General features: G+C 39.7%; 48 protein-coding genes and 1 pseudogene (2 of these 49 running past the window's edge). 30 read left to right on the plus strand and 19 right to left on the minus strand.

Annotation, left to right across the window (positions count from 1 at the left end; all coding sequences use genetic code 11):
- Positions 1 to 639: the 3' portion of a guanosine-5'-triphosphate,3'-diphosphate pyrophosphatase gene (locus H4J41_RS16195; RefSeq protein ID WP_259364470.1), read on the plus strand. It extends 900 nt beyond the left edge of the window; only the last 639 of its 1,539 coding nucleotides appear in the window; its start codon lies beyond the left edge, outside the window; it ends in the stop codon at positions 637 to 639.
- A 152-nt stretch (positions 640 to 791) separates the two neighbouring features.
- On the opposite strand, the gene hemB is transcribed toward H4J41_RS16195, so the two are convergent.
- The 7 genes and pseudogenes from hemB to tatA form a co-directional block, all read right to left on the minus strand.
- Positions 792 to 1,808, minus strand: a complete 1,017-nt coding sequence (hemB, locus tag H4J41_RS16200) for a porphobilinogen synthase (protein ID WP_182137178.1) — start codon at positions 1,806 to 1,808, stop codon at positions 792 to 794.
- A gap of 198 nt (positions 1,809 to 2,006) precedes the next feature.
- Positions 2,007 to 2,297, minus strand: a pseudogene (locus H4J41_RS16205) (GGDEF domain-containing protein); the annotation flags it as partial.
- An 18-nt stretch (positions 2,298 to 2,315) separates the two neighbouring features.
- Positions 2,316 to 3,110 carry a TatD family hydrolase gene (locus H4J41_RS16210; RefSeq protein ID WP_182137180.1) on the minus strand — a complete coding sequence of 265 codons (795 nt, stop codon included), beginning with the start codon at positions 3,108 to 3,110 and terminating at the stop codon, positions 2,316 to 2,318.
- Positions 3,111 to 3,125: 15 nt separating this feature from the next.
- Positions 3,126 to 3,641, minus strand: a complete 516-nt coding sequence (locus H4J41_RS16215; protein WP_182137181.1) for a hypothetical protein — start codon at positions 3,639 to 3,641, stop codon at positions 3,126 to 3,128.
- Positions 3,641 to 4,396 (minus strand): twin-arginine translocase subunit TatC, encoded by a 756-nt coding sequence (gene tatC / locus H4J41_RS16220; protein ID WP_182137182.1) that lies wholly within the window; start codon positions 4,394 to 4,396, stop codon positions 3,641 to 3,643. Before tatC ends, H4J41_RS16215 begins: the two co-directional genes overlap by 1 nt.
- Positions 4,393 to 4,761 (minus strand): Sec-independent protein translocase protein TatB, encoded by a 369-nt coding sequence (gene tatB, locus H4J41_RS16225; RefSeq protein WP_182137183.1) that lies wholly within the window; start codon positions 4,759 to 4,761, stop codon positions 4,393 to 4,395. Before tatB ends, tatC begins: the two co-directional genes overlap by 4 nt.
- The gene (tatA, locus tag H4J41_RS16230) at positions 4,761 to 5,009 is read right to left on the minus strand and encodes a Sec-independent protein translocase subunit TatA (RefSeq protein WP_182137184.1); all 249 of its coding nucleotides are present in this window, start codon (positions 5,007 to 5,009) and stop codon (positions 4,761 to 4,763) included. Before tatA ends, tatB begins: the two co-directional genes overlap by 1 nt.
- Before the next feature lie 139 nt (positions 5,010 to 5,148).
- Here tatA and H4J41_RS16235 point away from each other — a divergent pair, with 139 nt between their 5' ends.
- Entirely contained in the window at positions 5,149 to 6,081 is a 933-nt protein-coding gene (locus H4J41_RS16235) for a hypothetical protein (protein ID WP_182137185.1), read from the plus strand.
- Positions 6,082 to 6,104: 23 nt separating this feature from the next.
- On the opposite strand, the gene H4J41_RS16240 is transcribed toward H4J41_RS16235, so the two are convergent.
- Positions 6,105 to 8,738: an EAL domain-containing protein gene (locus tag H4J41_RS16240; protein ID WP_182137186.1), complete on the minus strand. Its 2,634-nt coding sequence runs from the start codon at positions 8,736 to 8,738 to the stop codon at positions 6,105 to 6,107.
- A gap of 295 nt (positions 8,739 to 9,033) precedes the next feature.
- On the opposite strand from H4J41_RS16240, the gene H4J41_RS16245 reads away from it, so the two are divergent.
- Positions 9,034 to 9,729 (plus strand): YceH family protein, encoded by a 696-nt coding sequence (locus H4J41_RS16245; protein WP_182137187.1) that lies wholly within the window; start codon positions 9,034 to 9,036, stop codon positions 9,727 to 9,729.
- Positions 9,730 to 9,821: 92 nt separating this feature from the next.
- On the opposite strand, the gene H4J41_RS16250 is transcribed toward H4J41_RS16245, so the two are convergent.
- The 4 genes from H4J41_RS16250 to H4J41_RS16265 all read right to left on the minus strand — a co-directional run bounded on the left by H4J41_RS16250 (position 9,822) and on the right by H4J41_RS16265 (position 14,694).
- A complete protein-coding gene (locus tag H4J41_RS16250) occupies positions 9,822 to 10,226 on the minus strand; it encodes a hypothetical protein (RefSeq protein WP_182137188.1) in 405 nt (134 codons plus the stop codon).
- 211 nt (positions 10,227 to 10,437) lie between these two features.
- A complete protein-coding gene (locus H4J41_RS16255) occupies positions 10,438 to 11,517 on the minus strand; it encodes a site-2 protease family protein (protein ID WP_182137189.1) in 1,080 nt (359 codons plus the stop codon).
- Between the two features lie 341 nt (positions 11,518 to 11,858).
- Complete coding sequence (locus H4J41_RS16260) at positions 11,859 to 13,052, minus strand: aromatic amino acid transaminase (protein ID WP_182137190.1); 1,194 nt, start codon at positions 13,050 to 13,052, stop codon at positions 11,859 to 11,861.
- Positions 13,053 to 13,371: 319 nt separating this feature from the next.
- Positions 13,372 to 14,694 (minus strand): DEAD/DEAH box helicase, encoded by a 1,323-nt coding sequence (locus tag H4J41_RS16265; protein ID WP_182137387.1) that lies wholly within the window; start codon positions 14,692 to 14,694, stop codon positions 13,372 to 13,374.
- A gap of 329 nt (positions 14,695 to 15,023) precedes the next feature.
- On the opposite strand from H4J41_RS16265, the gene H4J41_RS16270 reads away from it, so the two are divergent.
- Positions 15,024 to 18,374 (plus strand): DEAD/DEAH box helicase, encoded by a 3,351-nt coding sequence (locus H4J41_RS16270; protein ID WP_182137191.1) that lies wholly within the window; start codon positions 15,024 to 15,026, stop codon positions 18,372 to 18,374.
- Positions 18,375 to 18,450: 76 nt separating this feature from the next.
- On the opposite strand, the gene H4J41_RS16275 is transcribed toward H4J41_RS16270, so the two are convergent.
- A complete protein-coding gene (locus H4J41_RS16275; RefSeq protein WP_182137192.1) occupies positions 18,451 to 19,056 on the minus strand; it encodes a DUF1294 domain-containing protein in 606 nt (201 codons plus the stop codon).
- Between the two features lie 356 nt (positions 19,057 to 19,412).
- On the opposite strand from H4J41_RS16275, the gene H4J41_RS16280 reads away from it, so the two are divergent.
- Together H4J41_RS16280 and H4J41_RS16285 are read left to right on the plus strand one after the other, a co-directional pair.
- A complete protein-coding gene (locus tag H4J41_RS16280) occupies positions 19,413 to 20,471 on the plus strand; it encodes an MltA domain-containing protein (RefSeq protein WP_259364471.1) in 1,059 nt (352 codons plus the stop codon).
- A 251-nt stretch (positions 20,472 to 20,722) separates the two neighbouring features.
- Positions 20,723 to 22,897, plus strand: a complete 2,175-nt coding sequence (locus tag H4J41_RS16285; protein WP_182137194.1) for a TonB-dependent receptor domain-containing protein — start codon at positions 20,723 to 20,725, stop codon at positions 22,895 to 22,897.
- A 182-nt stretch (positions 22,898 to 23,079) separates the two neighbouring features.
- Here H4J41_RS16285 and H4J41_RS16290 read toward each other — a convergent pair whose 3' ends face one another.
- Positions 23,080 to 23,613 (minus strand): redoxin family protein, encoded by a 534-nt coding sequence (locus H4J41_RS16290; RefSeq protein ID WP_310649814.1) that lies wholly within the window; start codon positions 23,611 to 23,613, stop codon positions 23,080 to 23,082.
- 150 nt (positions 23,614 to 23,763) lie between these two features.
- Between H4J41_RS16290 and H4J41_RS16295 the strand changes: the two genes are divergently transcribed.
- The gene (locus H4J41_RS16295; protein ID WP_182137195.1) at positions 23,764 to 24,249 is read left to right on the plus strand and encodes a hypothetical protein; all 486 of its coding nucleotides are present in this window, start codon (positions 23,764 to 23,766) and stop codon (positions 24,247 to 24,249) included.
- A gap of 16 nt (positions 24,250 to 24,265) precedes the next feature.
- Here H4J41_RS16295 and H4J41_RS16300 read toward each other — a convergent pair whose 3' ends face one another.
- Entirely contained in the window at positions 24,266 to 24,628 is a 363-nt protein-coding gene (locus H4J41_RS16300; RefSeq protein ID WP_182137196.1) for a hypothetical protein, read from the minus strand.
- A gap of 329 nt (positions 24,629 to 24,957) precedes the next feature.
- Here H4J41_RS16300 and ompR point away from each other — a divergent pair, with 329 nt between their 5' ends.
- Together ompR and envZ are read left to right on the plus strand one after the other, a co-directional pair.
- Positions 24,958 to 25,683: a two-component system response regulator OmpR gene (gene ompR, locus H4J41_RS16305; protein WP_182137197.1), complete on the plus strand. Its 726-nt coding sequence runs from the start codon at positions 24,958 to 24,960 to the stop codon at positions 25,681 to 25,683.
- A gap of 45 nt (positions 25,684 to 25,728) precedes the next feature.
- The gene (gene envZ, locus H4J41_RS16310; RefSeq protein ID WP_182137198.1) at positions 25,729 to 27,024 is read left to right on the plus strand and encodes a two-component system sensor histidine kinase EnvZ; all 1,296 of its coding nucleotides are present in this window, start codon (positions 25,729 to 25,731) and stop codon (positions 27,022 to 27,024) included.
- Positions 27,025 to 27,140: 116 nt separating this feature from the next.
- On the opposite strand, the gene pckA is transcribed toward envZ, so the two are convergent.
- Positions 27,141 to 28,751: a phosphoenolpyruvate carboxykinase (ATP) gene (pckA, locus tag H4J41_RS16315; protein ID WP_182137199.1), complete on the minus strand. Its 1,611-nt coding sequence runs from the start codon at positions 28,749 to 28,751 to the stop codon at positions 27,141 to 27,143.
- 460 nt (positions 28,752 to 29,211) lie between these two features.
- Positions 29,212 to 31,803, minus strand: a complete 2,592-nt coding sequence (locus H4J41_RS16320) for a penicillin-binding protein 1A (protein ID WP_404842456.1) — start codon at positions 31,801 to 31,803, stop codon at positions 29,212 to 29,214.
- Positions 31,804 to 31,933: 130 nt separating this feature from the next.
- Here H4J41_RS16320 and H4J41_RS16325 point away from each other — a divergent pair, with 130 nt between their 5' ends.
- The 9 genes from H4J41_RS16325 (at position 31,934) to H4J41_RS16365 (ending at position 40,777) form a co-directional block, all read left to right on the plus strand.
- Entirely contained in the window at positions 31,934 to 33,013 is a 1,080-nt protein-coding gene (locus tag H4J41_RS16325; protein WP_182137201.1) for a pilus assembly protein PilM, read from the plus strand.
- On the plus strand, positions 33,001 to 33,579 hold the full coding sequence (locus H4J41_RS16330; RefSeq protein ID WP_182137202.1) for a PilN domain-containing protein: 579 nt from the start codon (positions 33,001 to 33,003) through the stop codon (positions 33,577 to 33,579). The genes H4J41_RS16325 and H4J41_RS16330 overlap by 13 nt, the downstream gene beginning before the upstream one ends.
- Entirely contained in the window at positions 33,579 to 34,184 is a 606-nt protein-coding gene (locus H4J41_RS16335) for a type 4a pilus biogenesis protein PilO (RefSeq protein ID WP_182137203.1), read from the plus strand. Before H4J41_RS16330 ends, H4J41_RS16335 begins: the two co-directional genes overlap by 1 nt.
- On the plus strand, positions 34,184 to 34,717 hold the full coding sequence (locus H4J41_RS16340; RefSeq protein WP_182137204.1) for a pilus assembly protein PilP: 534 nt from the start codon (positions 34,184 to 34,186) through the stop codon (positions 34,715 to 34,717). The genes H4J41_RS16335 and H4J41_RS16340 overlap by 1 nt, the downstream gene beginning before the upstream one ends.
- Before the next feature lie 35 nt (positions 34,718 to 34,752).
- Positions 34,753 to 36,765, plus strand: a complete 2,013-nt coding sequence (locus H4J41_RS16345; protein WP_182137205.1) for a type IV pilus secretin PilQ — start codon at positions 34,753 to 34,755, stop codon at positions 36,763 to 36,765.
- Between the two features lie 144 nt (positions 36,766 to 36,909).
- The gene (gene aroK, locus H4J41_RS16350) at positions 36,910 to 37,428 is read left to right on the plus strand and encodes a shikimate kinase AroK (RefSeq protein ID WP_182137206.1); all 519 of its coding nucleotides are present in this window, start codon (positions 36,910 to 36,912) and stop codon (positions 37,426 to 37,428) included.
- 8 nt (positions 37,429 to 37,436) lie between these two features.
- Positions 37,437 to 38,504, plus strand: coding sequence for a 3-dehydroquinate synthase (aroB, locus tag H4J41_RS16355; RefSeq protein ID WP_182137389.1), 1,068 nt, complete (start codon positions 37,437 to 37,439; stop codon positions 38,502 to 38,504).
- 22 nt (positions 38,505 to 38,526) lie between these two features.
- Complete coding sequence (locus tag H4J41_RS16360; RefSeq protein WP_182137207.1) at positions 38,527 to 39,882, plus strand: hypothetical protein; 1,356 nt, start codon at positions 38,527 to 38,529, stop codon at positions 39,880 to 39,882.
- 79 nt (positions 39,883 to 39,961) lie between these two features.
- On the plus strand, positions 39,962 to 40,777 hold the full coding sequence (locus H4J41_RS16365) for a Dam family site-specific DNA-(adenine-N6)-methyltransferase (protein WP_182137208.1): 816 nt from the start codon (positions 39,962 to 39,964) through the stop codon (positions 40,775 to 40,777).
- Between the two features lie 181 nt (positions 40,778 to 40,958).
- On the opposite strand, the gene H4J41_RS16370 is transcribed toward H4J41_RS16365, so the two are convergent.
- Positions 40,959 to 41,150 carry a DUF2970 domain-containing protein gene (locus H4J41_RS16370; protein ID WP_404842455.1) on the minus strand — a complete coding sequence of 64 codons (192 nt, stop codon included), beginning with the start codon at positions 41,148 to 41,150 and terminating at the stop codon, positions 40,959 to 40,961.
- A gap of 421 nt (positions 41,151 to 41,571) precedes the next feature.
- On the opposite strand from H4J41_RS16370, the gene H4J41_RS16375 reads away from it, so the two are divergent.
- Positions 41,572 to 43,020: a hypothetical protein gene (locus H4J41_RS16375; RefSeq protein ID WP_182137210.1), complete on the plus strand. Its 1,449-nt coding sequence runs from the start codon at positions 41,572 to 41,574 to the stop codon at positions 43,018 to 43,020.
- Between the two features lie 84 nt (positions 43,021 to 43,104).
- Here H4J41_RS16375 and argE read toward each other — a convergent pair whose 3' ends face one another.
- Positions 43,105 to 44,265, minus strand: a complete 1,161-nt coding sequence (argE, locus tag H4J41_RS16380; RefSeq protein WP_182137211.1) for an acetylornithine deacetylase — start codon at positions 44,263 to 44,265, stop codon at positions 43,105 to 43,107.
- A gap of 314 nt (positions 44,266 to 44,579) precedes the next feature.
- Between argE and argC the strand changes: the two genes are divergently transcribed.
- From argC to birA, 11 genes are all read left to right on the plus strand, one after another.
- Complete coding sequence (argC, locus tag H4J41_RS16385) at positions 44,580 to 45,617, plus strand: N-acetyl-gamma-glutamyl-phosphate reductase (protein ID WP_182137212.1); 1,038 nt, start codon at positions 44,580 to 44,582, stop codon at positions 45,615 to 45,617.
- Entirely contained in the window at positions 45,617 to 46,408 is a 792-nt protein-coding gene (argB, locus tag H4J41_RS16390) for an acetylglutamate kinase (RefSeq protein WP_182137213.1), read from the plus strand. Before argC ends, argB begins: the two co-directional genes overlap by 1 nt.
- A gap of 68 nt (positions 46,409 to 46,476) precedes the next feature.
- Entirely contained in the window at positions 46,477 to 47,391 is a 915-nt protein-coding gene (locus tag H4J41_RS16395; protein ID WP_182137390.1) for an ornithine carbamoyltransferase, read from the plus strand.
- 110 nt (positions 47,392 to 47,501) lie between these two features.
- A complete protein-coding gene (locus H4J41_RS16400) occupies positions 47,502 to 48,746 on the plus strand; it encodes an argininosuccinate synthase (RefSeq protein WP_182137214.1) in 1,245 nt (414 codons plus the stop codon).
- Positions 48,747 to 48,764: 18 nt separating this feature from the next.
- A complete protein-coding gene (argH, locus tag H4J41_RS16405; protein ID WP_182137215.1) occupies positions 48,765 to 50,726 on the plus strand; it encodes an argininosuccinate lyase in 1,962 nt (653 codons plus the stop codon).
- Between the two features lie 130 nt (positions 50,727 to 50,856).
- The gene (gene argA / locus H4J41_RS16410) at positions 50,857 to 52,164 is read left to right on the plus strand and encodes an amino-acid N-acetyltransferase (RefSeq protein WP_182137216.1); all 1,308 of its coding nucleotides are present in this window, start codon (positions 50,857 to 50,859) and stop codon (positions 52,162 to 52,164) included.
- Positions 52,165 to 52,375: 211 nt separating this feature from the next.
- Positions 52,376 to 53,539 (plus strand): outer membrane beta-barrel protein, encoded by a 1,164-nt coding sequence (locus H4J41_RS16415; RefSeq protein WP_182137217.1) that lies wholly within the window; start codon positions 52,376 to 52,378, stop codon positions 53,537 to 53,539.
- Positions 53,540 to 53,761: 222 nt separating this feature from the next.
- Positions 53,762 to 54,271: a polysaccharide biosynthesis/export family protein gene (locus tag H4J41_RS16420; protein WP_182137218.1), complete on the plus strand. Its 510-nt coding sequence runs from the start codon at positions 53,762 to 53,764 to the stop codon at positions 54,269 to 54,271.
- Positions 54,268 to 56,427 (plus strand): polysaccharide biosynthesis tyrosine autokinase, encoded by a 2,160-nt coding sequence (locus H4J41_RS16425; protein ID WP_182137219.1) that lies wholly within the window; start codon positions 54,268 to 54,270, stop codon positions 56,425 to 56,427. Before H4J41_RS16420 ends, H4J41_RS16425 begins: the two co-directional genes overlap by 4 nt.
- A 70-nt stretch (positions 56,428 to 56,497) precedes the next feature.
- Positions 56,498 to 57,532 (plus strand): UDP-N-acetylmuramate dehydrogenase, encoded by a 1,035-nt coding sequence (murB, locus tag H4J41_RS16430; RefSeq protein ID WP_182137220.1) that lies wholly within the window; start codon positions 56,498 to 56,500, stop codon positions 57,530 to 57,532.
- Positions 57,529 to 57,671, plus strand: partial view of a bifunctional biotin--[acetyl-CoA-carboxylase] ligase/biotin operon repressor BirA gene (gene birA / locus H4J41_RS16435; protein ID WP_182137221.1) — the beginning only. The gene runs 832 nt beyond the window's last position; only the first 143 of its 975 coding nucleotides appear in the window; it begins with the start codon at positions 57,529 to 57,531; its stop codon lies beyond the right edge, outside the window. Before murB ends, birA begins: the two co-directional genes overlap by 4 nt.

Consider the following 57,671-nt stretch of genomic DNA (forward strand, 5'->3'; position numbering starts at 1 on the left):
CTATACGAAATGTTACCCGATAGCCACACCACTAATATTCGCCAGCGCACTATCCAGGCGTTAAGCCAACGTTTTCATATTGATCAACAACATGCCGATAGTGTAAAGCGGCAAATTCGCACGCTGTTTACCCAATTGAAAAGCTCATGGAATTTACCTGAGGGTAATGCATTAGAGTTATTATTGGCCAGCGGGGACTTGCATGAAATAGGTTTATTGCTTGAATACAAATACCATCAACAGCACAGTGCTTATATTCTTACTCATGCAGACCTTGCGGGCTTTAGTCAGCCAGATCGGCAACTACTGGTGAGTTTGGTCACACTTTATAAAGGTGATATCAACCAAGTGCTTATTGAACAACAATCAGCGATAGAGGCTGAAAGTGCGACAAAATTATTAATTATTCTTCGCTTAGCGGTAAAATTGTGCCGTCGCCGCAAAGACGATAAATTACCAAACTACCATATAAGGCTCAATGAGAAAGCTTTGTTCTTGTCCTTACCCAAAGCTTGGCTCATGCAACACGCGCTAATTCATGATGAATTAAAGCAAGAAAATGACCATATTGCCCGCCTAGGTTATCGCTTGCACATTGACTGTGAAAATGAATTAAGTGTCTTGGCCACGCCAGACTGAAAAATCATCAAACTCGTATCCTTAACTCTTCTGATTATTATCGTCTGGAAGAAAAATCGCCCCTTGTTCCTGAGCATAAAAAAGTCGTGCTATATAGCACGACTATTAACTGACAGTAAATTCAGCACAGCTTTGAGTATTTCAACGGCTGTTTAGGCTTTTTGTTCTTCTTTTAACCAACGCGCTACTCGCTTAGCAAAATAGGTAAGAATGCCATCTGCTCCGGCTCGTTTAAAGGCCAACAAACCTTCCATTACACAAGGTTTTTCTGCTAACCAGCCATTTTGAATTGCGGCCATGTGCATCGCATATTCACCACTGACTTGATAAGCATAAGTCGGTACTTGAAAATTATCTTTTACTCGGCGCACAATATCTAAATATGGCATACCTGGTTTAACCATCACCATATCTGCCCCTTCATGAATATCTTGTGCGACTTCATGCAAGGCTTCATTACTATTGGCGGGATCCATTTGATAAGAAAATTTATTACCCCCTTTGATATTACCTGCAGAGCCTACCGCATCACGAAATGGACCATAGTAGCTAGAGGCGAATTTGGCAGAATAAGCCAATATTTTCGTATTAACAAAATGGTGCAGCTCTAACTCCTGACGAATGGCGCCGATACGACCATCCATCATATCTGAAGGAGCAACAACATCAGCACCCGCTTGTGCATGAGATAAGGCTTGTTTAACTAAAATATCCTTAGTCACCTCATTCAGAACATAACCGTTATCATCGATAATGCCATCTTGACCATGGGTAGTGAATGGGTCTAAGGCAACATCAGTTATTACACCTAAGCTTGGGAACTTTGCCTTCACTGCTCGCACGGTGCGTTGAGCCAAACCATCAATGTTATAAGCTTCTTCAGCCAACAATGACTTTTTATCAGCTGGGGTAACTGGAAAAATGGCAATCGCAGGTATGCCTAAAGCGACCAGTTCCTGACATTCTTCTAATAACAGATCGATACTCTTACGTTCGACACCCGGCATTGAGGCAATAGCTTCACACTGGTTTTCACCTTCTAAGACAAAAACAGGGTAAATCAGATCATTTACACTCAGTTGATGTTCTGACATTAAACGTCGTGAAAAGTCATCAGAGCGCATACGACGCATACGACGGGCGGGATATTGGCCAAAGACGTTGTTCATACTTATTTCCTATAATAATTTAATTTTACTTTTCTATACGTATAGCCACATCCAATGAATTAATGCACTGACAACTTTGCCTATAGCTTTTTAAACTGGCCCCTAGTGAGCTCACTAGCCATTAAATGGAGGCTAAAAATGCATGATAAAGAACTATACTTAACATGTTTTTCTTTTTATCAAATCGCTATTGAAGCACTAAGTTGACAGATTCATTATTTCAATGGGCATTACTTGTACTTGATCTCGACCCGCTTGCTTAGCTTTATAGAGGGCTTTATCTGCCTTATCAAAGATAATTTCAGGTGTCACACCTTGCTCTTGCTGATACGTTGTCAGACCACAACTGACGGTTAAATGAATAACATTTTCATGATTGAAAATATGTTGTTGGCGCGCACGTTGACAAATATCTTCTGCCAAAGCTAAAGCCCCTTTTTCATCTGTTTCAGGCAGGATCAAGCAAAACTCTTCACCACCATAGCGACAAGCAACATCCGTACTGAATTACGCATTGCGAGTACTTAAATTGAAAACGCGTTCACTATTAAGGGTTGTTTGTTTGATAATTTCCTGTTCACTATAACCCATTAATTCGGCTAACACAGTGACAATATAAGGTAAGTAGCTAGGTTCATTACGGCTACTTTTGGGTTTTGGACGAATGTTTCTTGGCGTTAAATAAGGCGCATCTGTTTCGATCATTAGTCGATCTAGTGGAATAAAAGGCACAATATCGCGTAACTCTTGACCACGACGCTCATCGCAAAGCCAACCGGTAATGCCAATATACATGTCAGCATCTATACACTGCTGTAACTCTTTTTGATTGCCGGTAAAGCAATGGGAAACCATGGCGGGAATACGAGCAATATAAGGTTTTAAAATTTCAAACCAAGGTTCGAAGGCATCACGTTGATGTAAGAATAAGGGTAATTGAAGTTGCTCTGCTAACGCCACTTGCTGAGTAAAAACATTTTTCTGATTGCTGGCACTTGAGAAATTACGATTAAAGTCTAGCCCGCACTCACCAATCGCTTTGACGCAGCTATTTTCAGCTAAATCAGCCAGTTGTTGTTGAAAATTTGTCTCAGCATGGTCTGCGTCGTGCGGATGAATACCGGCAGTACTATATAAGTAGTCTGGATAGTCCTGGCAAAGCTCAATCGCTTGCTTACTTGCAAAAATATTAGTGCCAGTAACCAGTAAGGCATTAATATTTTTTGCTTTAGCGCGGGTAATAACAGCAGAAAGATCTTTGTCAAACCGTGTGTTGGTTAAGTTGACACCAATATCAATCAAGGGACTATAAACTCGTTATTTCATGCGTTTAACACGAATCTTTCGATTGGAATCTGGGAGGTTTTTCTTCAAATAAACCGCACTCATAAAGCCTTTTTTAAGTAAGACACTATCGCCGACTTCAATTTTAAGAAAGTCATTATCAGTTTGCTGCCATTGTTGACCGTTGGTAAAGGTGAAGCGCCATTTATCGTAGTGATCTTTACTTAACTGCTCAACAATCAACACAACTTGTTGGTCTTCTTCAGCTACTTTGTATGTGGTTAAATGTTCTGCACCAAAGTCTGCTACTTTTGTCGACGTAGGAGCCATGGTAGTTTCATCTTTAACCTCGGGCGTATTTTTTACCATTTTAGCCTTCACATTGACGGCTGGCACAGCTTGCTCAGCTAAGTCATCAAAACAAACCAAACGCGCTAAACTGTCTTGAATTTTTAGACATTGGGCTAAGCTAACATTAAGTGTTTCTGCTTTTGTTGTTAATGATAACAAGGTCAAAATAGTAAGCGTTATAATAGAATTATTTTTCATTATTGTTCTTCCTTTGATGCTGTTTCTTCTTCTGTTCGATAATAAACAGAGGCGATAATAATACCTAACTCAAATAGCAATAGCATGGGTAATGCCAGCATGGTTTGAGAAATAATATCTGGTGGTGTTAACAACATACCAACGACAAATGCACCCACCACAATATAAGGGCGTTTAGTGCGTAAGCTAGCTGGAGTTGTTACGCCAGTCCAACACAGTAATATAATGGCAATAGGGATTTCAAATGCGGCACCAAAAGCAAAAAATAGTTTTAAAACAAAATCCAAGTAGCTGCTAATGTCTGTTGCAATGGTAACGCCATCGGGTGCTACCGAAGAAAAGAAGGCGAAAGCAACTGGAAACACCACATAGTAAGCAAACGCAATACCGCCATAAAACAATAAGGTACTACCTAGCATTAAGGGGGCCATTAAACGTTTTTCATGCTTATACAAACCAGGCGCAATAAACGACCACAATTGATATAAAATGTATGGCATGGCAAGAAATATCGATAAGACAATGGTGAGTTTAAATGGCGTAAAGAAGGGGGATGCTACATCAGTCGCGATCATTTGCGTACCCTCTGGCATAACGGCCAAAAGTGGCTTTGCGACATATTGGTAAATATCTTGGGCAAAGTAAATCAACGAACAGAAAATAACTAACACACCTAACACTGCATGCAATAATCGTGTTCTCAGTTCTAATAAGTGATCAAATAATGTGTGATTTTGTTTAGCGGCTGAACTCATTTACCCTGCTTTTCATTTTTATTATCATCGAGCTGTTCGACTTTTTCAGACGAGTCTGTTGTGTTTTCAGCTGTTTGATAAGGATTATTGACCATTGCTGCCGCTTCTTCTAGTGACTTCACTGACGCGGCAACTTCTGGTGATAAGTCTTTCATGCCAGCTTGTTCAGCTTTCTTTAAATTAGCATGCAGTTCATGAATACGTAGCTCTTCAGTGAGTTCATTTTTAACGCCCTCACTAAAATTACGCATGCTATTTATCCAGCTACGCACAGAACGAATTGCTACGGGTAATCGCTCGGGCCCTAGTACGACTAGGCCAATAATAGCAATTAATAGCAGTTCCCAAAAACCTATATCAAACATTAGACTTGGTCTTTCTCTTTTTCAGCCACAGTACTTTCTTTGGCTGTTTTATCACCTAAACTGTCGTTATTAGCTAAATCTTCTTGGCTAGCGTCTTCTTTTTTTGCTGTATCGTCAGTTACTGCACTTTTAAATCCTTTCACTGCTGATCCTAAATCAGTACCCAAATTACGTATTTTTTTTGTGCCAAACAACAATACGACAATGACCGCAATAATTAATAATTGCCAAATACTTATACCGCCCATAAAAAACTCCAATAATTTATTAGATTTCATTATAAAGTTTATAGAAAAAAAATCACCAACTGATATGATAAATAGTGAGGTAAAACAAATTTTGATAAGAATGTATTGTAAAAACCAGTGTTATTGGCATTTTTGCCTAGTGTTATTTTACTTTGCATTTGCAAGTGCAGCACAAGCTTATGCTTCAGTAGAAGTAAAAGCGTCCGCTGAACAAAAAGATGAACACTGGATGCAAGGATTGCATGAAACGGTTTCTGACTCCGTTTATCAATCTGCGCAATGGTTTGATAGTTTTTTTATTGCAAATGATAGTGAACAACAAAGTCCAAAAACAACCGCAAAAATTAGTTTTGCTTGGTTGCCAAAAAGTCGTGACTGGAGTGAAATCAAGCCACGCTTTCGATTGCGTGTTAAATTGCCGCATTTTCAAGACAGAGTTAGTGTGGTGTTATCTGACGAAACAGATGATGAACTCAACAATCTACCGCTAGAGTCAGTCAACACCAATTCGAGCACTGAAGAAGAAAAGTTTTCTTTAGCACTAAACTATACACAAGATAAAAAAAATGACCGGTTAATGAATTATCGTTTGGGTATTTCAGGTGGCGATATATTTGCTAGAGCAAAACATAAACGTCGCTTAACTATTAATACCAAGCAAGGTTTTTTAGTTGAACCGTCAATGTATTACTACCTTAATGATGGCCTTGGCGCTAAATTATTGTTGGAGTACGATTATCAATTAAGTAGCAAATCACTTTTTCGTCTAAATTATAGTATTCGAGGCTCTGCGGCCTTTAGTGGTATTCGCTGGAAGCATGGTTTTTATAAACTAGAGCAAATAAATCACACCACGGCATCAGTGCTGAGCTTACAAGCTGAAGGTGAACGCAACGGGGCACGAGGCTTTGTTATTGATAAGTACACCTTAAGTTATCGATACCGCTTTAATGCTGTGCGCGATTGGTTGTTTTTTGAAATAGAACCTTTTGTCGAGTTTCCCGAGCAAGAAAATTACAACACAACTCCGGGTATTGCCTTACGCATTGAAGGCTTTTTTCACAAGGGTTAGCGCTAACTTGTTCGAGCGTTAAACTAGGCCTGAATCATTGCTACCGCATTACTGTTAGTATCAAGATAACTTTCAGTATCAGCATTATTGTCCGCTATTTTTCCTGGCCGGTTAATATAATAACCTTGGCCAAATTGACAACCTACGGTTTGTAGCTTCTTGAACATGGCTTCAGATTCAATGCCTTCCGCCACTAGTTGGTAGCCAAATTTTGTCCCCAGCTCATGCAAGGCCTTAATTAAAGATAAGTTTTTATCATTGTGATTTAAAGCATGGATAAAACTGCGATCGAGTTTAATAAATTCAAACGGGTAATTATGTAAAAAATTAAAAGACGATAAACCAGCACCATAATCATCTAAAGCTAACTTAACGCCAAACTCTTTCAAGCTCTTTAAGCCTTTAAGTGCGAGTTCGGTATGTCGAGCAAAAGCAGATTCATTAAACTCAAGAATCAGTCGTTCAGGCTCAACTGTATTAGCACTGATTAAGGCCATTAATTTTGCTAATTGGTTCGCTTGAATTAAGTGACGGCCTGATAGGTTGACACCAATATAAGTGTGCTCATATTCTTTTGACTGTTGCCATCGTTTTAATTGCAAACAAACTTGTTCAATCACCCAGATTTCTATATCCAAAATCATACCGGTTTCTTCTGCCATAAAAAGAAACTCACTCGGGGTTAACAAGCCCTTGGTTGGATGCTGCCAACGTAAAAGTACTTCAAAGCCTATAGTTTTAGTTGAGGTTAAATCTAAAATTTGCTGATAATGTAATTCAAACTGTTTGCTTTGAATGGCTTGCCTTAATTCTTGCTCAAGCGTCATGCTGGCAATAATTTTTTCCCGCATGCTGTCCTCAAAGAAAACGTATCGACCGCGGCCTAAACTTTTTGCTTCATACATTGCGGCATCAGCATCACGTAATATTTCGCTGGCATCTTTATAGCCAACCCGACTTTGAGCAATGCCCATACTGGCATTTGAATACAAGGTATGACCCTCAAGTTCAAAGGGTTGCGCAATTGATGTAATGATACGAGATGCAATTTCTTCAATATCTTCACGTGCTTGTAATGAGTCTAATAACACTACAAACTCATCACCACCTAACCGGGCTAAAGTGTCATTGTCGCGCACACAATAGCCTAGGCGACGCGCAATTTCGATTAAAAATTGATCGCCAGCGTGATGTCCTAAGGTGTCGTTGATCATTTTAAAGCGATCTAAATCAATAAATAAAACGGCAAACCTATGGCTAGGATGGCGCTTTAAATGTCGAATAGCATAGGTTAAACGCTCTGAAAACATCGATCTATTGGGCAGTTGTGTTAAAGCATCATGATGCGCGTCATGATACAAACGTGCCTCTGCTTTTCGACGTTCTTCAATTTGCATACGTAAATTGAGATTGGTTGCTTGGAGCTCTTGGGTGCGTTTATTGACTCTTTCTTCAAGCACTTCATGGTTTTTTCTTGCTTGTTGTTGCGTTTTTTGTCGTAAAATTTCAATGGCAATATGGTGACTAACAAAACGCATAAGCTCGAGATCTTTACTGTGATAAGCATTTTTGTCTTGATAATGCTGGATAGCAATAACCCCAAAAATCTCACCCTGATTAGATAAAGGGGCGGCCAGCCAAGCCTGTGTTAAGGCGAAATCAGGAGATGGCGAGCTAAAGTCACATTGTGTTACTTCACCTTCTGCCGCTAACGTGTACATTATGCTATCGCTCAAAAGAATAGGTTTACCCTTTCTTATGACCATTTCAGACAGGCCGCTACTGAGCTTTCTCGTCGCGGGCTGTGTAAATTTCTCATCACAATAGTAAGGAAATTCTAATTGGCTTTTATTTTCAGATAATAAGGCGATATAAAAATTTTTTGCGGGTAATAGCTTATTGATTTCGTCATGCAAGGCTTGATAAAGTTCGGATATAGCTTGCGATTTTGTTGTTAGTTCAGAAATATTAAGCAGCACTTGATGTGTTTTAACTGCCAATTGCCTTTCAACAATTTCACGCTGTAACTCTTGATTGGTTTGAGTTAATTTAATGGTACGTTGTTGAATACTAGACTCTAATAACTCTCTACTTCGAACGCGATCTATAGCTGTGACTAAATGTTCAGCAATAAACTCTAAAATTTGGCAATTTTCCTCAGAAAAATAGCGTTTTTTATCATAACTTTGTAGAGAAATAACACCGATAACCTGTTCGCCACGTTTTAATGGCACACCAAGCCAATCTGTCCATACTGAGCCATACAAGACAATTTTATCCGCTTTGGCCAGTGCCATTCTTTCTTTGGCAGAACAATGTATTGGTGCTTGGCTTTCTAAAACTAGGCCGGTTAGACTTTTTCGTCCTTTAGCTACATCAAGATCTTCATGTAAACGCTTTTCTACAGGATTATGGCAGTAAGTGAATTGTAATTCGTTAGAGGGGGTTAACAAGGCTATATTGAAACTGTCAGTAGCTAGTAAGGTTTTAATTACGGATTCAAGACCTTGATAAAACGCATCTAGATCGGTTATTGAACTGGATAATTCAGACAGCTGTAACAAACTCGATTGTTTGTTTTTAAGCTGTCGATACTTTTTAAGTAGCGATTTTAACTTAGGAAGTTGGCGTATCGCATGAGTATTTTCCGTCGCCATCAAGTCCACTTATAAATTCCGTTTTATCATTAGTATTATTTTTGTACGGCTAGTCTAACAAAATAAATAGGCTTAGCGAGAGCTTAGCGTCATTTATTCTTTAATTATCATCAGATAAGTTCAGTTCTGGCTAAAAATTTCACGATTTCAAATAAATAGACGGTGACACTGTCTGCATAAACGATAAAAAATCATAGTTTAACTATGCTTTTTTTATGAGTAATTATGCACTATTACATGGTAAAGATGCAAGTTGCTTGATATAACTAGATGTTTTAATAAGGATGCTTTTAATATGATTTCATTATCCGCAGTGGAATGCCGCATTATCGGCGTGATGCTAGAAAAAGAAACGACAACACCAGAGCAATGTCCTCTTTCTATCAACAGCATAACCTTAGGCTGCAATCAAAAAAGTAACCGTGAACCTGTAATGTCACTGGCAGAAAATGAGGTGCAAAACGTTGTTGATGAACTGGTACAAATGCATCAGTTAATGATAGATCAAAAAGCTTCCAGCCGAGTAAATAAATACTTTCATCGCTTTTGTAATACTGAATTTGGCAATCTACAATTTTCAGCTCAGCAAAGAGCCATTATTTGCGTGTTATTCCTCAGAGGGCCACAAACACCAGGAGAGTTAAGAATACGTACCAACCGTCTAGCTGACTTTGCTGATGTCAGTGAAGTTGAAGTGGCCTTAAATCAATTACAAAACCTTAACAATCAAAGGCTAGTCAAAAAACTCGAACGAGAGCCAGGAAAGCGCGATTCCCGCTATGTACATTTACTCTCAGACCTTGATGCAGGTGACTTAGTTCAAAGGGACTTAGTTAAAGGGAACTTAGCTGAATCGAGCGTCACTCAAACAGAAAATATTGCCTCAGCCAATGATCCTAAACTAGCTCAGAGAGTAACCGAGTTAGAGCAACAAGTGGCGGTATTAACAGAACAAATGGCTTGTTTAACTGAGCTACTTGAAGACAAGTGACGATTAATTTCATCGCCGTGTGGAGCCAGTTTAGGTAACACTTTTACTTGATTGAATTCTTTTGATTATTCTTTTGATTACTCTTTTGATCATTATTGCAGATGGACTAACCCGCTATCATCACGTTCAAAACCATGGCAGATATAACCGCTTTGTGGACGTTTTTTCTTGGCGATTTGATGGAAATGCTCAAAGCCGACTGAAAAGGCAAATGGGTTGGCGTTGTAGTCGGCGTAAGCTTGATCACTGCCGTTCTTCGCTTCTCTGACGCCAGCAGCGAATGAGCTTAAAAAGTCATCTCTGTTATTGAGCAAAATGGTGGTGGGGCCATTTACATCTTCAACGAGTTCAAACGCGCCGAGTGCAATATACTTATCAACAACTAGGTTATTGAATACGCCACAGTATTGTTCAGTTTCTTCATCATAAGCCACGGGTGAGTCATCGCTTGCTTCCATTAAAGAGACAAATAACTCTCTTACTTTTTTTGAAATCATAAACTATTCCTTTTCAAGCCATATTTGCGTCGTCAGCTTAAGTTTAAGCTTTAACCCTTGTTTGCCATTATAAAGCTTTGATTAATTTATACGGCAAAGCTGCGTTCTGCCATAGCGTAAGAAGAGCTTTAGCGGGTTAAGTTGATAACATCAATTGCCAGCCAACTTAGCCCGCGTCAGCTTAACTACTGACAATGTGAACTGACAAATGTTAACTGCCTAATATTTTAAGTGGTAGCGACAATGCGTCATTGCCTGTTTGGCCCACTAGCCAAATAATGGCAGATAAACCCCCAACGGTAACGACATACCATAATGCGGAGACAATTTGTGCATAGCGATTAAGGGGCAGTAACTGGCTTAAATGTCGGCGTTTATATTCAAAAAATATTTCTATGCTACCAATAGCCAGTAAAAAGCCTAACAGCGCTAAACCAAAGTAATAACTGATATAAATACCCAGTGCTGCGCCTAAGGCACAAGCGACTAAACCTACTTTAGAGTTGATTGAAAAAGCGATGCTTTTCAGCACATGGCCACCGTCTAACGGCAATATGGGCAATAAGTTAAATAAATTGAGCAGGGCATTAAATACGGCCAAACCGGCGAGTATTTCTATATCGGTCAGCCAATAACCCACTAAGCAAGCGATAGAAAGTATTAAGCCGAAAAAGGGCCCCATAATTGAAATAACAATGTCTTGCCAGCGGGTATTAATTTTATCATCGCTCAGCGCTAAACCGCCAACAAAGGGGATGAGATATATGCCTTTAGTTTTCAAGCCAAAGTATTTCATCGCTCGAATATGACCATATTCATGAAAAACGAGGCAAAGAATCAGTGCGATGGCAAACTCAATAGAGAATAACCAACTATAAGCCGCTAAACTGCCGGCAGCAAATAGCACTTTAACCACCTTGGCACTTTTCAATAGCTTCAAGCCTAGGCCAGCCATACCGACTAAACTAAATTTAATTGGTTGCTTTTCCCCTTTGACGATTTGGCGTTGCTCTATGTCTTTTTCATTGAGGGTATTGTCGTGTAATAGCTCGTTATTGACTAACAGTTGAAATTGCAGCGCAAAAGGTTGCCATTGCAGTGAACCCTTGAGTTCTACGGGTAATTCGCCATGCTCATTTTGTAGGGTAAATTTATGTGTAAATGACTCACTGTCGGCATGAGCATTAATTTGTGAGACACATTGCTCATCCCAAAATACTTGCTGCCATCCGGCCATTGACCCTTCTAATCTTAGTGTTTTTCCTAGACATTCTACTTCTAATAATTGCAATTAATTAACTCAGCATATAAAACCTTGCCCGATTATCGCTATATTTGCAGCCGCATCAAGGTTTATTGATAAAACATTAAGGACAGTTAATATTTTAAAATATGTTGGACCTCATTTATTTGGCTCTGTTGAGGTTAATTGTTGCCGCCTTAGACCGCATTAACTTGGCTATTCATATTGTGCCTATCAGGTTGATTTCCTGTGTAACGCTTGACGGACTCAAGTGTGAGCGACAAAAAATGGCCTAAAGCTATATGGCGAACTGTAAAAGTAAGCTTAGTTAAAAGACTTACTTTCTCTCTAAGCTATCAAGCGCGCTGTAAAACACGGTAATTTATTGGTTATTGCTCAACTCGTGTGACCGCTAAAACGCTGGCGACTAGGTAATCCATATGTTGCTCTGGAATTGATGCCAGATTAATGCGTCCGTTATTCAAGCCGTATATGGCATATTGATCTCTGAGTATTTCCATTTGCTCTGCGGTTGCTGGCAACATAGAAAACATGCCTTCTTGAGATAAAATATAATCAAAATAATTATCGCCTGAGTGTTGGCGAAAGGCAGCGCAAAGTTTTGCTCTTATGGCTTTAATTTTGATATTTATCTGTGTCAGTTCATCTGACCACACTTTTCTCAGCTCAGGGGTTTTAACAATGGTTTTTACAATTTCAGCGCCATTAGACGGTGGTACCCAATAAGTGGTTTTACTCATAATAGCAAGTTGAGCTTGCGCTTTGTCTGCCTCTTCTTGTGTTGGACTTAAAATATAAGCCGCACCGACTCGATCACTGTATAAACCGAAGTTTTTTGAACAACTTACGCAAAGTGCTAGGCGATCAACCGTATTGGCGATAGTCAGTAAGCCAGCCGCATCTTCATTTAATCCGTCGGCAAAGCCTTGATACGCAGTGTCAATTAAGGGTAAAAAGCCGGTAGATTTTGCTAGCTGAGCAATTTGCTGCCAATGTGGCAATGTTAAGCGTAATCCTGAAGGGTTATGGCAAGAGCCGTGCAAGAGCACAACATCATTTTCGCCCAATTTTTCAAAGGTATTGAACATGCCAATTTCATCAAGCATCATGGTTTTTTTGTTAATAAAAGCGTATTCCTCATAAGCCAAGCCGGCGGCTATAATGGTGGGAATATGGTTGGCATAGGTGGGATCACTTACCCAAATTTTGGCCTCAGGGTTGGCGAGCTTAATTAAATCTAATATGGCGCGTAAGCCGCCACTGCCACCAGCGGTTTGAATGCCATTGATGTAGCCATTCACGGTTTGGTTTGCAAACACCATTGCTTGTAGTAATTGCACATATTCAAGATCACCTTTTGAACCGACATAGCTTTTATTTCGCCCGGCATTGGCGAGCTGTTGGTCGGCTTGCTTTACTGCTTGCATTAGCACGACCTTGTCATGGCTATCTTTATAAACGCCTACGGTTAAATCAACTTTAAAAGGCCTTTCATCTTGAGATGAACGTGCCATTAAATCTATAATTTCGTCAGTAGCAGGTAAGGGGATATTGGCAAACATGAGTTCTCTTTAATTAACTAATCAATAAGTAAGGTAATCGAATATATTCAAGGCAAGAGTATACGCTATTATTTACCATGATTTTTAGCCGAATTATTTAGCAGTATGATAAGGCAAAAAATATTTAAGGCCTTATTTGCGATACTGGCATAGGTTAATCTCAGACAAAAAACAGTTAGTAACATTATTTAAAATGTTACTAACTTAAATAATTTAACTAAAGAGCCAATAAAAAAGGCCGATACATTAAGTAGCGGCCGTTAAATTCAGCTAAATCACATTAAGGTTTATCGGCACTTAGCCTTACTAAACCTTTAAGCTATTCATCTTCAGCATATCCGGCCCAAATATCGGCATTGACGGTCGGCTTCTTTTTGCGTTTTTTCTTACCGCTGCCTTCGGGTGCGGCCATCGGCTTTTCTGCAGCTAAAATTGAATCATCGCTAATTTCATCGGCCTCAAAACCTTCGACTTGCTCACGTTCAAGCCAAATTTTATTCTTTTTCTCAATCACTTTAAAGTGATGATAATCTTCATGATCGATAAGCGATATCGCCAAGCCTACTTCGCCAGCACGGCCACTTCTGCCAATACGATGCATGTAGTCTGATGGACTTCTGGGTAAGTTAAAATTGATCACTACGGGCAGTTTTTCAATGTCTAGGCCACGAGCCGCAATATCAGTGGCAATTAACACGGCAATCTCGCCGGCTTTAAAGCCGTCAAGCACTCGACTACGTTCGCCTTGGCCTTTATCGCCATGAAACACGGCAGCAGTAATGCCATGTTTAGCCAATTTTTCAGCCAAATGTTCACAGTGGTGTTTGGCATTGACGAAAATAAGCGCTTGTCGCCATTGCTGTTGCTGAATTAAATGCGCTAATACTGCTGTTTTTTCGCCCTTGTTAACAGTAAATACCCGCTGTACCAAGGTGCTGGCGTCGCTACTTTGTAATTGTATTTCAATCGGGTTATTAAGCAGTTCTTGGGTTAATGCCTTGACTTGCTCAGGGAAGGTCGCTGAAAACAATAAGGTTTGTTTTTTCTTTGGCAATAAGGCTAACAGCGCTGAGAGTTCTTCAGTAAAGCCGAGACTTAACATTCTATCGGCTTCATCAAGCACTAAGGTGTTGACCTTATCGAGCTTAATCGCATTACTTGAAATTAAATCCAGTAATCGACCTGGCGTTGCCACTAAAATATCGCTGCCGCCACGTAAGGCCAGCATTTGCGTATTAGCTGATACACCACCAAAAACCGCCACGGTTTTTATTTTGCCGTTAAAATGCACGGCATAAGACTTAATGCTATCCGCTACTTGCTTGGCAAGTTCACGGGTAGGCACCAAAATTAGGCCAGTAACATAGTTACCTTTAGTACTACTCGCTAATGATTTTTCAGCCTGTGGTGGCAAAGTAAGTTGCTGTGCTTGTATTTTTTGCAATAGCGGCAGTGCAAAGGTAGCTGTTTTACCTGAGCCAGTATTTGCCCCGGCAATTAAGTCACGTCCGGCTAATACACTTGGAATAGCTTGCGCTTGAATGGGCGTGGGCTGTTGATATTCCAGTTCAGTTAGTCGAGCTAACAAAGGTGGAATTAGGCCAAGTTCTGTAAAATTGGCTGGCGTTGTGACAGAGGTCATTAATATAAAGGGCTCAAAGCTAGGGTAATAACTGCCTATTTTAGCGTATTTATGCCCAGCTGAGTTAGTGAAATCGATCATATCTTGGCGTAATCTTATGCCATCTTATTTCAGGTAAGCATACGGCGTACTATACATTGGTATCATCAGGAGCATTGAAGGTTTTAAGTCTCAGTGGTATTATTCGTATGAAACATGAGTAATCCGCAATCAGCAGTTAACCCTGAAAGTTCTATTACTATACTTAATACTTTTATCCTGTTGAGAAGATATAATGACTTAACTTTTCAACTTACCCATCTATTTGAGTTCTTAATAATTAAAACCTTATGGCTAAAAATACGTTTACACCTGAGTTACTTGAACAACACTTTACCAAAAATGAATGGAAAAAAGGCACGAGAATTTTTCAGGCTAAAGGTATTAAAACCTGTGCTCTTGACGGTGAAACAATTCGTGGCGTAGTTTTTAGTGAGCGCTCTCGCCAAGTAGGGTATTTAACTCGGTTAGTTTTTGAAGAGAAACAGGGTGATATTACCAGTTATTGTGACTGTTATATTGGTCGCGATTGTAAACATGGCGCTGCTTTAGCGCAGTATTTTGTTGATGAACATTTTGATCACAATAGTATTGCCTCATCTGAAAAAATAGTGGATAAATGGCTGACCCGCTTTCAAGCCCAACCCAGTAGATATCAACCCAATAGCCAACAAAAGTCATTATTATACTTTTTAAAGCCTAACAGCTATAACGAAGATGATTATTTTACCTTAGGGATTAAATCAGCTCGACCAAAAAATAGTGGTGGTTGGAGTCATACCCTTGGTAGTGAATATTCTGCCAGTTCGTTAATTAATAGTGCCTATGCGACGAACGAAGATGTTGGGGTACTAACCGAGCTTATTCGCACAAATCAATATGGCGATAACATTAAATATTTTGATTTATTTGCCCGTATTATAAAAACTAATCGCTGTTTTTGGCAGACAAATTATGACCTGAACGACGCAATTACCTTAGGTGATCCCCTAGAAGCACAATGGCAGTGGTTGGCATTGGGTAACCATTTACATACCTTGCAGCTGGTTTTTATGCAGCCATCAAGCAGTATTCTTATTATCAAAGCACAACCGCTGTGCTATTACGATGAAGAACAAAATTGTTTTGGGGAAATTAAGACCAATACTCAATGTGATTTTGAAGCCGATTTACTCAATTCACCTATTTTCGAAGAAGATAAATTACCTTGGGTAATGAGCAAGTTGTCAATGTCGTTAGGTGATGCAGTGCAGCGCTTACCAAAACCAAAAACAGAATTTTCCCAAGAGTTAACTAAGCCTGAAGTGCATTTGCACTTTTCTACCCCTGCAGAAGCTAATCCACAGTCAGGTTTTGTGCGAGTTAATTTCTCTTATCAAGGTAATTTAGTTAATCCGCATAATGACAGTGTCACGGTTTCACCTGCTAACTTGACTGGCGATGACAGTGACGGCGCTAGCAAGGTAAAGCTGTATCGAGATTTATCCTTTGAACAAACGGTCATTGATAAACTCTCGACCTTAAAATTTAATGCTCAGCCTAAGCCTAAGCGTTACACTTTTACCAATGAAGACTATTTAAATAAAGACAAAGTGCCTAAGTTTTCAATGCTGATGCAAGGGCGCTATGCTTGGCATCACTTTTTGCATCAAGAATTACAAGTGCTTAAAGATCTGGGCTGGCATATTAGCTTTGCAGATAATTTTTATTATAAAGCACTCTCCACCGACAGCATATTTGACGCGGAAGTGATTGAAACCGATGATCATGATTTCTTCTCCTTAGGGTTAAACTTAACCATTGATGGTAAGAAAATGCCGGCGTTTCCTATTTTGCTAGGGGCTATTGAACAATTACCTAAATCGGTATTATTTGATCGTGACAAAGTGGCTGGCGACAAAATCGGTGGCGAAAAAACGCAGCTTATTGCACCCGACTCACCGATTTATGTTGATCTAGATAATGGGGACTTTGTTGCTTTGCGTTATCAAAGCGTACAGCCGATCTTAAAACAATTTATTGAACTGTTTATGCCCAACGCCTTAAATAAAGATGGCAGGATGGAGTTATCACGCTTTCAAGGACATCAAACATTATCAATGTTAGATGACCAAGGCATGATAGCAACAGGTACCAGTAAGTTAAGAGCGCTGGCGGATAAATTGAGCAACTTTCAACAAGTTACCACAGTACCTGTGCCTCTTGGTTTAAACGCTACGTTAAGAACTTATCAGCACCAAGGATTAAACTGGCTACAGTTTTTACGCGAATATCAATTAAACGGTATTCTGGCGGATGATATGGGCTTAGGTAAAACCATTCAAGCCTTGGCGCACTTACTGGTTGAAAAACAGCAAGGTCGACTTAATAAGCCAGTACTTATTGTGGCGCCCACCAGCGTTATTTTTAACTGGGCAAATGAGATAGAAAAATTTACCCCACAACTTTCATATCAAGTATTACACGGCAGTAAACGTCAGCAACACTTTGATTGTTTTGACCAGAGTGAAGGCAGTGAAAATCAAGTTGATATCATCATTACCAGTTATGCGTTAATTATTAAAGATTTAGAACATTACTGTGAACAACAATTTTATTACCTTATTCTTGATGAAGCGCATTATATAAAAAACACTAAAACTAAGTTATATCAAGCGTTTATGGCACTAAAGGCGCAGCATAAGTTATGCTTGACCGGTACGCCTATGGAAAATCATTTAGGCGAGTTTTGGGCGCAATTTAATTTTTTACTGCCAGGATTTTTAGGGGGACAAAGACAATTTACTAAGCTCTTTAGAACCCCAATAGAAAAGCATGGGGATCATGAACGTAAGCAGCTATTAAACCAGCGTATTAAACCGTTTATTTTACGCCGAACCAAAGATAAAATAGCCACAGAGTTACCACCAAAAACTGAGATCATTCAAAAGCTACGTATTGAAGGTAAGCAAGCTGAGCTCTATGAATCAGTACGCTTAGCCATGGACAGTCGCTTAAAAGATATTATTGCCGATAAAGGTTTAAAACGTAGTCAGATAGAAGTTTTAGACGCGTTATTAAAACTAAGACAGGTATGTAATCACCCTAAGTTATTATCACTTGAAGGCGCTAAAAAGGTCAATCAATCGGCTAAGCTTGATTATTTAATGGAAACGCTGCCCGAGCAAATTGATGAAGGCCGTAGAATATTAATATTTTCACAGTTTACCAGTATGCTAGCTTTGATAGAGGCAGAGCTGATTGAAGCGGGTATTGGCTACGTTAAATTAACCGGTTCAACCACTAAAAGACAAGAGGTAGTTGATAAGTTTCAACGCGGTGAAGTGCCGGTGTTTTTAATTAGCTTACGTGCTGGCGGTGTGGGCTTAAACTTAACTGCAGCCGATACCGTTATTCATTTTGATCCTTGGTGGAACCCTGCGGTGGAAAACCAAGCCACGGATAGAGCATACCGCATTGGCCAAGACAAGCCCGTTTTTGTCTACAAATTGATTATTGAAAATTCAATAGAAGAAAAAATTCAAAAAATACAGCAAAACAAAGCCGAGCTTGCAAAAGCCTTATTATCTGAAGAAGTCAGTGATAGCAAATTGAGTTTAACCGATGATATTTTAACCTCACTGCTTGCACCGCTAAGCTAGCCTAGCAGGTATAGCCATTAAATTAATGGCTATACCTGCTGTGAAAACACAGCGACTATATTGTTGCAAACATCGGTTAAGTAAATAACTGAAGATATTGCACACCTGATGACGAATATAGCCAGAATAACAGCGCTAAATTAATCATGACCGTGCTCCAAAAAACCCGTATAAAGGTTTTTTTTGATGATTTATGCCGAAGAATTTGTTGCGCGAGCGCTGCACCCGGCCATCCCCCTATTAAAGCAAGCATATGTAAAGTGCTTTCTTGAGTGCGCCATGCACCACGTTGTGCTTTTGATTTATCGACCGCATAACTGAGAAAAGTTAAAACACTTAACCCGATATAAATAGACATTAATTTTTGCGGTAAATAGCCTAAAGTAAAAGTGATCATGATGACGGCTAAAAAGATGAGCGAGAAATAAATAGAGCATTGACTGATTTTTTTAGGTTGCTTTTTCTTGAGTTTTTCACCTAAGAAGGTGGCATCACAAGCGCAATATCGACCGGCTTTATCTTTGGTGATTGAAAAAGTAATAATGTCACTAATTTGCGGTATTCTAGCTTTATTAGCAAAGGCAGATTGATGAATAAAAACCTGGCTAGCAACATCGTTATGGGCAATAAAGCCAAAAGCTTTATCCGCATGCCATTTTGTTAACTTGCCTTTAAAGCGCATTTCCTTGTATCCCTGCTACTTTGCATCTTCCTGGTGAGAAATATCACTTGGCTAATGAATTGCCTAACTGATATTCAATTTGGTATTCAATTCGACATTCAATTCAGTATTCAATGCGATATGCATCATAACTATCTCATAACATTAAATAAAAAACCAGATAGAAAGCTAGCTTTTAATGGCTGAAATTTCAGCAGAAAAGTTTATTGAACATTATTAAACTCACAGGCTAGCGTCACTTTTAGGATTGTCATACCATGGTGGTCTATTATTTTTAATACCGGCTATTTATGCGCCTTGGTTTATTTTGTTTACTTTTTACACTGGTCACTTTTCACTGTGCAGCCCAAACACCCTTGAGATTTTTTAAGCTCGACAACACGCCTGAATTAGGCAAAATGACCGACTTTAAAGCCAGCGCTTTGTGTGATGTAGCCGAGGCAACTCAGCGCTATTTAACAACATTTTCAGCGGACAAATTTGCCGTGCACTCAGGTAAAGTATTTGATAACAGTGTAACGCTAGTGAGAGTAGAAAAAACCCTAGCATTTATCTGCCAAACTTATCGTGAAGATGTACGGGCAAAGCGTGATAGTCGATTACATGATAAAGGCTTTTTAACCGAAAATTTTGACTTTTATCGCTGGACGCCAGATGTAGCCACAGCCAGAGAAATTGCCTTAAAAAGCACTCATGCCAGAAAAACCAGTATGTTAAATGCTATTTCACGTGACAAAATATTTCTAACTAAATATTACACTAAACTATTAACGGCGAGTGCGGTTAGAACCCCAGTCTATAATCAAGCACTTTATGCACTGCCTTATGATGAATTAGGTTTGACACTCACCCAGGCTAATAACGACCTAACGCTCACTCGTCATCAATATACCCGCCAAGACATTATTACTGGCGCTCTAGCAGAAAAAAAATTAGCTAGGGCGTTAATCTGGCTCACCGAAGAAGCCTTACATGACGTGTTATTACAAGGTACGGGTGTGGTTGATGTTAATGGCGTGCGGCGTTATTTTAATGTTCATCGTAATAATGGTATTGCTTATGACTATGCCATAGGTAAGCGCGAACAAGCACGCTATTGGTATTTTGCAGAAGTACCTAGCATTATGGGTTATGGCAAAACGCTTGAGAGTAAAATAGCGCTTAAAGCACAGGTTTCTTTTGCGGGCAATGTGGCAGAACTTGGCTTAGGTAAGTTATTTATGGTCAGTTATCCGCAGGCGGATAAAAACATATCACGCTTGGGTGTACTGGCTGATCAAGGCGGCGCCTTTGATAATAATCTTTTTCAACTCGACCTATTAGCCGATAGTTATTATGGTTGGCAAGATTATCATCAAGCCAATAAGCATCTGCCTGATTATGCTAAAGCCTGGTTAATGCTAATGAAGCCATAATCAAGCCATAATGACCCAAGACAAACTAGGCTAGTTTTTTAGCGCTTATAATAAGCTTACCTGAGGCGGTTACCCATATCATATTAAAATAGCGTGTTTGTTATAGTGCGGTGTCAAATAATGTCATAGCTAAAGCGTAAGTACTTTATATCAATTAGTAATGATAAATAATACAAATGATATTGATTCCCATTCAACTGTGTGGTTAAATGCGGGCAATTAAAATCATTGTTTCTTTTATAGGCTTAGCTATGCGAATTTCTTCTCTTTTTCAACCCGCGTTGATCGCTTTATCTGTTGTTAGTGCTATTGCAAATACGGCCGTTGCCGATGATGATATGGAACATTTAACTATTTTTGGTAGTGGCCAAACGGTTAACGATGTACCTGGCAGTGCTCACATGATTTCTCAGGCAGAATTAGAGAAATTCGATTATACCGATATTATGCGTACCTTAACCACGGTGCCGGGTGTTTATGTTTTAGAAGAAGATGGTTACGGTTTGCGTCCAAATATTGGCATGCGCGGTACTGGCCAAAACCGCAGTGAAAAAGTAACTATCATGGAAGATGGTGTTTTAGCCGCACCTGCACCGTATTCAGCACCTGCAGCCTACTACTTTCCAACGGCAGGTCGCATGCAACAAATTGAAGTGCTAAAAGGTACGTCAAGCGCTATGTATGGTCCCCGTACTACAGGTGGTGTGATTAATATGCTATCTCGCACTATTCCTGAAGAAGCGCTAGCAGGGCAGGTTAATTTAAGTGCTGGTGAAGACGGTTTTGCTAAAGCCCATGCCTATATAGGTGGCGCAGGCAAAAATGTTTCGTCAGTGGTTGAAATATTTCGTTATCAAGCGGATGGTTTTAAAGAAGTTAATCATACCGGCGATGATACCGGCTTTGTCAAAAATGACATCATGGCAAAAATGATGATCAACAGTGATACCGATGCGAAATATTATCAAGAATTAGAATTTAAATTAAAATATTCAGATGAAAATTCAGATGAAACCTATATGGGGTTAACTGACGCTGATTTTAAAACTAAGCCTTATTCTCGTTATTCTGCATCGCAGTTCGATAATATGGATACTGAGCATAAACAGTGGCAAATTAACCACCATATTAAGTTATCTGATCGCTTTAACTTAGGCACATCAGCTTATTACAATGAGTTTAGCCGTAACTGGTATAAAACCAGTAAAGTCAACGGTAAGAGCCTAAGTGACGGTGCTATTGACGATGCTGCTGCGTTTGATAATGGTAGCTTTAGCGATGATGAAATTAGTGTTGATGTCAAAGCCAACAGCCGTGCCTATCAATCAAAAGGCCTTCAAACCGTGTTAAATGCTGACTTTGGCGCACACCAAGTCAAATTTGGTGCTCGCTACCATGAAGATGAAATGGACCGTTTTCAATGGGTTGATAACTACACACTCGACACGAATTATGAAATGAGCTTAATTAATGTCGGAATCCAAGGGTCAGATTCTAACCGTATTGATTCCGCAGAGGCAATAGCCTTATTTGTCCATGATGAATATAGCGTGGGTGATTTCATTATCAATGCCGGCTTACGTTATGAAGATATGACCATTTCCCGTAAAGACTGGGCGAAAGGGGTTATCGATAGAAATGCACCTTTAACTAAAGATGTTAGTAACGATACTCAGGTGTTGTTACCGTCTTTAGCGGTAACTTACCGTGTTAATAATGATTTAATTATTATTGGTGGCATACAAAAAGGCTTTGCGCCACCAGCCCCGGGTAACGATAAAACAGAAAATGAAGAAAGTATTAACTATGAACTAGGCTTTCGTTACAACCAGCAAGCATTCAACGGCGAAGCCTTGGTCTTTTATTCTGATTACGAAAATATGCATGGCAACTGTACCGCGAGCCAAGGTTGTGATGAAGAAAATGTTGGCAATCAATATAATGCTGGTGCAGTAAAAGTTTCAGGTTTAGAAGTTAAAACCGGTTATGAGTTTGCTGCCGGTGCATTGAGCATTCCGGTTGATTTAACTTATACCTTCACGACAACAGAGTTTCAAAACGCTTTTCAATCAGGTTTAGATACTTGGGGCAATGTTTTAACGGGTGACGAATTACCTTACGTACCTGAAAACCAGCTGCAATTTACGGTTGGCGTGGTTGGTGAGCAATGGCGCAGTGATATTTTAGTGCGTTATGTTGACGAAATGCGCACCACCGCAGGCCAAGGGGCAATTGCTGCCGAACAGTCCATTGACAGCCGCACTGTTGTTGATATGGCGGCTCATTATAATCTTGCCGATAACCAAGAGATCACCTTAAATATTGATAATTTACTTGATAAACAATATATCGCGACACGTACACATGGCTCGATTATGGCAGGTAAACCACGCAGTTTAACCTTAGGTTACAAGTACAGCTTTTAAGTTATTGCGACCCTGGTTTTAAAAGCGAGCCACTGAGCTCGCTTTTTGCTTGTGGTTAGGTTACTAGGATTTAGTTTGCATTAGGCTTAGGCTATTAATAAACTAAAGAAAATAGTGGATTATGATCTGTTGAGTGCTACCAAACAGACTAACTTTCGCTAAGCGGTGAATAATAAATTCAATTAATCTAGGGGAGTTAATAGCGCTTTAATTTCTTGTTCATAAGCGGATTTTTTTTCTTCATTAAAGCCTACATGTGCGCTGACTATTTGACCTTGTCGGTTAATAATGAAACTGCTGGGCATACCCTTTAATTGATACTTTCTTGCAATGCTGCCTTTAGGATCATAAATAACTGGGAAATTAGCCGGTATTTGCGCTAAAAATTCATCAGCTAATACTCGGCTGTGATCTAGATTAATGCTGAGAATGATTAAGCCTTGAGTTTGATACTGTGCGGCTAAGTTATTCATCCACGGGAATGACTTTCGACAAGGAATGCACCATGAGGCCCAAAAATCAACGTAGACAACCTTGCCTTTTGCCTTGTTAAGCTGCTGATCTAATAACTCAGTAGTACTGAGATCAGTATTTAGATCAGTACTTAGGTTAGTATTTGAATTAGCTGCGATATTAACATCATCAAATGCCCATAGTGGACTAGAAAAAGTTAGTAATGTAATGAAAAAAAAGCCTATTTTAAAATTTTGTCTCACGATATAGTCAACATTATTAGCATCTATTTTAGCTAGTTAACCACGTTAAGCCCGATTAGAAAAGTGTCGCTATTATTTAATGCGCTGCCAAATGGCGACATTAATACGTTTTCAATAGTCGAGTGAAGTCGACAAGTTATGGAATACCTTATGAACATCAATCTATTAAGTCAGAAAAATAAAGCTTTTTTCTTTATTAGCCTGCTGGTGAGTGCACCGCTGCAAGCGGCGCAGAGCCAAACACTTGAGATGAACCAATGGTTAAAAGCACGTTTTGGCGCGCAACATCAGGCACTTATTCCTATTGTTGCGGTGGCAGATATGCTTTATAGCTGTCAGCAGCAAAAGAAAAAAGCTGACAGTTTAACCATTAAAGCCTTAATTACCCAATTAGATAAAAATACTTTAGCTGAACAACTTATCACTTGTTTGGCCGGCGAGTCACCTAAGTCGGATACAGCATTAAATTATGGTTTGAAGGCTTGTTTTTATGAGCAATTTAGTCATTTATCTCTAGCAGAAAAACAGCAGAAAATGGCTATAGTCACTCAAACTATCGCTACGCTTTCAAGGAGCGAGCGACAAAAAAGTTTTACTCAATGTGTTACTGATCAAGCGATTCACTATTTACGCTAGTGAGGGGCTAATAGGCTTATCGGGGTGGTTTTTTACCATCAACAAATGAGCTGGGTAGTATTTCGACGCCAACCCAGCGGCCAATTTTTATCATCAGAGGTATAGTAATAGGGGCAAAGGGCAGAATAGCGACAACACCAACGCCAAGGCCTTTTAAAATATCAATAAATTGTTGGTTGGCAATGCGCATTTCTTCAGCACTTGCATCACGCTTGGTGTAGCGTTTATAAATACTTAGCATTGCTCTTGTTTCTACTTTCTCTTGAGCTAAAGCTATTTTTATTTTAACCATACTGCGCTTAAGCTGGACGATATTACGCCTTTTACTGATGCGTAAAACACGAAGTGGTACTTTGTGAAAATGGAGCCAAATTTTCATTTGCGTATTCTCCCACAATAATTAGTCAAAGTAAGTAATTCAATTAAGGATATCTGGGCCTTAGTTATGTTACTCAGTGATGTTACTCAGTAACAGGGCAACTCACTCATTAAGTCGCTACTCGCGTTGCCTTAATAGGAAGTATTATGGTCAATTGTTTATTTAAATGATAAAATTTACATAATTTATACTTCCTGTAAACTATATTGCAACATAGGCTTGTGGCAAATGTAGCAAATGGGTCGAAGTTGAGACAGCACAGGTTTTTATATTTCAAGTAAGATGATTTATAGCCGACCTTTATTAAAATAAAAAATGGAATCAGTATAATGGGATATGAAACACCGAAAATTTTGGTAGTTGATGATGATATGCGTTTACGTGCCTTACTCGAACGGTATTTAGTTGAACAAGGATTTGTCGTTCGCAGTGCGGCAAACTCAGAGCAAATGGATAGATTGCTTGAGCGTGAAAATTTTCATCTGTTGGTACTCGACTTAATGTTGCCAGGTGAAGATGGCTTATCTGTTTGTCGCCGCTTACGCCAAAACTGCAATGATATCCCTATTGTTATGTTAACAGCCAAAGGTGATGAAATAGACCGTATTATTGGCTTGGAGCTTGGCGCAGATGACTATATGCCAAAACCTTTTAATCCACGTGAATTATCAGCCCGTATTAAAGCGGTGTTACGCCGCCGAGTTCAAGAAGCTCCAGGTGCGCCTTCACAAGAAGAAAATGTTATTGCCTTTGGTGACTATAAGCTAAATCTTGCTACTCGCGAAATGCTTAAAGGCGATGTTAATATGCCATTAACCAGTGGAGAATTTGCAGTATTAAAGGCACTGATCACCCATCCTAGAGTGCCATTATCACGTGACAAGTTAATGAACTTAGCACGTGGCAGAGACTATTCTGCTTTAGAGCGTAGCATTGATGTGCAAGTATCCCGCTTGCGTCGTATGTTAGAAGAAGACCCAGCAAAGCCACGTTATATTCAAACTGTTTGGGGTCTAGGATATGTATTTGTTCCCGAAGGAAGAACTGTGGTATAAATTTGTTCAAATGCATTGAAAACAACACTAACCTAGTAGAAGTCTATGAAAATATTGCCACGCAGTGCCTTTGGTCAAACGGTACTCTTAATTGGTGTGTTGCTGTTAATAAATCAAGTCGTGTCATTTATATCGATGTCGATATATATTATTCAACCCAATGCGCAACAGGTTAATCAGCTGCTGGCAAAGCAGGTGCGTGTTGTATTTATCGATATTGCTGATGAAGCAATAAGTCCTGCTATGGGAGAGGCGTTTCAGCGAGAAACCGGTATTGGTGTTTATCGTGAAGCTGCTGCGATGCAATTAGGTCTACAAGAGGCGGTATATTACGCCTTTCGTTCTGATGAAATGTCTAGCCTATTAGGCGGTCCAGCCGAAGTAAGAATTTCCCAAGGTGATGAATATCTATTTTGGATTCGTCCCCCCCAAGCCCCTGAATACTGGGTTAAAATTCCAATTAATGGCTTAAGAGAAGAAAACTTTTCACCGCTTATTTTTGTGCTAATGATTTTAGGTATTTTAAGTGTGATGGGGGGGTGGTTATTTGTGCGGCAACTTAATCGTCCGTTAGCTGCATTACAACATGCGGCTCATGATGTGGGTCGCGGCGACTTTCCTGAGCCATTAACGGAAATAGGTACCACTGAAATCGTTGCGGTAACTCGGGCTTTTAATCATATGTCTAAGGGTATTAAGCAACTAGAAGATGACCGAAATTTATTGATGGCAGGTATATCTCATGATTTACGCACACCTTTAACTCGCATTCGTTTAGCCACTGAAATGATTGCTGAAGATGAATTTTTAAAAGCCGGTATTGAAGGCGATATTCAAGACATGAACACCATCATAGATCAGTTCATTGATTACATTCGCCATGATAGTAAAGACAAAGTTGAGTTGGCTGATATTAATCTCTTGATCGACGAAGTGGTGCAGTCTGAAAGTATGCTAGAGCGAGAAATTATTATTAATGCCCAGCCGCTACCTAAAGTGCCTCTGCGTTATGTTGCTATGAAGCGGGTATTGGCAAATTTAATTCAAAATGCGCTACGCTATTCCAACGGCAAGATCATAGTAACTAGCGCATTCGATAAAGCTACACAGGAGGTTTGTTTTTGTGTTTCTGATGAAGGGCCAGGTATTGCTGAAGTGGATATTGAGCGCTTATTTCAGCCCTTTACGCAAGGTGATGAAGCAAGAGGAACCGGTGGCAGTGGCTTAGGTTTAGCCATTATTAAACGTATTGTCGATACCCATGGTGGCCGAGTGGAATTGTTTAATCGAGTAGAAGGGGGCTTAACAGCGAAAGTTTGCTTACCTATTAGCCACGGCTAATCACATCTTGTAATACTTAATGGTATTGATTTTATTAGCAAAATAGCAGGCATTAAAAAGCCGTCGTAGTTACGACGGCTTTTTAGTTTTTTTAGCTTAGTGCGGTACTGATTTAACTATAGTTTAGGACCTGCTGCGACTAACGATTTACCGTTGTCAGTATCAGTAAACTTATCAAAATTGTTAACAAAGCGAGTCGCTAAATTTATGGCTTTATCTTGCCATTGTGCTGGCTCAGCATAAGTATTACGTGGGTCTAAAATACCATCATCAACCCCATCAATGCTGGTTGGAATATCTAAATTGAATAAGGGTAAAACTTGTGTTTCTGCATTATCAATTGAGCCATCAAGAATCGCATCTATAATAGCGCGCGTATCTTTAATTGAAATACGTTTGCCTGTGCCATTCCAACCTGTGTTAACCAAATAAGCTTCAGCACCAACCGCTTGCATACGATTACGTAACACTTCAGCGTATTGTGTTGGGTGTAGACTTAAAAATGCGGCGCCAAAACAACTTGAGAATGTTGGTGTTGGCTCTGTTATACCACGTTCAGTACCAGCAAGTTTTGCTGTGAAACCCGACAAAAAGTAATATTCTGTTTGCGCAGGGGTTAATTTAGCCACTGGAGGTAACACACCAAAAGCATCAGCAGTTAAGAAAATAACTTTTTTCGCATGGCCGGCACGAGAGACAGGTTTAACGATATTATCAATATGATGAATCGGGTAAGAAACACGGGTGTTTTCAGTTTTTGAATTATCGTCAAAATCAATTGTGCCCTTTTCGTCAACGGTGACGTTTTCTAGTAAAGCGTCACGACGAATAGCATTATAAATGTCAGGTTCATTCTCTTTGCTTAAGTTGATGGTTTTTGCATAGCAACCGCCTTCAAAGTTAAAGACACCATTTTCATCCCAGCCATGTTCGTCATCACCAATCAGTTGGCGTTTAGGATCAGTTGATAATGTGGTTTTACCGGTACCAGAAAGGCCGAAGAAAATCGCCGTGTCGCCATCTTCACCAACGTTAGCACTACAATGCATTGAAGCTATGCCTTTTAGCGGTAAAAAGTAGTTCATCATTGAGAACATACCTTTTTTCATTTCGCCGCCGTACCAAGTACCACCAATAAGTTGCACTTTTTCAGTTAAGTTAAAGGCAACAAAATTTTCTGAATTTAAGCCTTGTGCTTGCCAATTTGGATTGGTGGTTTTTGCGCCATTCATGACAATGAAGTCAGGTTCGTAATGTGCTAATTCTGCATCGGTGGGGCGAATGAACATGTTTTTAACAAAATGTGCTTGCCAAGCCACCTCAGTGATAAAGCGTACTTTTAAGCGGGTGTCATCATCTGCGCCACAAAAGGTATCAACAACAAATAAACGTTTGCCGGATAACTGTTCGGTGACTAAACCTTTTAGGCTAGTCCAAGTCTCTTGAGACATTGGCTTGTTGTCATTTTTACCTTGATCTGACCACCAAACGGTATCACGGGTTGTATCATCACGAACAATATATTTATCTTTAGGTGAGCGACCCGTAAAAATGCCGGTATCAACTGAAACAGCGCCGAGTTCGGTAACCACACCTTTATCAAAACCACTGAGATCGGATCTTGTTTCCTCAGCAAAGAGTAACTCATAAGATGGATTGTAAACTATCTCAGCAACATTACTGATGCCGTATGAAGATAAATCGATTGAGTTTTCTAAAGCTGCCATTGCGAATTCGCTCCTAAAGGTATGACGATTTTTAAATAATTAGTTTCGGTGTTCCGAGTTTGGAGGCCAATTTTAGGCGATCAATGAACAAAACGAAAGTTTTTTTTCTTTCGTTGTGAAAGTTTTCATACTAACTTTCATAATTTTTTAAGCAAAGATGTTTATGATGAAAAAAAATTAATGATAAGGTCATGAATGAATACCGCAGAATATTCATTTATATTAAATAAAAACAATTACTTATGAATGTAGGTTTATTGACTGATTGGTCAGGAAGTTATCACTTAAAAGGTGTTATAAAAGTAATATAAAATTTAAAAATGTTCTAAAAAATGGCGAACAAAAACAAAATTTTCATCCACATACTTTCCTAACGAAACTTTTAGTGGGGATTATTGATATTTGTGCAAGAAAATATAGTGCGGTAATCGACAGTTCGAAAGTTCAAGACAAGTTATGCTTAATCGAATATTCCCTCTTCACTGACGTTATCTGAGCCACCATCGAGGATTTGACTGCTAATGTCTTTGCTAATATATTCAGTAGGTGCTGTGCCTAATTCAAAATACTCAAAGCGACTCGATTTATCTGTTTTTGTGGTTAATTTTCCTGACACTTTGTCTATTCGCACCGACATTAACGCTTCGGGTTGTTCAAAAGGCTCAATAGGAAGTTCTGCAAGTGCCACTTTCATAAAGTTAATCCAAGCGGGTTGAGCTGACTTAGCGCCAAACTCTTTACCTGTTGTTTGCGCTTTACCTAAATTGCTATTGTAGGTTGTTTGGCCAAGCTTACTACTGGGGTTGTCAAAACCTATCCAGGATGTGGTAACTAATCGGCGACTGTAGCCAGAGAACCAAGCGTCTTTTGCTTGATTGGTCGTACCTGTTTTGCCCGCAATATCTCTACGCTTTAGTACCCGTGCACGAAAGCCAGTGCCTTGCCAAAAAGGTTTTACATTCCAGTCAGCACCCCAAATTGCCGAGTTGAGTGCTTCGGTCATTAAAAAGGCATTTTGAGCACTAATAACACGCTTGGCTTTATTGATAGTTTTTGCGGCTAGTGTATTACCTTCAGCAACAGCCAATGGCTCATTTTCAAGGATGTTGGTGCTGTCAGTCTTGTTGTCAAAAGTATCAATCTCTGCGGCTATAGTCTCTTCGCAACGATCACAGGCAATAGCTGGGTTGGCTTGAAATAAGACCTTACCGAAGGAGTCTTCAATGCGTTCAATTAAGTAGGGTTGAATTAAAAACCCGCCATTGGCAAATGTGGCAAAGCCAGTCGCCACTTCCAATGGTGTCAAAGACGCTGAACCGAGTGCTAAAGACTCGTTACGTGGTAAGTCGTCAGGATCAAAACCAAAAGAGGCTAAATAGGGAATAATTTTATCTAAGCCAACATCTCGAAGCAAGCGCACAGCAATAACGTTTTTAGATTGCGCCAAGGCTAAACGCAGTCGAATTTCGCCGTTATAAACGGGTGGCGAATTTTTAGGGCGCCAGACTACGCCTGAGCTTCTATCCCACTGGTTAATTGGCGCGTCATTGACTATCGATGCCAAAGTATAGCCGCTGTCTAATGCTGCTGAGTAGATAAAAGGCTTAATGTTAGAGCCCACTTGTCGTTTTGCCTGGGTAACACGGTTGAATTGGCTATGCTCAAAACTAAAACCACCCACGGCCGCTTTTATCGCGCCATTATCCGTTGCTAGCGAGATAAGTGCTGAACTGACATCGGGTAATTGGCTTAAGCGATAACCAGAGTCTGTTGCCGAAACCATAATAATATCACCCAGTGTCAATATATCACCGGCTGTGCTTGGTGGCGGTGCTTGCTTATCATCATTGATATAAGCTCGCGCCCACGATAGGCCATGCCAATCAATTTCGACCTCAGAGCCATCTTGTAGTTTCACTTGTGCAGCACGATCAAATGTTGCCGTAACAACCGCTGGTACCAGTGAGTGATAGCTCGACATTGAAGCAAGTGCTTGTATAACTTCTTCGTCACTTATTGGCGCACTTGCGATTTTGTTTGAGTCATCTGTGCTAATAGTTTGAGCTTCGTTATCAAGGGGGCGTAAGGTACTAATAGGGCCGCGATAACCATGGCGTTCATCATAAGCTAAAATATTATTCACTACCGCTTGTTCAGCGGCATATTGCAAAGTTGAGGTTACGGTAGTAAATACTTTATAACCACCCGTGTAGGCAGTTTCTTTACCAAAACGGTCGATCATTTCTTGATGGGCCATCTCGGCAATATAAGGTGCGCTTAATTCAATTTCCGCACCATGTTTAATGGCGGTAATAGGTGCCTTATTGGCGACCGACATTTCTTCTGCACTAATATAGCCAGCACTATGCATACGATGTAATACTACGCTTCGGCGCTGCATTGCTCGATCAGGTCGGCTAATAGGGTTCATGGTTGAGGGCGCTTTTGGTAAACCGGCTAATACCGCAATTTGCGCTAAAGTCAGTTCTTTAGTTTCTTTACCATAATAGACCTGTGCAGCGGCACCAAAGCCGAAAGAGCGATGGCCTAAGGAAATCTTATTCATATAAAGTGTAAGAATTTCATCTTTTGTTAACAGGCTTTCAATATGGAAAGAAATAAAGATTTCGCGAATTTTTCGGACATAGGTTTGTTCACGGCTGAGAAAAAAGTTTCGTGCTACCTGCATAGTGATGGTACTTGCACCCCCTTTGTTTTGTCCGGTGAGTTGACCTAGGATAGCTCGACCCATACCGATAGGGTCAACGCCAAAATGAAGATAAAAGCGGTCGTCTTCGGTAGCTAGAATCGCATTGATTAACTGTTGTGGCATTTCTTCTAAGGTAAGGGGAATACGTTTCTTTTCACCAAATTGAGAAATAAGTTTGCCGTCAGCGCTAAAGATTTGCATTGGCGTTTGCCATTGCAAATCTTTCAGTGATTCAACACTGGGTAAACTTGAACGCATCGACAAGTAAATTCCGGCCAATGCCAGCATGCCGATAAAGACCAATACAGCACCTGTTTTGAACAGGTTTTTTATAGAAAACACAAAAAAAGCTCGATAAATGTTATAAAATAGGGGTAATAGTACTAGTATATCCTGTAAAAGCATGTGATAAATGAGTTTATGCCAATTTTTTATCTAATCTTATAAAAATAAAATGTTCTAGAAGGATTCTATGTTAAGTAGTTTATGGAAAAAAAAGACCACTTTAATGGTTGGAATTGACATTGGTTCTCACTCTATTAAAGCGGTTTTACTGAACCAAAATGACAACGGATATGTTTTAGAAACTGTCGCCATTGAGCCGATGCCAAGAGGGGCAATTGTTGACAGAGAAATTCAAGACATTGATGCTGTTGGTAAAGTGATAGCAAAAATACGAAAAAAAATTTCCTCGTCTGTACGACAAGCCGCGTCTGCAGTATCTGGACAAACGGTTATCACAAAAATAATTTACATGGATGTAGCCTTAACTGAGCAAGAATTGGCTAGCCAGATAGAAATTGAAGCTGATAGTTTAATTCCCTACCCCCTTGATGAAGTCAGCTTAGACTTTGAATCGCTCGATATTAATGAATCAGACCCGAGTAAAATGAATGTGTTACTTAGCGCCGCGCGAACAGAGTCTGTTGAAGCCAGAGTTGCCGCATTAGAAGCCGGTGGTTTTGAAACTAAAGTTATTGACGTTGAGTCTTACGCTATCAGTCGCGCCTATGATTTAATTTTAAGGCAATTACCTGACGATGCAGCGGACAAAATTATTGCTACCGTAGATTTGGGTGCGACAATGACCCTATTTTCGGTCACTGAATCAGGTACTCATATTTACAGTCGTGATCAACTGTTTGGCGGTGAACAATATACTCGTTCGATTGTCTCCTATTATAATAAGTCTTTTGAAGAAGCAGAGTTAGCGAAATTAACCGATGATCTACCACCTAACTACACCTTTGAAGTTTTAGCGCCCTTTCACACCATATTAGTGCAGCAAATTCGTCGTGCCATTCAAATGTTTCTGACCACCAGTGGTAAAGCAAAAGTTGATTACCTAGTTATTTCAGGTGGTAGTGCTTTAGTGGAAGGCGTTAAGCAACTATTGTCAGAAGAATTGGGTATTCATACCGTCATAGCTGACCCATTTTCCGGCATGGAAATTTCGAGCACTATTAATCAAGAAGTGTTAGCGAAAACAGGACCGCGCTATATGGTGGCAGCTGGATTAGCATTAAGGAGTTTTTCCCCGTGGCATATATAAACCTACTACCATGGCGTGAAGAAGCTGAAAAAGCTCGGCAACGAGAATATTTTACCATGTTAACCCTAGTGGCCGTCGTGGCATTGCTGATCGTATTTTCAGTGAATCAGTTTTATCAAATGCATATTGATGGGCAAAATGCTCGTAATCAATTTTTACAAAATGAAATTCAACTACTGGATTTACGCATTGCAAAAATAAAGTCGCTTAATGAAAAGAAAAAAGAACTTAAAAAACGCACCCGTGTTGTTGAGCAACTGCAACGTAGTCGCAATGTGGTGACTCAAGTGTTAGACGAAATAGCAAAAGTAGTCCCCAATGGTATTTATCTTACACAGCTAGAAAAACAGGATAATAGTTTAAATATTATCGGTAAAAGTGAGTCTAATAATCATCTAGCCAACATGATCAGGGAAATTGAGCGTTCTGATTTATTTGAAGACGCGATACTTGAATCTATCACTTCCAACGATGCAAAAAGTAAATTATTAAGTGATTTTAAAATGCGCGTTCGAATTAAAGGTTTGATTAATTCGACCGAATCGACCGAGCAAGGAGCACCATAATGAATTTTGACTCATCGGAATTTATGGAGCAATTTGAAGGCTTAGAGCTTGATAACATTGGACAGTGGCCAAAAGCTGCCAAAATAGTTTTATCAATATTTTTAATGTTTTTAGTCTTAAGTTTGGGTTATGTCTTAATGATCAGCGATCAAATTAAGCAACTTGAACGTGTGACAGCACAAGAGCTTACCCTTAAGCAAGAATACCAAGCTAAATATCATGTAGCGGCTAATTTAGAAGTATTTGAACAACAAATGATTGAAGCGGAAGCTATGTTTGCCAAACAACTAAAAAGCTTACCAGAAAGCCATGAAACCCCAGGCCTGCTAGATGACATTACCTTTGTCGGTACGACTACTGGACTTGATTTTGTTAAATTAAATTGGCAACCGGAAATAGAACAAGAAATTTATGTCGAATTACCCATAGATATTGAAGTGTTGGGCTCTTATCATGAGTTTGGTGAATTTGTCAGCCGAATTGCTGGCTTACCGCGCATAGTTACCCTGCATAATTTTGACATTAATTTGCAAAAACAAGCTTCAGGAGATTTAACCTTAAAGCTGCAAGCTAAAACCTACCGTTATCGGGAGGCAGACGAATAATGAAAAAATTCATTATATTAAGTGCTGTTTTATTAACCGGCTGTTATAGCAATACGGACGATTTGCAACAACACATTGCCGATGTGCAAGCGAGCACAACTAGTGCAATAGAGCCGATGCCTAAAGTGAAAAATTTTGGTCACTTTGATTATTCTGCCAATGTACTTCGTAGTCCTTTTGACGAGCCAAAACCTGAAGCTATTCAAGAAAAAATTCAACAAATGTCAGGCTGTTTAAGTCCTGATCCACGTCGAAGAAAACAACCTTTGGAGAAGTTTTCATTAAGTGATTTAGTGATGCGTGGCACCTTAGGTGAATTAGGTGTTACTTGGGCACTACTCGAGGCGTCTGACAATACCCTACATCGGGTTGCTGTTGGTGGTTATGTCGGCTTATATCATGGGCGAATTACCGCCGTAAGCCAAGATCATGTAAAAGTATTAGAGTTAATCCCAGATGGCGCAGGTTGCTGGGTGGAACGTGAGACTGTCGTTACCATGACACAGGCAAGTGCAGAGGGGCAAAGGAAGTAATGTTGCTATTTAATAAAATAAAAAACGATAATCTTATGACACATTGTAAAAAAATAAAGTTAATTATGGCCGCCTATTTATGCGTGTTATCAACTTTCTCGTGGGCGAACGAACTAACAGGGATCACTTATAACACTATTCAAAGTAATGAAATTGAATTGATATTTGAACTATCAGATAAAATTGTTGCGCCGCCAACCGTAACGACGACAATGACACCGGCACAAGTGAGAATAACCTTCGATGCAGAGCAATTTAACCCTACGATAGCGACAACGCTGATTAAACATGCAGGGGTAAAAAATATTACTGTGCGAAAAATGGCCGGTAAAGTTGTTGCCGATGTTAATTTGCAGAAACTATCAATATTCGATGTTAGCCAAAAAGATAATACTTTTGCCCTAACTTTAAATACCGGTCAGGTAAATAAAGCGATAACACAGTTAATTCCGCTAGGACATGGTTTTATAAATCAGATCGATAATATTGATTTTAAACGTGGTCAGCAAAATGAAGCACAACTTTTGGTTAAGCTTATCGACAGTAAGGTCGCTGTCGATGTCAGCGATAAATTAGGAAAACTTTATATTGAATTTCACAATACTGAAATTCTTGAAGACTATATTTATAAATTAGATGTGACTGACTTTGGCACATTAGTTAACGGGATTGAAACCTTTAAAGAAGGACGCAATGCTCGTTTAGTCGTTGATATTGAAGGGCCGTTTGAATATAAACATCAGCAGTTTAATGATGTTTTTTCATTAACAATAAACCCTAAAGTGAAAGAAGATGGTTACCTAGGAGAAGAAGAAAACTTTAGTGGCAGGGCAATCTCATTAAATTTCCAAGATATTTCGGTGCGTACTGTATTACAAATTATTGCTGATTATAATGGCTTTAATTTAGTGACCAGTGACACTGTTGTTGGGAATATTACCTTGAGACTAGACGGTGTACCTTGGGATCAAGCGCTTGATATTATTTTAAAGGTCAAAGGCTTAGACAAGCGTATGCAAGGCAATATTCTTATGGTGGCGCCTAGTGATGAACTAGCTGCTCGAGAAGCCCGTGACTTGCTGGCCCAGCAACAAGTGCAAGAACTCGCACCATTATATTCTGAATACGTACAAGTTAACTACGCCAAAGCGGCTGAATTTGCGGCATTAATTAAAAATCAAGATAACAGCATTTTATCTACGCGCGGCAGTGTTAGTGTTGATGAAAGAACCAATACTTTATTGCTCCGTGATACGGCTAAAAGTATTGAAGATATTAAACGTATGGTCTTGGTATTAGATATCCCTGTTCGCCAAGTTATCATTGAATCTCGTATGGTGACGGTAAAAGATAATATTAATGAAGAGTTGGGTATTCGCTGGGGCGTAACAGACTCTGATGGTGAGTCTTCAATCTCAGGCTCTTTAGCCGGTGCGGGCAGTAGCACTGTGCCGGATTTAAGTGACAGATTGAATGTAAACTTACCCGTCGCAAACCCGGCGGGCAGTATCGCCTTTCAGGTTGCGCGCTTGGCCGATGGCACCATTCTTGATCTTGAATTAAGTGCGATGGAAAAAGAAAACAAAGGTGAAATAATTGCCAGTCCGCGCATTACTACGGCAAACCAAAAAGAAGCGTATATCGAGCAAGGTGTGGAAATTCCATACCAAGAAGCCGCATCGAGTGGCGCTACATCAACACAATTTAAAAAAGCGGTATTAAGTTTAACCGTAACACCGCACATTACCCCTGATGATAGAATTATTTTGGACTTGGTGGTAACGCAAGATACGGTGTCTGATCTTTCAAATGGCACGGCTCCTGCTATCGACACACAAAGAATAGGTACGCAAGTTTTAGTTAATAATGGTGAAACCATCGTATTGGGTGGAATCTATCAACAACAAATTATTAGTTCAGTATCAAAAGTACCTGTTTTGGGTGATATTCCCTATTTTGGTTGGATGTTTAGGAATAGCAGTAACTTTAATGAGAAAAAAGAACTGTTAATATTCGTTACACCACGCATAGTTACCGAAAGATTTTAAGTTAATTTGCATGTAAGTTGGTGTTTTCATCTTACATGCTTGCAATTTGTACCCAACAATTGCGATAATTGCGCCCTTGAAATTTTCGAGAGAGGTTCTCTCTTACCTGTTCACGTAATAAATAAACGAGTATTAATTAATCTAATGGCAGAAAAACGTAATATTTTCCTTGTAGGCCCAATGGGCGCAGGCAAAAGCACCATTGGTAGAGAATTAGCGGATAAGCTACATCTAGAGTTTTTTGATTCCGATCAAGAGATCGAACGTCGTACTGGTGCAGATATCGCGTGGGTTTTTGATCTTGAAGGCGAAGAAGGTTTTCGACTAAGAGAAGAGTCAGTTATTGAAGACTTAAGTGAAAAACAAGGAATTGTTTTGGCTACTGGCGGTGGATCTGTGATCAGCGCTCAAGTACGTAATCACTTATCAGCACGCGGCATTGTAGTTTATCTAGAAACAACGATAGATAAGCAAGTCGCTCGCACTCAAAGAGACCGACGTCGTCCGCTACTACAAACTGATGAAGAACCTAGAACAGTACTTGAAAACTTAGCGATAGAACGTAATCCGTTATATGAAGAAATTGCCGATGTTATCGTGCAGACGGATGACCAAAGTGCGAAAGTTGTTGCAAGTAAAATAGTTGAACGCTTGGACTTTTAAACGACATAATTATGACCACACTTCAGGTTAAACTCGGTAAGCGCAGTTATCCAATCTATATAGACAGCGGACTATTAGCAAATAGTGAACTGCTGTCTAGTCACATCCGCAGTAAGCGTGTTTGCATTGTCAGTAATGATATCGTTGCACCCCTTTATATTGAGCAAATTAAACATAGCCTTAGGGATTTTGACCTTGATGAAGTGATATTACCTGATGGTGAAGCTCAGAAAAGCTTAGCGAATTTTGAACGGATAATGTCACATCTGCTAGCAGGTAATCACGGTAGAGACACGACCTTAATTGCGTTAGGCGGTGGAGTTATTGGCGATATCACGGGTTTTGCCGCGGCGTGTTATCAGCGCGGTATTGATTTTATTCAAATCCCTACTACAGTGTTGTCTCAAGTTGACTCCTCAGTTGGCGGAAAAACAGCCGTTAATCACCCTTTAGGTAAAAATATGATAGGCGCGTTCTATCAACCTAAAGCGGTATTTATTGACCTAGCAAGCTTAGCAACTTTACCGATTAGAGAATTTAATGCCGGTATGGCTGAAGTTATTAAGTACGGTATATTAGGTGATGGTGATTTTTTTACTTGGCTTGAACAGCATATTGATGCAATAAAAGCCGGTGAAAATAAGATTTTAATGCAGATGATTGAACGTTGCTGTCAATGCAAAGCGAATATTGTTGCTGAAGATGAAACAGAAACCGGTGTGCGTGCTTTATTAAACTTAGGACATACCTTTGGCCACGCTATTGAAGCTGACCAAGGTTATGGTAATTGGTTACATGGTGAAGCTGTTGCTACTGGCATGGTACTTGCTGCTAAGTTATCAGTAACAATGAATTTGCTTGAAGTGTCAGATCTTCGTCGTATTGAAACTTTGCTGTCTGCTTTTGATTTACCGTTAATTGCGCCAGAAAATATGGGTTTTGATGAATTTATTTGTCATATGCGTCGTGATAAAAAGAACTTAGCTGGAAAGCTACGTTTTATTCTTCCAACAGCTATTGGCCAATCTGAAATTAATGACGATGTTAGTGAGGAACACCTTCAACAAATTCTGTAATTTTATTCAGAATAGGTGAAGCATGTCAGCGTTAATGAAAAATATTGGCCTATCTAATGATAACACCAGTGTCACTAAAATTAGTGCCCATGCCCGCATAGACTATATTCTACGTTTTTCAAAACAAGCTATTTTAGTTATCGACGAAAGCGTTGAACAAAGCGCGCCCAGTGCTAGCCAGTTTTTAGCCAGTTTACCCGAGCAGCATAATGCTGCCTATATCTCACTTGCTGCACAGTTTAATAATATTCAAATTCGTTGTCGTATAATCGAGCAGTTATATACCGGTGAGTTATTTGATCCAGAAATATCCTTAGCGGTTAGTGTGATTAATTTAGCTAAAAAATCACCGCAGGGCATTAGTATTGTGCTCGACAGTGCTCAGCACTTATCATTACAGATATTTCATGAACTGTCACAATTAGCCGCTATCGCTAAAAAAGCCAATTTGGTGGTTAACATTGTGATGTTTGGCTCAGTACAAGCGGGTAAAACTGTGGCGAATAATAAAAGTTTATTTGACAATAAACTGACATTATTATCGGCACAATCGGGCCAACTTCTGTCAACCACATCAGCAATATTTAAAAATACTCAGCCAAAATGGCAGTTTATTAATCAAAATAAAGGGTTAATTAGCGCATTGGTTTTTTTATTAGGCCTTGGCGTCTTGGTTATTAATTTATTGCAATTAGATAGTTTTAATTTTTCGAAATTAATCAGCGCTAATAAACAAGCAGAAATATCATTAACTGAAGTATTAGCAAAACCACAAACTATGGTGTTAGCCATTAATCGTGAGAATAAAGCTGAGGTTGCTGGGCCAACCACTGAAACTAAAATCGAAAACACTAAGCTTGCTGCCAGACCTAAAGACATTTACTCGTCGTTAATTAATCCATTGTCAGTATTGCCAATAAAAATGCCGAGTTTACCGGCCTCACCTGCTGAGGTTATGTCAGCGATCACAGCAGAAAGTATGAATAGTGCAAAAGCCAATGGTGCAGTGCTTAAACCTTCAGCGAGTCGGCGTAAACTACAAGCGATAATTGCGCAGAATAAGCGAGCGAATCAAGTTAGCGTTAACAATGACTACTACAGTAATCACCTTGGCTATGTTATTCAATTTGCCGCTTATAGCGATTTAACATTGCCAAAATCATTACTTGAAGACTTAACAAGGATTGACTACCAAGTTTATCAGCGTTTATTAAATAATAAACCGTCAGTGGTTATCACCAGCTTAGCCTATGCAGAAAAATCAGCAGCACTATCTGCCTTAGCCGCTTTACCAAAATCGTTATTAGCACGGCAACCCTGGATAAAGCCAGTTACGGTTATTAATAACGAAATCAATGCATTTCTGCTCTCCCAATAAAGGTTAATTCAGGATACAATCCCCGCTTACTTTTCAGATGCTAAGTATCTGTTGCTAAATTTTTGGATTTGTAGGTGCTATGAAGAAAAAACATCGAGCTTTTTTAAAATGGGCGGGTGGTAAATACGCGCTTACCGATGTCATAAATTCTATGTTACCAAAAGGAAATCGTCTGATTGAACCTTTTGTTGGCGCCGGCTCTGTGTTTCTAAATAGTGATTATGACGAATACTTACTCAATGATATAAATCAAGACCTGATCAATTTATACCGTATCGTGCAGCGAACACCTGATAAATTTATCGCCGATGCTCGCCGATTGTTTTCACCTGAAAATAATCAGGCAGAAAGCTACTATCAGCTGCGAAAAGACTTTAATGCCAGCTCAGACCCTTATTTTAGATCGCTAGTGTTTCTCTACATGAATCGTCATGGCTATAATGGCTTATGTCGATACAATAAATCTGGTGGTTATAATGTTCCTTTTGGGCAATATAAGCGCCCGTATTTTCCTGAAGCTGAACTGCACTATTTCGCAGAGAAAGCGGCCAAAGCGATTTTTATTTGTGACGGTTATCGACAAACCTTTGCGCATGCGAAGTCCGGTGATGTTATTTATTGCGATCCTCCTTACGTACCCTTAAGTAAAACCGCGAGCTTTACCAGTTATTCAGGTAACGGCTTTGGGCTAGATGAACAAGCTGATTTAGCCAATGCGGTAGAAGAAGTGACCAAAAATCGTAAAATATCAGTATTGATCAGTAATCACGATACTATCTGGACACGAAAAATATATCAGCATGCGAAAAAACATCACTCAATAGAAGTGTCACGAACGATTAGTCAAAAAGGTAATGCACGCAATAAAGTGTTTGAGTTACTCGCGCTTTATTAAATAACGCCAACTCACAAATCAATGGCTTATATCATCTTGATGAAAGTGGATAACCCAAAGTCAGCAAGCGATGGGGGTAATACCATCTGGTTGTAAGATTGAGCTAGCATCATTGAGTTTTGCGTGACTTATGGCTTTACTTAAGATTTTAGTCGAATTCAGTGGTGTGATACTAAAAATATTAGCTGGGTAAAACGAAACTTACAATGGTAACTAAGGCCGCTATAAATAACACCACAGCAATTAAACCCGCAATAATGAAATGACTAAATTTGCCATGAGTAAAGTCTCGCTCTCTATTTTTATCACTTTGCACACCAAAAAATGCTGCGCCAACACTTTTGAGGGTTTCTTTAAAGTTACTTGAGGCCATCATTATCCTTAATTGCCAATGCGGCAAATTTGTATATTAGTGTAAAGTTTAGTCAGTATGTTCTAATGCACAGTGTCATTCAAGTGTAGCTAATGTAACCGTATTTTGTCAGGCTCCATCTCACCGGGCACTTTAGTATTGACATTTTAATTAATCTGTTCAATGTTAAGCATAATTATCGATTGTTAACGAACCTGATTGAGCGCTCAAGCATGGGTTGAAAAATTGCATTTTTTTAGCATGTCATTAATCGCATGCATATATTCACTATGTAGTGAGCACAATAGTGATCTACCCTAAGCACAAAAGGCATAAAATATAGCTTAATACTTATACACTTTGTTTGTTCTGGGCTAGCTAATTAAGCGTTAGGACGACGGCACTATCATTTTAATAGCTACTACTTATACGAATGGAACTCATGTTGAAAAATTTCTCTGGTGATACTAAGTTTACTACTAAGGTCAAAGTTTTATTAACTAAAATTTACGGACCTAGTCCTTTAAAAGATTCTGTTTTGGAAAGGGCTATAGCATTTTACGATCTAGAGTTGCTCTCTCAAGGCGAAGTTAAGAGCCTTAACAATGAAATAGCCAAGTTAGTACAAATTGATAGTGATAAAAGTAACAGGAAACTTTTAAAGCTTGAACGTGAGCAGCAGAAAAACTTAACAATGTTAAGCGCAGAGCGCAATGAACGCGCTCAACATTTGCAGCGTATTTGTCGAGATATCTTAGAACTTTGTGAAGGTGAAAGTTTGGCTGAAACTAAGCGAAAATCAGCAGAGCTATTAGGCACTATGCAGTTATTATTGCCGACCGAAGGCAGTAAAGTGGCAGTTGAAAACGAACGCAGTAAACCTTTGTATAGAGCTGTACTGGCTTTAAGGTTACTAGATCAAATCTGTTTAAAAAATTTTTCATCCGAAGACACTTTAGTGCAAGAATTAATGGCACTTGTCGCTTTTGATTTTAACGAATTAAGTAGTGGCAGTGCAGAGGCCTTACGTCAATTTAAAGATCTTGTGAAAATACCTGTGTTAATGGCCGCTATATTACAAGATATTGGCCATTATCATCCTAATGCACAGAAGATTATACAAGGTGTTAATGGCAAACTAGACTGTTTTCGCACTTTAGAGCTTGAAGAGCGGAAAGCCTTATTGCAGATTAATTATCGTGAAACTATAAATTATCTTCTCAATGGTATTGGTGTGGTAAATTATCTAGGTGACTCTGTAGCTGAAAGAGAGGCCTTTGATAGTACACAAACTCAGACCTTGTGCTTTGTTAAGCAGCTTATAATGAGTAGTTTCCAGCCGAAGTTAGGTGTGGGCAACATATTAAAAATACCGCAAATATATACCGGTATTGTCTTATCAACTAAAAACAACTACAACTACAAATTATTACCGAGAGTATACCAAGCCTTATATAAGAACGCTGAAGCAGGCCGTTGTAGTCGCCAGGTTGTTGATGCCTTATATCAAATCACTGGCGATTTTCCACAAGGGTTTGGGGTAATTTACATCCCGAATGATATTGACCAGGGCGTGCGCTATGAATATGCGATAGTCACTCAGCTCTACCCTGAAAAACCTAATGAACCTAAATGCCGTATAGCATCAAGACAATTGACCTTCATTGGCCACGGGCATGACTTGGTCGTAAAAAAAAGCAATAATTTATACTTTGTAGAAACAGCACAAGAGTGCTCCAATATAAGCAAAGCAAGATTAGATGAAATTCTACCTTTATTGTCATCAAATTATCTTGAACGTAAGGAACGCGATTTATTGCCGCGTTGTTGGCAACCAGGGGAGTACTTTTTGAACATAGGTAACCAAAAGCTCTGGAGTCGAGCCCGCTAAGCATAAATAGGGTATAGATTAGCGGGTAAGCTTAATTTTATTCTGCCAACTGCTTTGTGCTTGACTGACTAAAAGTACTAAAAATTAAAAACAATAATGATGAATGAGTTTAGTCAGTAATAGCTCAGTTTTTGTAATTTCACTATGGGCTAAATACTCATTAGGTTGATGTGCCTGATCAATCGAGCCTGGGCCCATAACAATAGTTTGGCAACCCAATTGTTGAATAAATGGTGCTTCTGTTGCGTAATTTACCGCACAACAATGATGACCAGAAAGTTTTTCGGCGGTATGCACTAATTCACTTTCAGGGGTTTGCTGAAAACTCGGTGAACTAGGGTCAAGCTCGTCTATGCTGAGTCGACCAGGATATTTTTCCGCAATGGGCTGCAAGGCCTTTGCTAACCAAGCCACTAGCTCTTCATCTTTCATACCGGGTAAAGAGCGCATATCAATATCAAGTTCACAATGGCCACAAATTCTATTCGCATTGTCACCGCCTCTAATAGCCCCTAAATTTAGCGTAGGTGTTTGAACATCAAAAGCTTCATTTTGATAGCTTAGGCTGAGTTTTTCTCTGAGTTTGAATAATTCATTCATCACTTGATGCATTATTTCAATCGCATTAACGCCGCTTGCCGGTTTACTTGAATGTCCAGCCTGACCTTTAATGCTAATTTTATGAGACATATGACCTTTGTGCATTACCACAGGCACTAAATTTGTCGGCTCACCTATAATGGCAACGTCAGGTTTTATTATTCCACTGTTAGCAAAAAATCGCGCGCCAGCCATGGTGGTTTCTTCGTCGGCAGTGGCTAAAACGTATAATGGCTTGTTTAATGTTTTAAGGTCAATATGTTGGCAAACTTGCAAAATAAAGGCAAAAAAACCTTTCATGTCGCAGCTACCAAGGCCAAAAAGTTTATTATCGTTATCGGTGATTTTTAACGGATCGGATAACCAGCTATTTTCATCAAAAGGTACAGTGTCGCTGTGGCCTGCAAGTAATAAACCCCCTGTGCCTGTGCCTAATTTAGCCAACATATTAAACTTACCTTTAGCCTGTGGAACCGCTTGAATAGTGACAGTAAAGCCTAAGGTTTCAAACCAAGCTGACAGTAAATTTATTACCCCTTCATTACTTTGATCCCAGCTCGCCTGCGAAGAACTAATACTGGGTTGTGCTATTAATTGGCTAATGGCCTGGGTAAAGTTGGGGAGTTTTTTATTGAGCTTTTTCATGATATTTAAGCACCTAAAATTATTTACTGGGTAATTATGCTAATTTGTTGCATAACTATTTATATGGTGGTATTTTAGCAACTTAATGTAAAGAGCCTAATTTAACCACACTATGAAAATGTTTATAATGTATTCAACTAAGCCAAGACACTAGTGTCAAATATTAGTTTTGGTCAGTCTTGATTCTCTAGATAGTGATATGTTTTTGGTCATAAAGCGAGAGAATAATTGCTTAAAGTTGAATAGAATTGCAAAATTTACAGGTAAATAGTACCGTGAGTTTTAGTTTCTAATCGTAAAAAAATGGTAAGTAAATGAACGTCGTAGTTATTGGTGCAAGTGGATATGTGGGGGCTGAATTAATTGGCTTGTTAACACAGCATAATAAAATCTCAATTCAACATTTATTGGTGTCTGAAAATGGTACCTCTAGTGGCCAAACTTTTTCACAATTACATGCTCGTTGGCAAGGTATATGTGATTTGCCGCTAGAGCCTTTTTCTCCACAATGGTTTGAGCAACATATTAGTGCTTCTAAACACAAGATTGATGCGGTATTTTTTGCCACACCCCATGAGTTTAGTGCGCAATGGGCCCAAGCCTTTATTGACGAAGATGTTAAAGTGTTCGACTTATCGGGTGGTTTTCGTTTAAAAGACGCTAAGCAATATCCCGTGCATTATGGTTTTGAACATCAAGCGTTAAACGCACTACAACAGGCTCAATATGGTTTAGCCGAATGGCAAGCCGCCGAGATTGCTACCAGCAATTTAATTGCTGTGCCAGGGTGTTATCCGACCGCGAGTTTATTAGCGTTAAAGCCCATCACCAGCAATGATCTCCATCAAGAAAATTCATTAATTGTGGTTAATGGTATTAGTGGCGTAACGGGGGCCGGTCGTACAGCGTCATTAGCGACAAGTTTTTGTGAAGTGAGTTTAACCCCGTACAATATTTTGCAGCACAGGCATCAGCCAGAAATTAGTCAAGAAGCTAACGTTGAGGTGATTTTTAATCCACATTTAGCCCCTTACAAACGTGGACTATTAGTGACAGTGACCTTACAGTTAAAAGCTGGGGTGACTAGTCAACAAGTTGACAGTGCCTTTACAAAAGCCTATCAAGACACGCCATTGGTCAGAATAGTAAACACTTGGCCTAAAATAGACAATGTTGCCTATAGCCCATTTGCTGATGTGCATTGGTTAGTTGATGAAGAAAAACAGGTGGTGGTGGTGAGCTGCGCTATTGACAACTTGTTAAAAGGGGCGGCGTCACAAGCCATACAATGTGCCAATATTAGTTTAGGCTTAGCCAGTGAATATAGCTTATTAACCGCAGGGAATTACTGATGAAGAAGCCTGTTGTGATCAAAATTGGCGGCGCTATTTTAGATGGTTACAATCAAGGCAACACCTCTGCCTTAGCTGCGTTGTTAACCGTAATTGCCAGTTTAAAAGATCAACCTGTAGTTATCGTTCACGGTGGTGGCTGTGTGGTTGATGAAATGCTTGCTCAAGCAGGTTTTGTTACTGAAAAAAAACACGGTTTACGAGTGACACCCAAAGAGCAAATGCCGATTATTAGTGGTGCCCTAGCCGGTAATGTTAATAAAGCTATTGTGGCCAGTGCCGCGAGTTTAAAACTACCCGCTGTTGGTTTGTCACTTACCGACGGTCAAATGGTGCAGTGCCATTTAAGCCCTCTAGCATTAGGCCAAGTCGGTGTACCTAAACCTTTTAGTAGCGCGTTATTAGATACGCTACTCAAAGCAAAATTTTTACCTATTGTTTCATCCATTGGTGCTTTGGACAATGGTGAGTTAGTCAATGTCAATGCTGATGATGCCGCGGTAGTGATATGTCAGTTGCTTAATGCTGAATTATTGCTGTTGACTGATGTTAATGGCGTTAAAGGGGCAACGGGCGAGTATTTAAGTTCATTGAATGCTCAGCAAGCAGAACAACTTATTACCAGTGGCGTTATTGCCGGAGGCATGACCGCTAAAGTAAACGCAGCATTGCGAGCGGCGAATCAGTTACGACGAAGTATCGCGGTTGCTAGTTGGCAATCACCTGAGCAAATTGTCGACTTGCTCAACGGCGACAGTGTCGGCACTCGTATACAGCCTAATGGTTGTTAGTTTCATATAAGCCATTTTAATTGTCATAAGACAAGTTGTTAACCGGTTTCGCACAGGATTAAAGATTGATGAACTTACAACACTTCTTAGCTGATGATCAGCTAAATAAAGCACAAATACTCGACTTAATTACCTTAGCACGTGATATAAAACAGCAACCTGAAAATTACTCTCAGGCTTTGGCGGGTAAATCAGTTGCCATGATTTTTGAAAAACCCTCGCTAAGAACCCATGTTAGTTTTGATATTGGCATTAATAAATTAGGGGGTCATGCCCTGTATTTAGGCCAACAAAATGGTAAATTAGGTGAACGTGAGCGAGTTAGCGACTATGCTAAGAACCTTTCTTGTTATGCCGATGCTATTGTTGCACGAGTTTTTAGCAACAATTCGATAGAGCAACTGGCACAGCATGGCAGCGTACCTGTGATTAATGCCTTGTGTGATGTATATCATCCATGCCAAGCATTAGCTGACTTTGTTACTTTAGCCGAAAATTTTTCTGATTTGAGCAAAATCAAACTTGCTTACATTGGTGATGCAAATAATGTCTCTAATTCATTAATGCTAATGGCAGCAATCGTCGGGGTTGATTTTACTTTAGTGTGCCCAGTAGGCCATGGTCCTGATGAACAAATGTATAATAAAGCCTTGAGCTTTAGTGGAGCATCAGGGACTAAATTATCTTTAACCCACGATATAGCTGAATTAGGACAACAAGATGCTATTTACACTGACACCTGGATATCTATGGGTGATAATACCAATGTCGCTGATATTTTAGCGACCTTTAAACCGTATCAAGTGAATCATCAAGTGATGGCAAACGCAGGGGCAAGTATTGTTATGCATTGCCAACCCGCGCATCTTGAAGAAGAAATTACCACTGAGCTGTTCGACAGTGAAATGTCGGTGGCTTTTCAGTCGGCTGAAAATCGCATGTGGGCACAAAATGCGGTGTTAGTGACTTTATTAGCGGATTGATCTCTGTTTTACTAAGCAGATGAGCAAATTAAATTTAAAAAACATTTCAAGCTAGCCAATGACTCGTTATTGGCTAGCTTGACAACAAAATATTGTTAAGGAATAAAATCATGGCTTTAGCCGCAAAAAAAGACATTAAAAAAGTAGTACTGGCCTATTCAGGTGGTTTAGATACCTCAGCTATCATCCCTTGGTTAAAAGAGAATTATCAAGGCTGTGAAGTCGTGGCATTTTGTGCTGATGTTGGTCAGGGCGAAGAAGAGCTTGTTGGCATTAAAGAAAAGGCCATCGCCTCGGGTGCTTCAGAATGTTATGTAGTTGACTTAAAAGAAGAATATGTTAAAGACTATATTTACCCTATCATTAAAACGGGTGCGGTTTATGAAGGCCAGTATTTATTAGGTACCTCAATGGCGCGTCCAGTGATCGCCAAAGCACATATTGAAATTGCCTTAAAAGTGGGTGCTGATGCGGTTTGTCATGGCTGCACGGGTAAAGGTAACGACCAAGTGCGCTTCGAAGCTTGTTTTGCTGCCTTAGCACCGCAGCTAACCGTTATTGCTCCTTGGCGTGAGTGGGACATGGTTTCACGTGAAGACCTATTAGATTATTTAGCTGAGCGTAATATCCCTTGTTCGGCTTCATTAACTAAAATTTATAGTCGTGACGCTAATGCTTGGCATATATCGCATGAAGGTGGCGAGTTAGAAGACCCTTGGTGTGAGCCTTCAAAAGAAGTGTGGACCATGACAGTTGACCCTATGGACGCACCGAACGAAGCCGGCAAGGTAATGCTTAGCTTTGATAAAGGTGAGTTAGTTGCCGTCGATGGCGAGCCCATGTCGGCTTATCAATCATTAATGTATTTAAACGAAAAAGCCGCTGCACATGGTGTTGGCCGTATCGACATTGTCGAAAACCGTTTAGTGGGTATGAAGTCTCGTGGTTGTTATGAAACTCCCGGCGGCACCGTTTTAATGGCCGCATATAAAGGGCTAGAGTCATTAATACTAGACAAAGAGTCATTAAAGTATCGTGAATCTGTTGGTCATGAGTTCTCACACGTTATTTATGACGGTCGTTGGTTTACACCACTTGCGAAGGCACAACTTGCTTCTGCCGCCTCTTTTGCTGAAAAAGTTACTGGCGATGTCGTCGTCAAACTTTATAAAGGTATGGCACAAGTGACTCAACGTCGTTCACCAAACAGCTTATATTCAGAAGCGTTTGCCACTTTTGGCGCTGATGATGTTTATGACCAAAAACATGCGGAAGGTTTTATTCGTTTGTTTAGCTTATCCAGTAGAATTACCGCGCTTAAACAAGCAGACTCAGTAATTACGGCAAAAAAATAAAGGTAGAGGAATTTAGTAATGGCATTATGGGGTGGACGGTTTAAAGAGCAAGCCAGTGTGCAGTTTAAAAAGTTTAATGACTCTTTACCTGTTGATTATCGTTTGGCAGTGCAAGACATTGTTGGGTCTATTGCCTGGGCAGAAGCATTAACTACGGTTAATGTCTTAAGCCAAGCAGAGTTTGAAGAATTAAAAGCGGCATTGTTAGCATTAAAAGCTTCCGTTGAAGAAAATCCAAAGCAAATTTTAGCATCGGATGCAGAAGATATTCATAGTTGGGTGGAAATTAACCTAATAGAAAAAACTGGCGACTTAGGCAAAAAGTTACATACAGGTCGCAGTCGTAATGACCAAGTAGCCACCGATTTAAAACTGTGGTGCAAAGAAACGGGCAATGATTTACTTTATGCCTTAGTGAATTTGCAACAGGCAGTATTAGACCTAGCTGAACGTGAGCGTAATACCGTATTGCCAGGCTACACCCATTTGCAACGCGCACAACCGATCACCTTTGGTCATTGGTGTTTGGCTTATGTTGAGATGTTTAACCGTGATATTGGTCGCCTAAAAGACGCCTTGTATCGCGCTGACACTTCACCCCTAGGCTCTGGCGCCTTAGCCGGTACCGCTTATCCGATTGATCGTGAAAAACTGGCCCATAATCTTGGCTTTCGTAGTGCCACACTGAATAGCTTAGATGCCGTTTCAGACCGTGATCATGTGATTGAATTATTATCAACCGCCAGTATTAGCATGATGCATTTATCGCGTTTTGCAGAAGACTTGGTTTTTTACAATTCAGGTGAAGCCGGTTTTGTTGAAATGAGCGACTTAGTTAGCTCAGGTTCGTCATTAATGCCACAAAAGAAAAACCCAGACGCTTGTGAATTACTACGCGGTAAAGCTGGGCGAGTGATGGGTTCACTCACCGGTATGATGATGACCATGAAAGCTTTACCACTGGCTTACAATAAGGACATGCAAGAAGATAAAGAGGGCTTATTTGATGCGCTTGATACTTGGCAAGAATGCATGCAGATGGCGGTATTAATTGCTGAAGGCTTAACGGTCAATCGTGCGCGTACATTAGCGGCGGCTCAACAAGGTTATGCCAACTCAACCGAGCTTGCTGACTACCTTGTCAGTAAAGATATTCCCTTTCGAGAAGCGCATCATATTGTTGGTGAAGTTGTATTGGCGGCTATTGATGCGGGACACGCCTTGGAAGATTTTTCAATTGCACAACTGCAAAAATTTAGCGATAGAATTGAACAAGATGTCTACCAACATTTATCGATTGAATCTTGTTTAGATAAGCGCGACGCTATTGGCGGCACTTCTCGTCAGCAAGTCGACAAAGCCTTAGCAGAAGTTCAGTCAGGCAATATTTTAGCGGACAACCAAGATACCTTAAATACCCAAGTCTTAGGTGCGCCAAGTAAAACGCAAATTAACTTAACCCTAAAACAAGTGAAGCAACGCTTAAATGCCCAGCGTGCAGCAGCTATGTCGGTGCGCAGAGCAAGAATGTCAGATATTGATAGTATCTCAGCCTTGGTCGATTACTGGGCCGAGCGCGGGGAAATACTGCCACGCAGTCGCGATAATATTATTCATGCAGTGCAAAATTTTGTTGTTGCTGAAGTTGACGGCGCGGTAGTTGGCTGTGCGTCGCTCTATATCTACCAAACCGGTCTTGCCGAGATTCGTAGCCTAGTGATTGATAAAGCCGCCCATCGTCAAGGTCAAGGCCAAGCACTGGTACAATATTTATTAGAATTTGCTCATCAAATGCAGCTACAAAAAATTATTGTGCTGACTTATATTCCAAGCTATTTCCAGCAGTTAGGTTTTAATTTGATTGATAAAAATTCTTTAGCAGACAACATCATAGAAGACAGTGAGCAAAGCCCACATAAAAACCCTGAAGATGAAGTTGCCATGGAATATATTGTTAATCGTGGTGCTGAAAAAGTTTAGCCACTTTAATGTTTATACCCGTTCTCGACTTGCACAAAGTTACCCCTTGAAGTCGAGCGGGTATATATAAGTTATTCATAAGTTATATATACGTATTAAGATAAGCGATAGATATTAGTGATCAGATGTCATGAATAGTAATGAAGATAATGTAAAGTGGTTTAGAAGTGCAGCGCCCTATATCAATGCTCATCGTGGTAAAACGTTTGTCTTGATGTTTGGTGGTGAGGCGATACAACACCCAAATTTTGCCAATATCATTCATGATATAGCTTTGTTAAGAAGTTTGGGTGTTAAGTTGGTTTTGGTGCATGGTGCGCGCGTGCAAATCGAAGAGCGACTTATTGCTCGTGCCCTACCGCAACAAATTGAAGGTAATATACGTGTTACTGACGCAGAAACCTTAACGGCGGTAAAAGACGCCACAGGTTCGTTGCGTATTCATATTGAAGCCTTATTAACCATGGGCTTAGTTAACTCACCTATGCATGGTGCACAAATTCGGGTCAGTACCGGTAATTTTGTTATTGCTAAGCCTATTGGTGTGCGTGACGGCATTGACTTTAAGTATACTGGCTTGGTGCGTCGAATTGACGCTGAAGGTATTAATACCCAATTAAATTTTGGCTCAATAGTCTTGTTATCGCCTGTGGGTTATTCATCAACGGGTGAAGTGTTTAATTTAGCGTTAGAAGATGTAGCAGCAAAAACCGCGATAGCGTTAAAAGCTGACAAACTTATCACGTTAACTGAACAATCAGGGTTACTGGATAAACAGGGGGCTTTAATTCGAAGTTGTGGGGTAGCGACCGTTAGTGATTTACTTGCAGAGCAAGAAGATCATGTTCAACAGTTACTGTTACAAGCGATTATACAGTGTGGTAAACAAGGGGTAGAGCGTTGTCATAGTGTAAGTTACACCAGTGATAGCGCCTTATTACAGGAGCTGTTTACTCGTGACGGTGCAGGCACCTTGATTGCCAAAGACTATCAAGAGCAATTGTCAGCTGCCGGTATTGATGACGTTGGCGGTATAGTAGAATTAATCGCGCCACTGGAAGAAGAGGGTGTGCTGGTTAAACGCTCACGCGAGTTGCTTGAAATTGAAATCGACCGTTTTACGGTGATTAAAAAAGAAGATGTTATCATCGCTTGTGCGGCTCTTTACCCTTACCCAGAAGCAAGAACAGGTGAAATAGCCTGCTTAGTTATTCACCCAGATTATCGTGGTGGCAATCGGGGCATTCGTCTTATTCAAGCACTAGAACAGGCGGCGAAAAGGCAGAATCTTACGTCAATTTTTGTCTTGACTACGGTTAGCGCACACTGGTTTATTGAGCAAGGCTACAGTGAACAAGCTATTGACAAGTTACCGGAAGATAAGCAAAAAATGTATAATATTCAGCGTAAGTCAAAGGCGTTTACTAAGATTATTTAATCACTTTTTCAAAGTTAAAAAGCAAAGCAACCATAGAGGTTGCTTTTTTTATGTCTATAAAATCCGTAGGTAAAGATCATTTTATTAACAAATTGATAACAAATGATTTCAATAAATATTTTTTGTGTGCATACTGGGTTTCATATAAATATAAATTGGATTAATTTTCTTCTTCAATTTTTATAATAATAATAACAGGTAAATTTGAGATATGAATTTTTCTTGGCTTGTTGCCATATTTTTTGCGATCAGCGCATTCAGTGCTTTAGTTCAGGCAGAATCTGATAATAATGCGGAGTTTACTTTAGCTTCTGAAGCGGGCTATATAGATAATTTTTTCTATCAAGCTCGCAATGAGCAAAGTACGGCTTATTACACCTTATCGTCTGATTTAGCTTTAACATCTAACCGCCAACATTCAGCTTTTAATTTTGATGCAAAACTTGCCACTTACTTTTTTGATAAGTTTAACAACGATGATCATACCGATTTCACCATCACGCCTACATATCAATTCAAGTTTAGCCAAAATCAACGACTGTACATGTCTGCTCTTTGGCTAAATAGTTATAACTATAGAGGTACGGGCTTATCTTTAAGCCAGGCTGAAGCTTTATCTAAAGGTGATGAAAAAGAAAATATAGGTGCTAGTATTGGCTACGAATATGGCACGTTTGAGTCACAAGGGAAATTAAATTTCGACCTGACCTACCATGAAAATAAATTCACTACTCGCCGCACAGACACTCGTCGTTTAGACACAGAAATACTTAATTTTAAGTCGAACTTTGATTATTTGCTATCAGGTAAAACCTTTCTGGCATTTGATATTGCTTATAAAGTCACTGAATATCCGAACGATCCCATCAGTAACCGAGATAGCATTACAGCCTTAGTGGGGGTTAAGTGGTTTAGTACCGTGATTAGTGAGTTAAATTTTTTAGTGGGTTATCAACAGCTAAAATTTTCAGATAACCGATTACGTGATGATCATGCTTTTAAGTGGCGCTTTGACTATATTTGGCGCCTTGCTGACTTTACTCGAGTACATATAGTGTCTAATCGTCACTTTGATGAAAGCTATCGGTTAATCAGTAGTTACCGCTTAGTTCAAAGCCAGCAAATTGATTTTGAACATGGGTTTACCGAGCGTTTTAATGTCTTGGCCACAGTAGGCCTGACGAATGAAAAATTTATTAGTCGCCAGAACACTGAGCAAGAAGATTATTTATTCTCTACTTTGACGTTAGCTTACCAACATAGCGATAGATTGAGTTTGCAATTGAGTTATGACTATCAGGCATTGGACACCCGTGATGTCAATATTGATTACTCGTACAATAAAATGGCTTTAAGTGTGAAGATTAAATTGTAGTTAATTGATTAAGATAGTTAATGCAGGTTTATAGCTAGTAGTAGTAGTAGTAGTAGTAGTAGCAAGTGAACTTATTAATGTTGGTTACTCATTGTTTTGAACTCAGTACTTGTTGAACTCAATACTTTTTTAACTCAGTAATAGTAATAACAATGCGAGTTTATCTATCACTAATAAGTAGTTTACCTGTGATGTAATAGTTTTAACCTAGTTGGATGAAATATGCGAATTTTGATGTTTTGTTTGTTGTTTTTTCTCGGCCATGCAACAGGCGATGATTATAAGTTAGGTGCTGGGGATCAAATTCAGATAATGGTTTATGGCGAAGCAGATTTAACCACCCAAGTTAAAGTCAATAAATCAGGTGTTATTTCATTTCCGTTTTTATCTGATATTGTCGTTACGGGGATCTCATCAAAAAATTTAGCAAATAAAATAACTAACGGCTTACGCGGTGATTATTTAATAGATCCTCAAGTAATGGTGTCTATTGTTCAATACCGGCCCTTTTTTATTCACGGACAAGTTAAGCGCCCCGGTGGTTATCCCTTTCAGGAAGATTTAACCTTAGATAAAGCCATTGCTATTGCTGGTGGATTGGCCGCGCGAGCGTCAAAGTCGTCGTGGAATATCACCAGATTAATTGCAGGCAAAAAAATGGTTATTGAGGGCAATGTTGCTAGCGTGATCTTGCCTGATGACATCATAGAAATTGAGCAAAGTTTTTTTTGAAAACACTAGAAAATGAACATTTGCTATCAACAAATGGTGAAATAGATTTAAAAGAAATTTTAACGCCACTTTGGGCGGGCCGTTGGAAAATTTTATTTTTTACCTTAGTGATCACTTGTTTGACCACCTTTTATACTTCATTACTCAAGCCTTCATATCGTGCTAGCGCTATTTTGCAAATCGGTACCAATAAGCCAGCCAATACATTGTCTATTAACAATGCCTTTAATGAATCAAACGCTAGTAAGGAGCAGATTCAAACACAGTTCGAATTATTACGCTCGCGTAAGTTCGCCGAACGGGTAATATCTCAGTTGGATTTGGTGCAACATCAAGCATTTAATAGTGGGAAATATAATGACAAACTGGCCATTTTTGCTCGAATTGGCCAGCGCAGTGCGACGGCGTCAGTGAGTGATCTTGTTGGCCAATTTCAACAAAATTTAAGTATTGCTCCTATTGTCGGTACTGAGCTAGTGAATATATCTTATGGGTCTTATTCGCCCCAGTTGTCACAAGAAATAGCCAATCAGGTGGGTATTACTTACCTGGAGTATCAAGACGAAATTCATAGTGCCTCAAAAGAAACCACCTCTGATTGGTTGGTTAATCAACTTGAAGAGCTGGGAAAAAAGTTGCAAAACTCAGAGCTGTCGTTACAAGCCTATCGAGAAGCTGAGGGTATTGTTGATATCCATGGCGTTGTTGGTCTAGTTGGCGCTAAATTAACCGAGTTAAGCTCTGCAGCACTTAAAGCGACAAAAGTAGCAGACGACCTCGCGATTTCTTATCAAGACATTCAACAGCACAAGGGGGATATTAAAAAGTTAAGCGATTTACCTGAAATTAGTAGTCATGCCACGTTAATGCAATTACGTCAAACTAAAGAAAAAATTGAACGTAAAATGTTTGAACTATCCCAGCGTTACGGCCCCAAGCATCCTAAAAAAATTGCTGTTCATGCCGAATTAATCGCCCTTAACAAAGGCATTGTGGAACAAGTTCTCGATATTGTTATTGCCATAGAAAAAGAATATTTTAGTGCGGTAGAAAGAGTCAATGGCACAAAGCAGCGGTTGGCGACTGCGAAAAAAGATTACTTACGTTTAAGTCGTTTACAAAATAAATTTTCGCAGCTCAGCCGTGAAGTTGACACTAACAAAGAGCTTTATAGCAATTATTTGGTGCGCTTAAAAGCAGCTGATGCTATGGATAACTACAAAGCGAATTTTTATGTGCGCTTTATTGATAAGGCAATTGTGCCCAAAAGCCCGTTTGCTCCTAAGAAGTCTTTGATGATAGTGCTGGCGTTTCTCCTCGCCATTATGTTGAGCTCTATTATTATTATTATGCGTGAATTCTTAATGGATACACTTAACTCTCGACACAAACTGGATAATTTCAATGAAGCACCCATTATTGCGGTTTTACCAAAAATTCAGGCGAGTTCACAGGCACTAAAAGACGACAGCTACAGCACGGACAATCGCTTTACAGAAGCTATTCGCACCTTACGAACCGCCTTACTATTTAACAGTGAAACCACCCCAGCTAAAATAATTGCCGTTACCTCTTCAGTGCCCAGTGAAGGCAAGTCTACTGTTGCTCTTCATCTTGCTCGCTCGTTTAGTGAGATGGAAAAGGTGCTACTTATTGAAGCGGACATGCGCCACCCGACCATAGCTAAAAATATGAATTTGAATGAATATCGTCCAGGTCTTTCAAATTTGTTGGCCAACACACATCAAATTCATGAATGTATTATTCGTGATAAAAACGTCAAATTAGACATTTTGACTTCGGGCATTACCCCGGCTAACCCGCTGGTTTTTCTTTCTATGAAGCGCTTTAGCACGCTAATAAAGGTTTTTGGTAACTTTTATGACCGTATTATTATTGAAACTCCGCCGGTTAATGTCGTCAGTGATGCAGTGATTATCTCTAAATTAGTCGACAGTGTCTTATATGTTGTCCATGGTAATAAAACCAAGCGAGAACAAATATCGGCGGGTCTTAAAATGCTGAAACAGGTTAATGCACCTATTGAAGGTGTGGTGATTAACCACAGTGAAAATATTGCTACCGACGAATATCAGAATAAATATTACACTCAAGATCATAATATCATTAATCTTTCAGCAAGAAAGCGCGGTTAACTGCACCTAATAGAGTTTATGCGAAGGCTATTTTTGCGTACAATAAGACAAATTTTTTATAGTCACTGTTATGAAAACACGCGCTAACTTCCCTCTACAAGCATTAAATAGCTTAAATGTGCCAGCCGTCACCGCTGAGATACTGTTCCCATCTACCGTTAAAGAACTGTTTGAAATAAACACGGATAAAGCGCTCAGGTCTTATATTCTTGGTGAAGGTACAAACACCTTATTCTGCCAAGCGAAGGCGCCAACCATTATTAAGCCCAGCTTAATGGGTATTGAAGTCACTGAACACGATGAATATTTTCAGGTCAGTGCCGCTTGTGGTGAAAATTGGCATAACTTGGTTTTGTTTTGCAGTAATCGCGCTATATACGGTTTAGAAAATTTGGCCTTAATCCCTGGCAGTGTGGGGGCCGCGCCGGTACAAAATATCGGTGCTTATGGTATTGAGGTGAGTGACTTTATTGAACGTGTTACTTGGTTTGATTTTGCCAAGAAAAAGTTGATAGATTATAGTAACGCCGCCTGTCAATTTGGCTATCGTAACAGTATTTTTAAACAGGCATTAAACGGCAAAGGTATTATTACCCAGGTGCATTTTTTATTGCCAAAAGCTTGGCAGCCAGTCGACAGTTATCAGGGCTTAAACACTATTATTGCCCCTGTGACTCCGCAGGCTATTATGGCAAAAGTTATCCAGTTACGTCAGGCAAAACTACCTGAGCCTAAACTACTGCCTAATGCCGGCAGCTTTTTTAAAAATCCGCTGGTGAGTGAAGATTTTTTTCATGCTTTACAGCAGCAGTATCCGAAGATGCCTTATTATCGACAACACAGTGGTGAAATAAAGTTAGCCGCAGGTTGGCTGATTGAGCAAGCCGGTCTTAAAGGTTTTCGTGACGGGGGTGTGGGGGTACATGAAAACCAGGCCTTAGTGATCATTAACTATGACAGTAAGCAGGGTGAGCATGTTGTCGCCTTGTCAGTCTATATTCAGGAAACAATCATGGCCAAATTTAATCTTCAATTGATACCAGAAGTTAGATTTATTGGCGCTGATGGTGAGCTAAGTCGTATCAACACAGGGTGTCAACAATGAAAGCAATTCGTGAGCAGTTGATTAAAAAATTGGTTAAAGGTGAGTTTTTGTCGGGGCAAGCCATAGGCGAAGAGCTTGGCGTCAGTCGCGCGGCTATTTCAAAGCATATTAGTGCATTACAAGAAATGGGCTTTGATAT

Source organism: Colwellia sp. MB3u-45 (genome assembly GCF_014077005.1).
In the GTDB taxonomy this organism is placed as follows: Bacteria; Pseudomonadota; Gammaproteobacteria; order Enterobacterales; family Alteromonadaceae; genus Cognaticolwellia.

Coding starts and splice junctions, on each gene's coding strand:
- H4J41_RS16415 (WP_182137217.1), top strand. CDS start 52,376: ATGAATTTTTCTTGGCTTGTTGCCATATTTTTTGCGATCAGCGCATTC.
- H4J41_RS16400 (WP_182137214.1), top strand. CDS start 47,502: ATGGCTTTAGCCGCAAAAAAAGACATTAAAAAAGTAGTACTGGCCTAT.
- tatB (WP_182137183.1), bottom strand. CDS start 4,761: ATGTTTGATATAGGTTTTTGGGAACTGCTATTAATTGCTATTATTGGC.
- H4J41_RS16240 (WP_182137186.1), bottom strand. CDS start 8,738: ATGGCGACGGAAAATACTCATGCGATACGCCAACTTCCTAAGTTAAAA.
- H4J41_RS16360 (WP_182137207.1), top strand. CDS start 38,527: ATGTCAGCGTTAATGAAAAATATTGGCCTATCTAATGATAACACCAGT.
- H4J41_RS16215 (WP_182137181.1), bottom strand. CDS start 3,641: ATGAAAAATAATTCTATTATAACGCTTACTATTTTGACCTTGTTATCA.
- argA (WP_182137216.1), top strand. CDS start 50,857: ATGAATAGTAATGAAGATAATGTAAAGTGGTTTAGAAGTGCAGCGCCC.
- H4J41_RS16265 (WP_182137387.1), bottom strand. CDS start 14,694: ATGACCTCTGTCACAACGCCAGCCAATTTTACAGAACTTGGCCTAATT.
- H4J41_RS16260 (WP_182137190.1), bottom strand. CDS start 13,052: ATGTTTGCCAATATCCCCTTACCTGCTACTGACGAAATTATAGATTTA.
- H4J41_RS16345 (WP_182137205.1), top strand. CDS start 34,753: ATGACACATTGTAAAAAAATAAAGTTAATTATGGCCGCCTATTTATGC.
- H4J41_RS16285 (WP_182137194.1), top strand. CDS start 20,723: ATGCGAATTTCTTCTCTTTTTCAACCCGCGTTGATCGCTTTATCTGTT.
- aroK (WP_182137206.1), top strand. CDS start 36,910: ATGGCAGAAAAACGTAATATTTTCCTTGTAGGCCCAATGGGCGCAGGC.
- murB (WP_182137220.1), top strand. CDS start 56,498: ATGAAAACACGCGCTAACTTCCCTCTACAAGCATTAAATAGCTTAAAT.
- H4J41_RS16340 (WP_182137204.1), top strand. CDS start 34,184: ATGAAAAAATTCATTATATTAAGTGCTGTTTTATTAACCGGCTGTTAT.
- H4J41_RS16250 (WP_182137188.1), bottom strand. CDS start 10,226: ATGATTTCAAAAAAAGTAAGAGAGTTATTTGTCTCTTTAATGGAAGCA.
- envZ (WP_182137198.1), top strand. CDS start 25,729: ATGAAAATATTGCCACGCAGTGCCTTTGGTCAAACGGTACTCTTAATT.
- H4J41_RS16275 (WP_182137192.1), bottom strand. CDS start 19,056: ATGCGCTTTAAAGGCAAGTTAACAAAATGGCATGCGGATAAAGCTTTT.
- H4J41_RS16245 (WP_182137187.1), top strand. CDS start 9,034: ATGATTTCATTATCCGCAGTGGAATGCCGCATTATCGGCGTGATGCTA.
- argH (WP_182137215.1), top strand. CDS start 48,765: ATGGCATTATGGGGTGGACGGTTTAAAGAGCAAGCCAGTGTGCAGTTT.
- ompR (WP_182137197.1), top strand. CDS start 24,958: ATGGGATATGAAACACCGAAAATTTTGGTAGTTGATGATGATATGCGT.
- argE (WP_182137211.1), bottom strand. CDS start 44,265: ATGAAAAAGCTCAATAAAAAACTCCCCAACTTTACCCAGGCCATTAGC.
- H4J41_RS16325 (WP_182137201.1), top strand. CDS start 31,934: ATGTTAAGTAGTTTATGGAAAAAAAAGACCACTTTAATGGTTGGAATT.
- H4J41_RS16395 (WP_182137390.1), top strand. CDS start 46,477: ATGAACTTACAACACTTCTTAGCTGATGATCAGCTAAATAAAGCACAA.
- H4J41_RS16420 (WP_182137218.1), top strand. CDS start 53,762: ATGCGAATTTTGATGTTTTGTTTGTTGTTTTTTCTCGGCCATGCAACA.
- H4J41_RS16370 (WP_404842455.1), bottom strand. CDS start 41,150: ATGGCCTCAAGTAACTTTAAAGAAACCCTCAAAAGTGTTGGCGCAGCA.
- H4J41_RS16365 (WP_182137208.1), top strand. CDS start 39,962: ATGAAGAAAAAACATCGAGCTTTTTTAAAATGGGCGGGTGGTAAATAC.
- argB (WP_182137213.1), top strand. CDS start 45,617: ATGAAGAAGCCTGTTGTGATCAAAATTGGCGGCGCTATTTTAGATGGT.
- H4J41_RS16335 (WP_182137203.1), top strand. CDS start 33,579: ATGAATTTTGACTCATCGGAATTTATGGAGCAATTTGAAGGCTTAGAG.
- H4J41_RS16295 (WP_182137195.1), top strand. CDS start 23,764: ATGAACATCAATCTATTAAGTCAGAAAAATAAAGCTTTTTTCTTTATT.
- tatC (WP_182137182.1), bottom strand. CDS start 4,396: ATGAGTTCAGCCGCTAAACAAAATCACACATTATTTGATCACTTATTA.
- H4J41_RS16300 (WP_182137196.1), bottom strand. CDS start 24,628: ATGAAAATTTGGCTCCATTTTCACAAAGTACCACTTCGTGTTTTACGC.
- H4J41_RS16270 (WP_182137191.1), top strand. CDS start 15,024: ATGGCTAAAAATACGTTTACACCTGAGTTACTTGAACAACACTTTACC.
- hemB (WP_182137178.1), bottom strand. CDS start 1,808: ATGAACAACGTCTTTGGCCAATATCCCGCCCGTCGTATGCGTCGTATG.
- argC (WP_182137212.1), top strand. CDS start 44,580: ATGAACGTCGTAGTTATTGGTGCAAGTGGATATGTGGGGGCTGAATTA.
- H4J41_RS16375 (WP_182137210.1), top strand. CDS start 41,572: ATGTTGAAAAATTTCTCTGGTGATACTAAGTTTACTACTAAGGTCAAA.
- tatA (WP_182137184.1), bottom strand. CDS start 5,009: ATGGGCGGTATAAGTATTTGGCAATTATTAATTATTGCGGTCATTGTC.
- pckA (WP_182137199.1), bottom strand. CDS start 28,751: ATGGCAGCTTTAGAAAACTCAATCGATTTATCTTCATACGGCATCAGT.